The sequence below is a fragment of the Finegoldia sp. P3-F-LR genome (assembly GCF_052932165.1).
This window is the reverse complement of record NZ_JBRFJE010000001.1, coordinates 115,343-173,013: the sequence shown is the minus strand read 5'-3', so window position 1 is coordinate 173,013 and position 57,671 is coordinate 115,343. Positions and strand designations below refer to the sequence as shown.

Sequence of the window (57,671 nt, the reverse complement as noted above, 5' to 3'; positions counted from 1 at the left end):
GAAGACAAAGATTTTGAAGATGTTTTATCTGACATTGAATCTGAAAAGAAACAAATTGACGAAGACAAAAAAAGACAATTAGAGCTTAAAGAAGATTTATTGAAGCTTCGCGACAGATACGAAAAAGAACTTGAAAAGACAAAATTAGAAAAAGAAAGAATTATTAACGAAGCAAAAGAAAATGCAAACGAAATTTATATGCAAGCTAAGGAAGAATCACGTGAGCTTATCAATAAATTAAAATTCTTAGAGAAAGAATCTGATGCTAGAACAGTAGCTAATGATGTTGAAAGTAAATTTAACAAAAGAATTAAAAAGAGTTCCAATAAGAAACTTTTGAATGAAACGTCTAAAAAACAAAATCTACAATTAGGAGATGAAGTCGAAATCTTAGGAATTGACCAACAAGGTACTATTGTTACAGAACCTGATAAAAAAGGTGATTTATTGGTTCAAGTGGGTATCTTAAAGATAAATGCCAATGTTAAGAACTTGAAGAAAATTAAAGAACAAGAAGTGATTCAATCATCAAAGAGCATTAAAAGTATTATAAAAAATAAAGCTAATTCTGATATAAAAAGCGAAATAGATTTGCGTGGAAAGAATATTGAAGAAGCAATATACGAACTTGACAAATACATTGATGACTGTGTAATTGTTGGCTTGAAAAAAGTGAATATAATTCACGGCAAAGGAACTGGTATGCTCAGAAAAGGTATCAGAGAATACCTAAGAAGTGATAAAAGAATCAAAAAGATTGAAGATGCAGGTTACAATGAAGGCGGTCTTGGAGCTACTTTCATTTATTTAAAATAAGGGGATTAAAATGATAAATTTTAAAGAAGAAGTAAAACAAATTATACTAGGATTTGACACTGGTCTAACTGAAGAAGAAATATCAGATTTAATCGAAATTCCACCAAACAGTGATATGGGAGATTATGCGTTTCCAGTGTTTAAATTAGCAAAAACTTTTAGGAAAGCACCTAATTTAATCGCAGAAGAATTAGCTAAAAAAGAATTCAGCAATGAAAATATCAAAAAAATTGCAAATGTAGGTCCTTACGTAAACTTTTTTGTGGATAATTCAAAATTAGTAGAAAGTGTTCTAACAGAAGCTGTTAAAGATGATTTTGGAAGTAGTCATATTGGCGTTGGGAAAAATGTTGTGTTTGACTTTTCATCTACAAATATAGCAAAGCCATTTCATATTGGACATTTACGCTCCACTGTAATAGGAAACGCGATAAGAAATATAATGAAATATCAAGGGTTTAATACAACAGGTGTTAATTACATTGGTGATTATGGAACTCAATTTGGTATGATGATTTCAGCTTATTTAAAATGGGGAGACGAGGATAAAATAAATGCTGATCCAATAAAAGAACTTTTAAATCTTTACGTAAAATACAATAAAATTGCAAAAGAAGATGAATCTTATATGGATGAGGCTCGTGATTGGTTCGATAAATTAGAAAAAAAAGATCCTACAGCTGTAAAATTATGGTCATGGTTTAGAGAAATTTCTTTAAAAGAATTCCAAAGAGTTTATGATTTACTAGGAGTTGAGTTTGACAATTTTAATGGTGAATCATTCCACTCACAATTTATTGGAGATGCATTAGAAGCAATTGATAAGAAAAATTTATTAGAAGAATCCGATGGTGCAATGATAATCAATTTGGATGATGAAAGTTTACCACCTGTTTTAATAAAAAAATCAAATGGTTCCTCAACATACTTAACGAGAGATATTGCTACTGCAATGTATCGCAAAAGAACTTACGATTTTTATAAAAATGTATACGTTGTAGCTAGTCAACAAAAACTTCATTTTGAACAATTAAGAGCCGTTTTGAAAAAAATGGGATTTGATTGGTGGAATGATTGCGAACATGTTTCTTTTGGTATGGTTAGCATGAAAGATGGATCTATGAAAACAAGAGAAGGTAAAGTTATTTTCTTGGAAGATGTTTTGAATAGAGCTATAGATAAAACAAAATCAATCATAGAAGAAAGAAATCCTAATCTTGAAGATAAAGAAGAAGTGGCAAAACAAGTTGGTGTTGGAGCTGTAATATTCCAAGATTTATTCAATAATAGAATAAAAGATTATACGTTTGATTGGGATCAAGTTTTGAATTTTGATGGAGAAACTGGACCATATACACAATATACATTTGCAAGAAGCTGTTCTATATTAGACAAGGGAGAATTTGAATTAAAAGACAATATCAAATTTGATTTATTAGTTGACGATACAGAAATCGACATTGTAAAACACTTATCAAAATTTGAAGAAGTTTTATTAAATGCTACTGAAAAATACGAACCTTCTTTCTTGACACGTTATACAGTAGAATTAGCAAAACTATTCAATAAATTCTATGCAAATTGTCCAATCAACACTGTAGAAGATGAACTAAAATATCAAAGATTGTATTTAACTTATTCTGTTAACAAATGTTTGAAATTATCTTTGAGCTTGTTAGGCATTGAAGCACCAGTTAGAATGTAGGAAGAATAATGGACTCATTTATAGAAATAATCAAAAATTCTTTTACAAGAACCGCACATACAATTAAATATTTTCCGTTGATTTTTGCATCAATGATTGTAATGAAATTATCGTTGAATATGTCGAATAATATTTTGTTTAGATTATCTGTATCTAAAGAAATATCTAGTGTGATAATAGCGGTTTTGGTAACATTTCTGTTGAGTATCCTTTTAAATATGCTTAGTATTTCGGTTCATACAAGAGATAACTATCAAATAGAACCGATTACTATTCCCAAATTAATGTTAAAGGTTGCATTTAATGGAGGAATTTTATTATTGTTGTATTTTTTCTTAAAAAAATACGAAGGAGCAGTAATTGTTCTTTTATTAATATTTAATCCGTTAGTGGAGACACTTTACATGATTGACGAAGAATTTTATAAATCGATTTGGACATCATTAAAATTTAATTTTAAAAATTTTTTAACATGGAACATACCTAATGTTGTGATTTTTGCAATTTTATTTAATTTGATTATGAAAAATTACACATTTGAAGACTTTATAATGTCAAATGAAATTGTGTCGATTTTGAAATTTGGATTACTTTTGATGTTCATTTCGTTATTCATGTTATATAGGGCTAATTTGTACAGAATTTTAGAAACGGGGGAGAAATAAATGATTAATAAGATTGACGAATATTTCAGTAAATTTATGGACCAGTTGGTTTATGTGAATTTATTAGAATCAAATGATTACATTGATAAAGATATTCCACTACCTGTTTTAGAAAAAGATTTGTTAGATGGAGTCAAGAACAATGATTTCGTCAAAAATTTTGATTTGGAATTAATAATTAAAGGCATGATTTATAACATAGCTTACGATAGAACATTCAAATACTGTGTAAACTACACAGATATTATGTACAATATTTTCCCTGATATTGAAAAATCAATAATATCTATGGGAGTTGAAAAGATTTCAAACCCAAAAGAAGCTGTTATTTATTTTAGAACAAATGATATATTAAAATCGGACATTGCGGATAATGCTTATTACTATGCGTATTGTTTGAGATTAATGGCGCTCGAAGATGAGTTTAATTCTAGTATTTTTATTGAAGAAGCTTTCAGAGTTTTAAATGAAAATGTTGCAAATTTTCCTGATTTTTTCTTAAATTATGTAGAACTTGCAAACTTAGAATTACTAAATCATAATTATATAAAAGCTTATGATTACTTAAAAAATACTCATAAGATGGCAACATCACCTAACGATTACGATGAAAAAAGAGTATTAATTGTGATAAATGAAGTTGAACGTTTAATGGAGGATATAAAGCCTCTCAGAGATTTGGATTTTGCGACTACTTTAATCAATTCAAAACCACAAAAAGCACTTGAAATTTTCCAAGAACTTGAAAAAACTTCCAGAATTATTTATTTAATGGGTAAATGCTACTTGAATTTGAATGATTTGGATAAAGCTATAGAATATTTTGAAAAAGCTGAAAGTATGGGATTTGATCATGTTGATTTGTATAATGATATGTCTGTGGCTTATTTCAACGATTATGATTTTGAAAAATCAATTCAGGTTTTAAATCGTGGGCTTAAAATTCATAAAGACAATGAAATTTTATTGTACAATAAAGCAGTTATTGAACTAAACTCAAATAGAGTTGAAAATGCACAAGACACATTGTCAACTTTGGTTTCTTATGATGATGTACACGAAGATATTTTTAATATGGCAATGCAATTATTGCAAAAAATAGAAGAAGACAATTAAATGTCTTCTTCTGTTATTTTAAGCGTATTGTCCAATCGGTCGATGATTTCCAAAGCGCTTATTATGTTTTTTCTTGCTTTGTAACAATCCAAATTAATATCTACCAATTCGTTAATTTTGTTTATTCTATAAACGATTGAGTTTCTGTGTACATTCAGTCTTTGAGATGCTTTAATCAATGAGCGTTCTTCTACAAGATAAAAGTATAATGTTCTAAGGAGGTCTGTGCCATTATTTATATCGTCATATTTTAGTTTATAGATGAATTCTGGAACTAATATTTCTATTTCAGAATCCAAGCATACCAAATCATAGATGATTTTACAGCAATTATCGTTTATGTTTTCAGTTAATTCTATACTGTTTTCTAAAATTCTTCTAGATAAATCATAAGCTTTTTTCAAATTGAAAAGGTTGTTTTTTAGTGATAATTTAATGCTTTTTAAGTCGTATTTTTCAGTAAAAAAGTTTAAGTTAGTCTTTACTGATGAAACATCTTTAATTTTATTATTAGTTAATAACACAAGGTATCCTTCTTGTAATACAGAATACATATACATTGGATAATCCAAAACAAACCTATTTCCGTGTGAGAACATATCTTGGTATTTAAATAAACCACCTTCGATTTTAATTACATTAATATCGTAATTGTCATCTGTTTTCCAACCTATATTTGCGATATTTTCTTCGTCTTTTTCTGTAATATTTCCAGAAATCAAATTCTTAATAGTACTGTATATGTCTTCCTTTGAATTTATCAGTCCGTTTACATTGTTATAAATATATGTTGAAATTATTTTGGAAATTTTTCTGAATTCAAATTCATATTCATCTTCAATAGTTTCAAAAGCGAGATATCCGTACAATTTGCTCAAGCTTTTCTTTTTTATTTCCAACGGATAAATCTTTTTTATAGTTGAAAAATCAAATGTATTTAGCAACAACTTTTTGTTTGAATTCAATAGGCATACATTTACATCAAAATAATCTTTTATGATTAAAAGCAAATTATTAACAGCCTCACGGTTTGAAATTGTATTGTAAATTCTATTATAGAACTCTGCGTTTTTACGCAAAAATCCATTTATAATTTCGTAAACTTTGAAAATATCATCTTCTTTTGAATAAATAATATTTGCGTTCTCGTTTTCTATAATTTCATCTTCTGCTTTCAAAAAAAGAATATTAGAATTTTTAGGACACATAATATCTTTGTCATATTCAATTATGGATAGGGTGTTTTTCTGATCAGAAATACAATTTAACGAAATATTATCGATATCGTTTATTATTTTTATGTCCGAAGAGTCAACCAACTCATCCATTTGTTTTACCAATAATCTTATATTCATTTTATCACCTTTAATTATCGTTAGACCTGTGTTATTATCTATAGTATAAATAATATCACAACCAACAAATTTTTTAAATATAAACAGGAGATACTTATGAAAAAGACTGCAATTATACTTATGATAATTACACTACTATCAAAAGTCTTAGGATTAGTAAGAGAAACTACACTGGCATATTTTTTTCCTACAAATGGACCGGTTGCCAACGCATTTTTGGTTTCGCAAATATTGCCGATTACAATAGTAAGCTTGTTTTCAGCGGGAATTTCAACTTCTTTTATTCCTATATATAATAAAATAGTACACGAAAAGGGAAAGGAAGAAGGTGATATTTTTACATCAAATATCAACAATATAGTTGTTATTATAATATTAGCATTAATAGTAATACTTGAGATTTTTACACCATCTGTAATTAAAATTTTCGCTCCAGGATTTACTGGATATACAAAAGAATTAACTATAAAATTCATGCGATTGACTTTATTGTCAATGATACCGTCCATAATGTCATGTGTATTCAAGGGATATTTGAATGCGAATAATCATTTTGTAGTTCAAAATTTACAAGGTTTTATAATGAATTTCTTCATTATTCTTGCTCTTGTACTATCTAACAAATACGACAATAATATGATAGTTGGAATTGGTTTGCTATTGGGAAATGCACTTCAATATTTGCCTTACATATTTATAACGAAAAGAAAGAATTTTAAATATCATAAGATTTTAGATTTTTCAGATAAAAATGTAAAAATGATTGTATTACTATCAATTCCGATAATTTTAGGAGTATCGGTAAATCAAATTAATGTTATGGTAGATAAGTCGATAGCATCTACAGTTTCAGCTAATGGTATTCCAATTCTAAATTATGCATCAAGGCTTATTGAATTTGTAACTGGAATTGTTATAGCAAATATTTCTGTAATTGTGTATCCTGAATTGTCTAGAAATTTTATTGCTAATGATTTGAATAAAATGAAAGATAGCATAATGAAATCAATGTCTATGATTTGTATTTTAGTAATCCCAGCGACAATAGGACTTTTGGTATTATCTTATCCTATTACTAAGATGCTATTCTTTAGGGGAGCGTTCACGATGAATGATGTTGATATGACATCAGTTTGTATGTTCTTCTACGCTTTGGGAATCATAGGAACTGCTATCAGAGATATTTTGTCGAAATCATTTTATGCCATGAATGATACAAAAACTCCTACGATTAATTCTGTTATTATGGTTGCTATAAATATAATAGGAAATATTATTTTATCAAGAATTTTTGGCTTAGTAGGATTAGCAGTAGCAACAAGTTTTGCAAATCTAATTGGCGCAATAATGATAATAATGAGATTACACAAAAAAATTGGGGATTTTAGCTCTACAAAATCATCATTTGTAAATATTTTTAAGATGTTGATCTCATCGTTGATAATGGGAGCTTTAGCTTATATTACATTTAAAACGGCAAATATGAGATTTTCAAATACATTATCATTAATGATGTCTATAATTGTTGCAGGAATTAGTTATTTGAGTTGTATTTTAATTTTTAAGGTCGATGAACTAAACGAAATTATCGCTTTTTATAAAAACAGAAGAAAAAAATAGATGGTTTGACAATTGAAAGTTTTTTGAATATAATTTTGTTATAAAGACAGAGATAAAAAGAGCGCATTATGATTGATTTTCAGAGAGATAAGGGTTGGTGTGACTTATTATTCATAGTAATTGCAGACATTTTTGAGTCGAATTTTCCGCTTAATAGCGTTATAAATTAAAGTGAGGTTTACCTAATTAGGGTGGTACCGCGATTTAACTCGTCCCTTATCATAAGGACGGGTTTTTTATATTTTAGGAGGTTTTTTATGAATAGTATGGGAAATCTTAGACGTACTCACATGTGTGGGGAGTTGAGATTAAGTGATGTAAACAAAGAAGTCATTCTTATGGGATGGGTTCAAAAAGAAAGAAATTTAGGATCTCTTATCTTTATAGATTTGAGAGATAACACAGGAATAACTCAAATAGCTATAAAGGATGATAACAAAGAGATTTTCGATAAAGCAAAAGATGTTAAAAGCGAATATGTTTTATGTGTAAAAGGTGATGTTAGAGAAAGAGAATCAAAAAACAACAACATTCCTACTGGAGAAATCGAAGTTATAGCTAACGAACTAATTGTTTTGGATACAGCTAATGTTCCTCCAATTTACATTAAAGATGATGATAATGCTCAAGAAGCTGTTAGGTTAAAGTACAGATATTTGGATTTAAGAAAACCTAAATTACAAAATAATTTAAAATTAAGAGCCAAAACTAATAAATTAATTCGTGATTATTTAGATGAAAATGGATTTTATGAAATTGAAACTCCATTTTTAGGTAAACCAACTCCAGAAGGAGCTAGAGATTATTTGGTTGCAAGTAGAGTAAATGAACACAGTTTCTACGCATTGCCACAATCACCACAGTTAATGAAGCAACTTCTTATGATTAGTGGAATGGACAGATACTACCAAATCGTTAAATGTTTCAGAGATGAAGATTTGAGAGCGAATAGACAACCTGAATTCACTCAAGTGGATATGGAAATGAGTTTTGTTGATCAAGAAGATGTAATGACATTGAATGAAGGCTTGATTAAAAAACTTTTCAAAGAAATTAGAGGAATTGATATTCCAACTCCTATTAAGAGAATGACTTACGCAGAAGCTATGGAAAGATATGGATGCGACAAGCCAGATTTGAGATTTGGATTTGAATTGAAAAATATCACTGAATTAGTAAAAGATTCAGAATTCAAAGTATTCTCAAGTTGTAATGATAAAAACAAAAGCGTTAGATGTATCAATATTGGTAATTATGAAAGTGAATACTCACGTAAAAAAATTGACAAATTAGAAAAATTTGTAAAAGAATACGGAGCTAAAGGTTTAAGTTGGATAAGAGTTCACGATGGAGAAATTCAATCTTCAATTAAAAAATTCTTATCTGATGAAGAAATGAATTCGATAATTGAATCTACAAAAGAAGAAGAAAATGCATTAATATTTATACTAGCAGACAAAAATGATATTGTATTTAATGGATTAAGTGCATTAAGAAACAAAATTGCAAGAGATATGAATTTGGTTGACAATGATACATTCGAATTTGTTTGGATAGTTGATTTCCCATTATTTGAATTCGACGAAGAAGAAAACAGATTTGTAGCAATGCATCACCCATTTACAATGCCAAAAGAAGAAGACATTCAATATTTGTTAACTGACAAGGAAAAAGTAAGAGCTAAAGCTTACGATATTGTATGTAATGGAGATGAAATAGGTGGAGGCTCTATAAGAATTAACAATTCTGATTTACAAAAGAAAATGTTCGAAGCATTAGAATTAACTGAAGAAATGATTGAAAACAAATTTGGATTCTTCGTTGAAGCTTTCAACTATGGAACACCTCCACACGGTGGATTAGCGTATGGTATGGATAGACTTATGATGTTATTAGTTGGAACTGATAATATCAAAGATGTTATAGCATTCCCTAAAACACAATCTGCTACAGATTTATTAACTGGTGCTCCATCAAATGTTGACGAGAAACAACTTAAAGAAATTCACATCAAATTAGATTAGTATGGATAAAAGATTTGAAAGAACAAAACTTCTAATAGGTGAAAATGACCTAGAAAATATCATCAACTCCAAAGTAGCTGTTATTGGCTGCGGTGGAGTTGGAGGTTTTGTAATAGAAGCTTTGGCTAGATGTGGAGTAGGAACATTAGCAATAGTAGATTATGATACTATCGATATAACAAACATCAATCGCCAAATTATAGCTTTGGAAGATACTGTTGGAAATTATAAGGTAGATGAATTTGAAAAAAGAATTCACAGAATTAATCCGAATTGCAAAGTTATTAAATTTAGGGAAAAGTTTGATAATTCTACTGTTGATTTATTTAATCTTAAAGATTATAATTATGTTATAGACGCTATTGATTTAATATCAGCGAAGCTAGATTTGGCTGAGTATTGTTATAAAAACGATATTAAGTTGATAAGTTCTATGGGTGCGGGATCGAAACTAAATCCTTTTCTTTTTAGAATTACGGATATTAAAAAGACCCACACTTGTCCAATGGCTAAAGTAATGAGAAAAGAGCTAAAAAGAAGAAACGTTGACAAACTTACATGCATTTGGTCTGATGAACAAAGGTCAGGAGAAGTTCTATCTTCAAATGGAAGAAATGCTCCGGCAAGTATAAGCTTTGTACCTTCATGTGTCGGACTTATGATTGCATCATATGTTATTAAAGAATTGAGGTAATTTTTTTGGCAAAAGAAGGAATGGTTATAAAAACTGAATCCACAAAAGCATCTGTTCTAATAACTAGAAAAGGAGCTTGTGGTGGTGAAGGTTGCAGCAAATGTTCAGGTTGTGAACATCAAACGCAAGTTATAGAATGTGCAAACTATATAAGTGCTAAGGTAGGGGATAGAGTGCAAATTTCAGGTGATGATTCTTCAATGCTTAAATATACAGCATTGTTGTATTTAGTGCCTTTAACATTTTTCCTAATTGCTCTTATATCATCATATTCTATTTTGGAAAATAAAATAGGAAATTTTGAATTAGCATCTTTTGGTATAGGACTTGTAGGATTATTAATTGGCTATATAATTGTAAAATTTATAGATAAAAAATTTGTTGATAAGGACCTAGTTCATATCACGAAAATAATTGGAGGTTTGTATGAATAATTGTAGACAAAATTTAGAAAATTTTGACCCAGAGGTTTTTGGACATCTAAATGATGAAATCAAAAGACAAGAAGAACATATCGAGTTGATAGCTTCAGAAAACTTTGTTTCAAAAGCAGTACTTGAAACTATGGGTACTGAGTTAACTAACAAGTATGCTGAAGGATATCCTGGAAAAAGATATTACGGCGGTTGTGAACATGTTGATAAAATAGAACAATTAGCTATAGATAGATTAAAAGAATTATTTAATGCAGATCATGCTAACGTTCAACCTCACTGTGGAGCAAATGCTAATATTGCTGTATATGTTGCAGTTTTAAAACCTGGAGATACAGTATTAGGTATGAGATTAACAGAAGGTGGACACTTAACTCATGGATCACCGGTAAATATGTCAGGTAAATTCTATAATTTCGTAGATTATGGTGTAGATCCTGAAACTGAAACAATTGATTATGAAAACGTTCGTGAATTAGCTTTAAAACACAAACCTAAATTAATCGTAGCTGGTGCTTCTGCATATCCAAGAGTTATAGATTTCAAAAAATTCAGAGAAATTGCAGATGAAGTTGGCGCATATTTAATGGTAGATATGGCTCACATTGCTGGATTAGTAGCTACTGGAGATCATCCAAGTCCGGTTCCTTATGCAGATTTTGTAACTACAACAACACATAAAACATTAAGAGGACCAAGAGGTGGAGCTATCCTTTGTAAGGAAGAACACAAAAAATTAATAGACAAATCAGTATTCCCAGGATTCCAAGGTGGTCCATTAGAACACATTATTGCAGCAAAAGCAGTATGTTTCAAAGAAGACTTGCAACCAGAATTTAAAGAATACACTCATCAAATTTTGAAGAATGCAAAAGCAATGGAAAAAGTATTTTTAGATAACGATGTAAGATTAGTTTCTGGTGGTACAGATAACCACTTATTATTAATCGACTGCAGAAGCTTTGAAATGACAGGTAAAGAAGCTGAAGCATTATTGAGCGAAGTTAATATTACAACAAACAAGAACACTATTCCAAATGATCCAGAAACACCATTTGTAACTAGTGGTATAAGAATTGGTACACCAGCTATTACAACTAGAGGATTAAAAGAAGCAGAAGCTGCAAAAGTAGCAGAATTTATGTTAGACGCATTAAAGAAACGTAGACCTGCTGAAGAAATCAAAAAAGACGTTGTAGAATTGATGAAACAATTCCCAATCAATAGATAAATTTTAAGCTAATACTAGACAAAAGTTTAGTATTAGCTTTATTTTTTGATGAAATATTGTATATTTGACACATTTTATGGTATCATTTATAGAGAAATGAGGTGATAACATGGCAAAACCAGTTGTTGCTATTGTAGGAAGAGCTAATGTAGGAAAATCTACATTATTCAATAAATTAATTAAGAAAAGAATCGCCATCACTCAAGATGATCCAGGTGTTACAAGAGATAGATTGTATATGGAAGCTGAGTGGCAAAATAAATATTTTACAGTTGTAGATACAGGTGGTTTGGAACCAAAAAGTAATGAAATCATTACTAAAAATATTAAAAAACAAACAGAACTTGCTATTGAAACTGCAGATGTTATTTTGTTTATGGTTGACGGTAAACAAGGTATCACTCCAATTGATATGGAAGTTGCCGATATGCTTAGAAGAACGAAAAAAAGCGTAATTTTAGTTGTAAATAAAATTGATCACATCAAACAACAGGACAATGTATATGATTTTTATAATCTAGGATTTTATGAAATATTTCCTATAAGTGCTTCAAATTCTATGGGGCTTGGAGATTTACTAGAAGCTGTTGTTTCAAAATTTGATGATAATTCAAATACAGAATCTGATGAGGATATTACAAAAGTTTGTCTAATTGGAAAACCGAATGTTGGTAAAAGTTCTTTGATTAATAACTTATTAAACGAAGAAAGAATGATAGTTACTGATATTGCAGGAACTACAAGAGATGCCATAGATTCCAAGATTAATTACAAGGGAAATGAGTATATATTTATAGATACAGCAGGTCTAAGAAAAAGAAAAAAGATTGACACAGAAGTTGAGAGGTATTCTGTTGTTAGGACTTTATCAGCGATTGATAGGTCTGATATTTGCGTTCTAATGATAGATGCCGCTGAAGGTGTTAGCGAACAAGATACTAAAATCTTGGGTTATGCTCATGATCAAGGTAAAGCTATGATTATTCTTGTGAATAAATGGGATCTTGTTGAAAAACAAACAAACACTATGAATGATTTCAAAAAAGATATCCGAACTAAATTGGGATTTGTAATGTATGTTCCTATCGTGTTCATAAGTGTAAAAGAAAACAAAAGAATAGATACTTTGTTTACTGAAATCGAAAAAGTAGATAATAATTATTCTATGAGAATTAGCACAGGTGTTTTGAATGATGTAATATCAAAAGCAGTATTATTAAATCCACCACCATCAGATAAAGGTGTTCGTTTGAAAATCTTTTATATTACTCAGATAGAAGCCAGACCACCAAAATTTTTGGTGTTCATAAATAGAAATGATTTGATGCATTTTTCATACCAAAGATATATCGAAAATCAGCTAAGGGAAAACTTTAGCTTTGAAGGTGTTCCTTTGCAATTTGAATTTAAGACAAGGGGAAAATAGTGAATTATTTATATTTAATTGTCCTTGGAATAATATGTTATTTCATAGGTAATATAAGTGGTTCTATTGTGCTTTCTAAGTTGATTTATAAACAGGATATAAGAAATTATGGAAGCAAAAATGCAGGTGCAACGAATGCTTTAAGAGTTTATGGAGTAAAGTTTGGTTTGGCAACTTTTTTGATTGATTTCTTAAAAGGATTATTGTGTGCATATTTGGGCTTTAAATTTTTCGGCAGTTTAGGTATACTAGTATGTGGGCTTTTATGTGTAATAGGACATATATTACCGGTTATTTATAATTTTAAAGGTGGTAAGGGAATTGCGACATCTTTCGGTGTTTTATTGTTTGCCCAACCTTTACAAATTTTATTTTTATTAATATTGTTTTTAATAGTTGTACTTATAACTAAATATGTTTCATTGGGAAGCATAATAGGATGTGTTTCAGCTGTTATTTATGGATTAATTTACATTAGAAAAGACTTTTACATTGGTTTAATTTATATTTTGCTAGGAATAATATCATTATTCAAGCATAGATCCAATATAAATAGATTGATTCATGGAAAAGAAAGTAAATTAGGTAAAAATTAGGAGGAAAAAATGAAAGTATTAGTAATCAATTGTGGTAGTTCTTCATTAAAATATCAATTATTTGATATGACTGATGAAAGTGTATTATGTAAAGGATTAGTAGAAAGAATTGGAATTGAAGGTTCTAAATTAACTCATAAAGTTAATGGAGAAAAATTAGTAGTCGAAGAACCAATGAAAGATCACACTGAAGCTATTAACCATGTTTTCGATGCTTTATTAGATGAAAAATATGGTGTTATCAAGAGTTTAGACGAAGTATCTGCTATTGGTCACAGAGTACTACACGGTGGAGATAAATTAACAGAATCTTGCATTATTGACGATAAAGTAAAAGATAAGATTAGAGAATTTATCAAATTTGGTCCACTTCACAACCCAGCTAACTTAATGGGAATTGAAGCGTGTGAAAAATTAGCTCCAGGAAAGAAAAATATCGCTGTATTCGACACTGCTTTCCATCAAACAATGCCAGCTAAAACATTTATGTATGCTATTCCTTACGAATACTATGAAGATTACAGATTAAGAAAATTTGGCTTCCACGGAACAAGCCACAGATATATTACTTTAAGAACTCAACAATTATTAGATAAAGAAGACATCAATATTATTACAGTTCACTTAGGTAATGGTTCATCTATAGCAGCTGTTAAAGACGGAAAATGCTACGATACATCAATGGGACTTACACCATTGGAAGGACTTTTAATGGGAACTAGAAGTGGAGATTTGGATCCTACTGTAATGACATTCTTAATGAATGAAAAAGGATATTCAGCTGATGAAATGAACCAAATTTTGAATAAAAAATCTGGTGTATTAGGAGTTTCAGGAATTAGTTCAGACTTTAGAGATCTTGAAGAAGAAGCAGAAAAAGGAAATGACAGAGCTCAATTAGCACTTGATATGTTTATTGAAAGAGTTAAGAGATATATTGGTGGATATATGGCTGAATTAGGTCATGTTGATGCAATTTGCTTCGCTGGTGGTATCGGGGAAAACTCTTCATCTATGAGAAAAGATATCTTAGATACATTTGAAGAACTAGGCGTTAAATTAGACCTTGAAAAGAACAATACTCGTGAAGAAGCTTTAATCTCAGCTGATGATTCAAAAGTTAAAGTTTATGTTGTTCCAACTAATGAAGAATTAATGATTGCTAGAGACACTTTAGACTTAGCAAAATAATAATATTTTTATTGACAACTTAACATTATTATATTATAATTAACTACGTTGTTTGTATAAATTTTAAGGACTAAAGTCCTTAAGGAGGTGTAGCATGGCAGTACCAAAGAGAAAAACTTCTAAAACTAGAAGAGATAAAAGAAGAGCTTCTTCGTATAAATTACCAAGAGTTACTATAACTACATGTCCTAATTGTGGATCTCCAAAATTACCTCACAGAGTATGTAAAGAATGTGGGTATTACGATGGAAAACAAGTTGTAGATAATTCAGAACAAAATTAATGAAAAGAGAGCCGCTTAATTATTATTAAGCGGCTTTTTTATTTGTTTGATGTTATAACATACAATATTGTGATAGAATATACTAGAGGTGAAGTATGAAAATTTTATTAGATACTTTGGGTTCCGATAAAGGAGCATCAGAATTAATAGAAGGGGCTATAATGGCTCTTGAACAAAAAGATTTTAACTTGACGATAGTAGGAAATGAAGAAGAAAATAGAAATATTGTAAATAAAAGATTTGAAGACAAAATAGATTTTGTAAATGCTACAGAAACCATTGAAAATAATGAATCACCAACGAAAGCGATAAGATCGAAAAAAGATTCTAGTATGAGAAAATGTTTTGATTTATTAAACGAAGATTACGATGGGTTCTTATCGACAGGCTCTACTGGTGCTTTATTAACAGGGGCTACACTTATAACTAGAAGACTTGATAATGTATCTAGACCTTGTTTGATGGTTACAGTACCTAGCTTAAAGGGTGATGTGGTAGTATTAGATGTTGGAGCTAATGTTGATGTCACTTCTGATTTATTAGAACAATTTGCAAAAATGGGATATGTTTATTCCAAAAATATTTTAGGAAAAGAGGATTGCAAAGTAGGTCTATTAAATATTGGAGTCGAAGAACATAAGGGAGATTCATTAAGATTAGAAACATACAAGAATTTATCAAAATATCCTTATTTTAAAGGTAATGTTGAAGCAAGAGATGTTTTGAAAGGTGATTTTGATGTCGTGGTAACTGATGGTTTTTCAGGAAATATTCTTCTGAAAACAATAGAAGGTTCCGTTGAGTTTATTAAAACTTTAGCTAAGTCAAAATTATCTAAGCTTGATGAAAAATCTCAACAAGCTATTATTCCTATGATTAAATCAATGAGTACAGGTATTGATTATAACAGTGTTGGATCTGCACCATTTCTAGGAACTAAGAAGCCGGTGTTTAAAGCTCATGGCTCATCTAACAGGGACGCTATTATGTCTGGGATTTTAACGCTGATAAAATTCGTTGAAGAAGATGTTACTGATAAATTAAAAAAGGAGTTAGCAAATGAATAAAGAAATTTATGAAAAAGTTGTTGAAGGCTTAAAAAAGGAATTTAATAGAGACGATATAGACGAAAAAACAAGATTTGTAGAAGATCTTAAAGCGGATTCAGTACGCTTATTGGAAATCGTAATGGATGTAGAAGAAGAATTTGATATAGAACTTGATGACGAAAAGTTATCTGAGTTAAAAAATGTAGAAGATGTAGTTAATGAAATTGAAAGGGCACAAGGAAAATAGTTGTGGACAAAGCTAGAATTGAAATGCTACATGACCTAGAAGAAAAATTAGATTACAGGTTTACAGATATTAATCTGTTAAACCTGGCTTTTTTTCATAGCTCATACGGAAATGAAAACAAATCATATAAAGATATTTCAAACGAAAGATTGGAATTTTTAGGAGATGCAGTCTTGGATCTAATTGTTAGTGACTTCTTGTATAATAGTAAATCTTCGTTAAAAGAAGGTGCTATGACAAAGATTAGAAGTCAAATGGTATGTGAAAAATCTTTCTCAAATATGGCCAAGTATTTAGAATTAGGAAAATATTTAATGATGGGTCACGGTGAATTTATTTCAGGTGGCAGTGAAAAACCTAGTGTACTTGCTGATACTTTCGAAGCAGTTTTTGGTGCAATATATTTGGATTCTGGTTATGAATCGGCTTTTAAAATTGTAGAAAATAAGTTTAAAAGTCTATTCATAGCTGAAATAGAAACAAAGTCTAGTTTTATTGACTATAAGACTATGTTACAGGAAAATAATCAAAAAAATTCAAGAGATAAATTAAAGTACAAGATTGTTAAAGAAGAAGGTCCAGATCACGACAAGAAATTCTATGTTGATGTTTATGAGGGTAACTTGGTTATAGGATCTGGATTTGGCTCTTCAAAAAAACATGCAGAACAAGATGCTGCTAGAAACGCCTTGATTAGATTAAGGGTAATAAATGAGTAAGAAAAATTACATTGTATCATTGTTCATTCCTCATTTAGGATGTCCAAATGATTGCATTTTCTGTAATCAACGCAAAATTACAAATTATATCGAAGTTGTTAAAAAAGATGAAATAAGAAATGAAATAAAAAATCAACTTGCAAATTTTCCTAATAAAAGTCAAGAAGATATTCAAATAGCTTTTTACGGGGGATCATTTACAGGAATTGAAGAAACAGCTATGATAGACTATTTAAAAATAGCAAATGAATTCATTGAAGACGGTAAAGTTCGATCGATTAGAATTTCTACAAGACCTGATTATATTGACAAACACATTTTAAATATTCTTAAGGAATTTAACGTAGAAACTATAGAGTTAGGTGTTCAATCTATGGTAGATAGTGTATTAGATTCAAATTTAAGATGTCACGATAGTCAGTGTGTTAAAACATCTACTGAGCTGATAAAATCTATGGGATTTAGTTTAGGGCTCCAAATGATGACAGGCTTATACAAATCAACCCCAGAGATGGACTTATATACTGCAGATGAATTAATCAAGTTACAACCTGATTTTATCAGGATATATCCAACTTTAGTTATAAAGAATACTATGCTTGAATCTTTTACCAAAATTAATAAATATAGTCCGGAAAATTTGCACGATTCGGTCGAAAATTGTACCAAAATATATTTGAAATTTATAAACGCTAACATTCTAGTTATTAGATTAGGTCTATTAAATACAGAAAATATAAAACAAGGCGAAGATGTAGTTGCAGGGGCAATTCATCCAAATTATAGACAATTGGTAGAAGATAATTTGTATAGAAAAGTGGTAGATTATGTTTTGAAAAATGATAATCTTGAAACACTTGAAATACATGCCAAACCAAATATTTTGAATAATTTTGTCGGCTATAATGGGGAAAACAAAAAATATTTTAAAGAAAAATATGGATTAAAAACAATAAAATATTCTAATTCTAATAATAACTTCTTATTGTTAGATCATATCAATAAAATTGATATTAATTTAGAAAATATTTTTAAAAACATTGAAAAAGAGGTGTAGCTGTGGGATTAAAATCAGTTGAAATACAAGGTTTTAAGTCCTTTAAAGATAAAATAAAATTGAATTTTGATAATCCCATAACAGCAATTGTTGGGCCAAATGGTAGCGGAAAGTCAAATATTTCTGATGCTATTTTATGGGTTTTAGGTGAACAATCAGCAAAAAATCTCCGTGGAAATAAAATGCAAGATGTTATTTTTGCTGGAACTCAGAAGGAAAAACCTGTTAACTTTGCACAAGTTTCCATAACATTCGAAAATGACTTATGGAAAGACATTGATTATCAAGAAATTACAGTAACAAGAAGAGTTTTCCGTACTGGTGAAAGTGAGTATTACATCAATAAGAACCAAGTTCGCCTAAAAGATGTCAAGGAATTGTTTTTAAATACTGGAATCGGAAAAGAAGGATATTCTGTAATAGGTCAAGGTAAAATCGACGAAATTCTGTCATCAAAAAGTGAAGATAGAAGAGAATTATTTGAAGAAGCATCTGGAATTTCCAAACAAAAATACATTAAAGAACAAAGTGTTAAGAAACTTGAACAAACTAATGAAAATTTACTAAGAATTGAAGATATATTGATTTCACAAGTTGATAGATTAAAATATTTAGAAAAAGAAAGTAAAAAAGCTAAAAAAGGAATTGTTCTGGAAGAAAAACTAAAGGAAATGGAAATTCAAAAAGCTTTATTGGATATAGAAAAACTTTCTATTACACTAAGTGATGTCATTGAGAAAAAAGAAAATAATGATAAAAGTTTGATTGACTTAAAATCAAAACTTGTAAGATTTGAAAATAAAAGAAATGATTTATTAAAAAGCATCAATAAAATAGATATCGATACGGAATTAAAAATCTCTAATTTAGCTGATATTAAGAATCAAAAAATAAAAAATGAATCAGATATTCAATTGAATGATGAAAGACTTAAAAATAGCAACACTGAATTAGAGAGATTAACAAAAGAAAACGAGAATTATTCATCAGAAATTAAAAATTTAACATCAAAAATTGATAATTTACAAAATACAATAAAAAACTCTGAGAAAAAGCTTGAAGAAATAAATTCAAATTTAGAAAAAATGAATATTGATGATTCTGAAGATGAACTTAACATTAAAAAAGAATTGAGCGATAAGAAATCAGAAAAATTAAATAAATTACAGTCAATTTATACACAACATATTATAGAAAAATCTTCACGTGATGCTATCGAACAAGAAAGGTTGAAAGAAATATCAGAGGTAAAAAAGCAAAAAGAAGAATCTGAATTCAAATTAAATCAATTAGTAGAAGCATTACGAAATTTAGAAGAAACGCTAAGTGATTATGACAAACATTTGGATAATTTAGATAAAGATAAAGAACGAATTTCTAGCATTATAAATGATAAAGAGAAAGCTTTAATTAATTTAAGAGACAAATTATCCAACTTAAAAGAAGAATCCATAACTAACAAAAATAAATATATGTTTTTGAAAAATACTATAGATAATCACGAAGGATACAATTTTACAGTTCAAAACTTTTTTAAAAAGTTAAATCCTAGTTTACAAGATAAAGTAATAGGGACACTTGGGGATTTAATCAGTGTAGAAAAGCAGTATGAGAAATCTGTTGATGCAATAATGTCATCAGCGTTTCAAAATATAATTGTCAGCAATGAAAATGATGGTAAGGAATTAATTAATTTTTTAAAGTCAAATAAGATAGGAAGACTTACTTTTTTACCATTAAATAAAATAAAATCTAGAAATTATGATTATGTAAAAGATAAATTGGTACTTGGACATTTAAATGAATTTATAAAATCTGATGAAAAATTTAGGGATATTGTAGATTATTTTGCACAGAAAACACTTGTCACTCAAAATATGGAAGATGCTATTAACGTAAGTTCGAAATACAAAAACTATAGAATAGTTACATTAGATGGTGATATCATTAATAGTTGGGGTTCAATGGTAGGTGGATATAAAAAGCCTTCCAATTACTCAATACTATCAACAAAAAATAGTTTAAATTCTGTTGAAAATTTGTATAAAAACTGTGTTAATGAATACAACGATTTGAAAAAAATATACGAAGAAAATATTGATATTGTTAATCAAAACAAATCCGATTTAGAAATTATTGAAGATAAGATTGTAAAATTAAGAACTGAAAAGGATGCTTGTAATATCAACATAAAAGACAAACAGTTTGAGATTAAATATTTGAGGTCTAGTATTAGTGATTTTGATAATAAGTTAAATTCAAATACTATACAAAGTGAAGCCAATGATTTACAAGAAACTGATTTAAAAAATCAAATTGTAGAATTAGAAAATGTTTTAAAAGAATTAAGTGTTGAAATTGAGAAATTACAAGAACAATATAATTCGGAAAAAATGAATATAATTAGTTTAAAATCTGAATACTCTTCTGTACAAAGGGATTTAAATATATTTAATAATCAGTTAAATGATGCAAAAATCAGAAAAGAATATTTGGAAGATAACTTTAAAGTTAATTCAGTTAAAATTGATGAAATTCATAAAAGTATTTCTAAATACAAAAGCCATAAAAATGATATAAAATCTAAAACTGTTGATTATGATGATATTATTTCTGGGCTAAATAATGAAATTTTATATATGAAGTCCAATATGAATGAATTTAAATCAGAGTTAACAAAGATTGAGCAATCAATATATGATTCAAATGCTAGTGTTCAAAAAATAGAAATTAGCAATAACTCATTAATCGAAAAGGCTTTAAATACAACAGAGAAGTTAAATAATATTAAAATAGATATTAATGAGCTCTATGATATTAATATCGACACAATAGAATCTAATTCTGATATTAAAATTAGTCAGAAAGAAATCAATAAAATTATCAATGATTTAAGAAATATAGGTTCTTTTTCTGTAGATAGTATTCAAGAATATGAATCAGTTAAAAAAGAATTTGATTTTATGACTAAGAGTAAAAATGATTTAATTGAATCCAGGGCAGATATCATGAGCGCTATTAATAAGCTTAATAGAGAAATGAAAGAAGTATTCACCAAAAAATTTGAAGAAATAAATACAAAATTTATTGCGATTTTTAAACAACTTTTTAATGGAGGATATGCAAGTCTTAAATTGACCGAAGATGATGTTCTAAGTTCTGGAATTGAAATAACTGCTCAACCACCTGGAAAAAAACTTCAAAGTCTAAACTTGTTGTCTGGTGGAGAAAGGTCGTTGACAGCGGTAGCGTTGCTTTTTGCGATTTTTGAGACAAGACCATCTTCTTTTTGTATATTAGACGAAATAGATGCTGCTTTAGATGAAATAAATATTAAGAGATACAAAGAATATTTAATTAAATTTAAAGAAAAAACTCAATTCATTATTATTACACATAGAAAAAGTACAATGGAGATAGCTAACATATTATATGGAATAAGTATGGAAAAAGATGGAATATCTAAAATGATTAAATTAGATGTAGATAGGAGAGAGATATGCTAAATAAGTTCTTTGATAAGTTTAAGTCTAAAAAATATGACGAAGAAACAAAAAATACAGAAGAAGATTTGCAACAAGAAGAATTAGAAATTAGTCAATCCAATGAAAATATAGAAATAAGCGAAGAAGTTAATGATGCTGAAAAAGTCGTTGAAGAAAAGAATGAAAAGTCTGAAACTGATAACGAAAAATACCAAGAACAATCTGAAGAAATTATCGAAGATAAAGAAGAAAATAAGGAAGGATTTTTTGAAAAATTAAAGAATTCATTACTTAAAACTCGTGACAATATTTCTAATAAGATTGATCAAGTTTTAGCCAATTATAGAACGGTTGATGAAGAATTATTCGAAGAAATTGAAGAAACTTTGATTTCCGCTGACATTGGTGTTGAAACAACATTAAAGATTGTTGCTCAATTGAGAGATAAAGTAAAACTTAATAACATTCAAGATCCAAGTGAAATAAAAAATGTTTTGGCTGATATTTTAAAAGAAAATATAATTAATGATAAGATCGACAATAATTTAAATGTAGATGATAAAACTATTATTTTAGTAGTCGGTGTAAATGGTGTAGGAAAAACTACTACGATTGGTAAATTAGCCATGAAATTCAAAAAAGATGGGAAAAAAGTTTTGATGGTTGCTGCCGATACTTTTAGAGCAGCGGCTATAGAGCAGCTTACTGAATGGGCAAATAGAGCTAAAGTTGACATTATTAGTCACAAAGAAGGTTCTGACCCAGCTAGTGTTGTTTTTGATGGAGTTAGTGCTATGAAAAGTAGAGATGCAGATATATTAATTTGCGATACAGCTGGAAGGCTTCATAATAAGAAGAATTTAATGAATGAATTGAATAAAATAAAGAGAGTTATTGAAAAAGAATATCCGGAAGCTAAAAAAGAAATTTTATTAATTGTAGATGGCACAACTGGACAAAATGCTATTATTCAAGCAAAAGAATTTATGAATGCAACTGATTTAACAGGTGCTATAATTACAAAACTAGATGGTACAGCTAAAGGTGGAATGATATTTCCACTTGAAATGGAATTGGGAATTCCAGTAAAATTCATTGGAATTGGCGAACAGGTTAATGATTTGGTTAAGTTTGAACCAGAAAAATTTATAGAAGCAATAATAAATTAAAATTGAATTTTTTTTCATTTTTTGATAAAATTTGTGTGTGGAGGAATAACATGGATAATAAATTTAATAACGGATCTGTTAAGATCTCTAATGACATAATTTCACTTATTGCAGCAGAAGCTTGCATGGAAGTTGAAGGTGTAAAAGCTATTATGACACCACAATCAGAAAAAGTAAATATACAAAAAGGAGCTCAAAAATCAGTAATCATTGAAATTCTTGACAATGCTGTAAATGTAAGAGCCCATATTGAAGTAGATTCTGATTATAACATCAAGGATGTATGCTATAAGGTGCAAAAGAAAATAAAAGAAAATATCGGCATGATGACTGGGTTAGTTGTCATAAATGTAGATGTTGTTTGTGAGAAAATAAGTATTTAATGTAACCCTCTTATCAGAGGGTTATTTTCTTGGAGGAAATATGTCAAGAAGACAATCTAGAAAAAGCGCAATGCAATTAATCTATGAAATGAATATGAATGGAGATTACGATAAAAATAGAATTGAAGAATTTTGTAAATATCAGAATATTAATAAAAATGATATAGTATTTTTCAAAGAAATTGTATTAAATTTTATTGAACATATTGATGACATAGTAAATATTATAGAAAATAACACAAAACAATGGAACTTGGACAGAATTAACAAATTAGATTTATCGATTTTACAAGTTGGTGTTTGCGAAATTCTATACGTGGAAAGCACTCCAGATAGTGTTGCAATTAATGAAGCCGTTGAATTAGCGAAAGAATATTCTACAGAAAAATCATACAGTTTTATCAACGGCATATTAGGCTCTGTATTAAAGAGAAAAGAAAATGCAAGTTTATAGTGTTAAAGAGATCTCTGATTATATTCAAAATACTTTGAAGAAAGATCCAATTTTATCAAATGTGTGGATAGAAGGTGAGATTTCAAATTTTAATAAAAATATTTCAGGACATGTTTATTTTAGATTAAAAGATGAAAAAGCATTGATTTCTTGTATGATTTTTAAAACAATGTCTCTTGCAAAAACTATAAACTTAAAAGATGGAGACAAAGTTCAACTAAGAGGAAGTATAACAACATATCAAGGATCAAGCACTTATCAACTTCTTGTAAAAGAATGTAAGAAATCAGGCACTGGAGACCTTTTTCAAAAGTATTTAGAGTTAAAAGAAAAGCTTGAACAGGAAGGCTTTTTTTCGGAATCAACCAAAAAATGCATAACTAAATATCCTAAAGCTATTGGCGTGATTACATCTTCTACAGGAGCGGCCGTGAATGATATTTGCAGAACAATAAAGAGAAGATATCCTATTTGCGATATTTTGATATATCATTGTGTTGTTCAAGGAGAACAATCGTCAGAATCTATTATACAAGGCATTAAATATATGGATGAGCAAAATCTAGATACTCTTATAGTAGGAAGAGGCGGTGGAAGTTTTGAGGATTTAAATTCATTTAATGATGAAAATCTTTTAAAAACTATTTATAATTCAAAAACCCCTATCATAAGCGCCGTTGGTCATGAAAATGACTTTATGCTTTCTGATTTTGTAGCTGATTTAAGAGCATCTACTCCAACAGCAGCTGCTGAGCTAGCCACTGCTGATTTTGATGAATTAAAATATTTTTTACAGGAAAGTTACGCTAAAATTAATAGAATTTTGATGAGAAGATTTGAAGATGAAAATCAAGAATTAGAGTATTATGGTAAGCAGTTGGAATTTTTAGGCCCCAAAAACATTATTAAAGAACACATGGATAATCTTCAACTTTTGAAGGATAGCTTAAAAAAAGCTTATAAGAAAAATTTGGAAGATAAGTTCAATGAAGAATTAAATATTTACCACAAATTAAATCTGTTGAAACCTGATAAGCTATTATCTTTAGAAATCGAAAAACTAAATAAAATTCGAATAACAATGATTAAAAATTTGATTTCAAATATTAATTACAAAGAATTGATTTTAGACTCATATAAAAATAACTTATTGCATCTGAATCCAAGTACAATTTTAGAGAATGGATATGCAAAAGTATTAAAGAATGATAAGAGTATTTCATCTATTGATGATGTTATGGAGAACGAAAAAATTGTCTTAATTATGAAAGATGGTAAACTTGATACAACTGTTCAAAATAAGGAGAAATTCAATGAATGAATATAGAGAATACGATGAAGGATTAAAAAGACTAAGTGACATCGTTGAAAAGTTGGAAGACAGAGAGCTGAGTCTTGAAGAAAATATAAAATTATACGAAGAAGGCATGAAGCTTCACAAGAGATTAAGTTCTATTTTGAAAGAACAAGAAGGAAAAATGACTTTGATTAAAGATAACAAAGAAGAAGATTTTCAAATAAACATGCTTTTAAGTGATGATAATGAATAGTAAGGAAATTATAAATTTAATAAACACTTCATTAAAAGACTTAAAATTTTCCGATGATAAAATTGGCGAAGCTATGCAATACACCATTGTTGACGATGGTGCAAAAAGATTAAGGCCACTTTTGTTTTTGTTAACTTATCAAATGTTTAATGAATCGATAACTGAATCTGTAAATTACGCTATTGCCATAGAATTAATTCACAATTATTCATTAGTGCATGATGATTTAGAATGTATGGATAATGACGAATATAGAAGAGGAAAGTTAACAGTGCATAAAAAATACGGAGAAGATATTGCAGTTTTAGTAGGGGATGCACTTTTAAATTATTCATTTGAAGTATTATCTGAATCGATTAAGAACGAAATTGACGCAAAGTGTGCAAATTATATCGTAAAGAAATCAGGTTGTTTTGGCATGATAAAAGGTCAACTTTTGGATATTGACAGTGAGATTTCTGAAAAAAATATTATTGAAATTTACGATAAAAAAACGTGTAATTTACTTAAAGCAGCTACTGTATCTGCTGGAATTTTAAGTAAAGTTGACGATAATATATTATTAAAACTAGAAGATTATGCTTTTAATCTAGGAATGGCTTTTCAAATAATTGATGACATTATGGATTATGAAAATGATGTAAAAATTAATAAAAAAACTTATGTCACTATTTTTGGAAAAGAAAAAGGCATTGAAGATGCAAATCAGTACTCTGATAAAGCTATAGATTGTATTAAAGATATCGATAATTCTCAACCTTTAATTGAAATTACAAATAAACTGTTGGACAGGAAATATTAATATGAGAATTGATTTGTATTTGTGCGAAAAAAACTTTGCATCTTCTAGAACAAAGGCAAAATCTCTGATTGAGAATGAATTAGTTTATTATCAGGGTAATTTAGTAAAGAAACCATCACTTGAGATAAATTCTGATGAAGTTGAAGTGAAAGAACACATTGAATATGTGGGAAGAGGCGCTCTGAAGCTTTTAAAAGCTTTTGAGGTATTTAACATAGGTAAGCATGATTTATGCCTAGATATAGGCTCATCTACTGGTGGATTTACTCAGGTTTTATTAAAAAATAATGCAAAAGAAGTCTATGCTATTGATGTTGGCAATAATCAAATGGTTGACGAACTCAGACATGATAGCAGGGTTAAATTATTCGAAAATACTAATTTTCGAAATATTAATGTAGATGAGTATCCGAGATTTGATTTTATAGTATGCGATGTATCTTTTATATCATTGAAAATGATTATTCCAAATGCCGTTAAAATGCTAAAAAATAATGGCGAAATGATATTTTTGATAAAGCCGCAGTTTGAATTAAAAACAAAAAATCATATAATTAATAATAAAAAGGAACATTTATCTATAATAAATGATATTAATAATTATCTAAATGATGAAGGATTGTATATTTCTGAGATGACACATAGTCCAATAAAAGGTAAGAGTGGAAATATAGAGTATTTAATCCATATTACGACTTTAGATAATAAAAATATAAAATTCAAGGATGTTGTGGAGACAGCATTTAATAAATTGAGGTAGAAATATGAAAAAATACACAAGACAAAGATTAATTCTAGACTTAATAGAAGAAAATGAAATAAGAACTCAGGAAGAACTTTCTGACTATTTAGAAGCTCATGGAGTTAGAGCTACACAAGCTACTATTTCTAGAGATATAAAAGAATTAAGAATATCAAAAGTTCAAACTAGAGAAGGCGAATATCATTATGCAATAATTGACACTGTACACGATTCATTAAACGAAAGATTAGATAAGATTTTCAGATCTGCTGTGTTGACTATCAAGCATAATGAAGATATGGTAATTATTAAAACAATATCTCACACTGCAACAGTATGTGGTATGGCAATTACCAACGCTAAATTAGACAATATAGCAGGAATTCTAACAGGTAATGATACTATTTATATAACTGTTGAAGATAAATCTGGATTGGAAAAATTAGTTTCAGAAATCAAATCAATCATCAGGTAAAAAAATGTTAAATTCTCTTTATATAGAAAATTTTGCGATAATTGACAAAATCAATGTCGATTTTACAGATGGACTTAATATCATAACTGGGGAAACTGGTTCAGGAAAATCAATTTTGATAGAAGCTTTTGAACTTCTTCTAGGACAAAGATTTAACAAAAGTTTTATCAGAGATTCTTCAAAAAAAACTATTGTTGAAGCGACATTTACAATAGCTGATAATTCTAAAATTAAATTTTTAGAAGACATGGGATACAATGTTGAAGATGGAGTAATAATAATTTCAAGAATTGTAGATACTAATTTAAAAAGTATAAATAAATTAAACAATAGATCAATCACGCTTAACACACTAAATGAATTAATGAGTAAATTTGTTGACATTCATGGACAAAATGGAACTCAATCACTATTGAACAAGGATTTTTATCTAGATTTAATTGATTCTTTTGATAAGGAAGAAACTTTTAAAATCAAAACTGAGTTAAGGGAAATTCTCAATAATATTGCAGAATACAAAAAAGCGTACAAGAGTTTTAATATTTCAAACGAAGAAAAGGATAGACAACTCGATATAATAAATTATCAAATTGAAGAAATATCACAAATAGATCTTGAGAACTTGGATGAAGAAGAACTTGAAAATGAATATAATAAATTATCGAATGTTAATTTGATTAAAAATAATATCGGTGAAATATTAAACATGTATTCGGATGAAAACTACAATGAACAAGATATAAACACTATGTTTAATATTGTTTTAAGCAAAATGGACTCAATCTGTGAGTTTGATAATGAAGTGAATTCTTTTAAGCAAGATTTGGATAAGATTTATTATGAGATGGACGACTTGTTCTCAAGGATTAGTTCATATTCATCAAGCATTTATCAAGATGAGTTCAAACTAAATGATTTAGAAAATAAAATAGCAATAATTACAAATTTAAAGAGAAAATACGGAAAATCTATTGATGATATAATTTCATTTAGAAAAGATTTGGAACGTAGACTTAAAGAACTGAATGAAATTACAGAAAATAAAAGAAAATTCAAGAAATTAATTGATTCAGACAAGCAGAAGGGGATTGAATTATCAGATAGACTTCATAAAATTAGAAAAAAAATTGTTTCTAAATTAGAAAAATTGATTGTTCAAAATCTAAAAGATTTGAATATGAAACATGCTGATTTTCAGGTCAAATTTGAAAAGCTTTCTGATTTCAATGAAAAAGGTTATGATTCATTGGATTTTCTAATTAAAACAAATCTAGGACAAGATTTAAAACCAATGGCATCTATTGCATCTGGTGGAGAAATTTCACGTATTATGCTTGGATTTAAGTCAGTTATATCAGATTTTGAAGATATCAATACTCTTATTTTTGACGAAATTGATACTGGAATTAGTGGTAGGACGGCATTGGTAGTAGGTGAAAAACTTATTGATTTATCAAAAGATAAGCAAGTGATTTCAATAAGTCATTTACCTCAAATAGCTTCATTGAGCGATAATCACATTTTAATTGAAAAGATTGATTGTAATAACGAAACAAAATCAATTTTAAAAGTATTAACTCCTGAAGAAAAGGTAAATGAAATTTCTAGATTGATCGGTGGAATAAACATCACAGAAACTACAATTGAACAAGCAAAATTAATGATCAATCAAGCAAATGAATTAAAAAATGATAGGAGATAATTATGGATTATGAAGAAAAAACTATAAAGAGTGAAATGATATATGAGGGAAGAATTTTAAACCTCAGATTAGATACGGTTGAACTTCCAAATAGAAAATACTCCAAAAGAGAAATTGTAGAGCACGCAAACGCTGTGTGCATAATCGCAGTAAAAGATAATAAATTATTTTTCGTTAGTCAATATAGAAAAGCTATTGACCAACAACTAATGGAATTACCAGCAGGATTAATTGAACACAACGAAACACCAAAAGATGCAGCGATAAGAGAAATGAGAGAAGAAATAGGTTATAATTGCAAAAATTTAACTTATCTGTTCGATGCATATTCTTCTCCAGGTTTTAGTGATGAAAAAGTAAGTTTCTTTTTGGCTGAAGAATTATTCAGAGACGAACTAGAAGCAGATGATGACGAATTTTTAAATATAGAACTCATCGAACAAGAAAAATTAATGCAAATGATAGAGGACGGAGCTATTGTTGACGGGAAGACAATTATGGGAATTCTATATTTTTTAAGGAATGTGAGTAAATGCTAGAAACGATAAATCATTATATTATAATTATACTTGTATTACTTCCAACTATTGTTCTCCATGAACTTGCTCATGGTTATGTTGCTTACTGGATGGGTGATAATACGGCTAAAAGCATGGGTAGATTAAGCTTCAATCCTATTGATCACATTGATCCATTAGGTGCAATTAGTTTGATTTTATTCAAGTTTGGTTGGGCAAAGCCAGTTCCAATTAACTCATACAATTTTAGGAACAGACATTTAGGGATGTTCTTGGTTTCAATTGCAGGAGTTACAGTAAATTTAATTTTAGGACTTATATTTTCGTTTTTATATGTTAAATTTTCTCATGTAAATCCTGTAGTATCAGAAATTTTGAGTTTATTTATTGTATACAATGTGTATTTTGCTGTATTTAACTTAATACCCGTTCCACCTTTAGATGGTTCTAAGGTTATAACTGCTTTTTTCCCAGGAAAATTTTTAGATTTTATGGCAAAATATGAAAAATACACTTATTTTATATTGCTTATATTAATATTTTCAGGTGTGTTGGGTAAAGTTTTAACGCCTATAACATCATTTATAATTGATAAGTTTTTAAGGTTAGCAATTGCACTATGAGTTTAATTATTGAAACTGAAGAATTCAACGGTCCAATGGATCTTTTATTAAATTTGGTTGAAAAAGAAAAAATTGATATAGAAAATGTTGATTTAGCAAAAATTACAAATAAATTCATTGAAGAAGTTGAGAATTTGAAAAATCATTCTACTAAAGATTTGACTGATTTCATTTACTTAGCTTCTACTTTGTTATATATAAAATCAAAAAAATTATTACCCAAAAATGATTTTGATGAAGATGATCAGATAGATGAAGATTTAATTAAACAACGATTAATAGAATATAAAAAATTTAAAGAAATCTCTAAACAATTGATTGAATTAGAAAACATCTCATCGAAACATTTTAGAAAAATTCAAGAGGATTTATCGGTTTATCAATCTGAAAAAGAAAATTTGATTGTTCCTGACATTAATTTATTATCTGAAACTTTGTTAGAAATATTAAATAAGGTAGATAATAGAATTGTCATTGAAGAAACAGAAATTATAGAAGCAGAAGAATATAAGATTGAAGATTGTATTGAAGATATATTGTGGAAGGTAGAAAAAAATAACAAATATAGTTTTTCATATTTTTTATCCAAAAAGACCAATAGAAATGAAGTTATATCTGTTTTTTTAGCTTTACTAGAATTATTAAAATCAAACATACTAAAAGTTGTAAAAAATGAGGGTAATACGGAAATATTAATGAGGTAATTATGGAAGATAAAATTATTCGAAATAAAATTGAATCTTTACTTTTCTTATGGGGTGAACCATTAGATATTTCTTCAATATCTGAAGCTATAAACCTTGGCAAAAAAGAAACTAGAAATATGCTCGATGATTTAATTAAAGAATACGAATATAGAAACACTTCTCTGGAAATCAGATGCATCAACGATAGCTACCAAATTCAAACGAAAAAAGAATACTACGAATTTTTAAAAGAAATTTTTGTGAAAAATAAAAATACAAGATTAACTAATACCACCATGGAAGTTTTATCGATTATAGCTTACAGACAACCAATAACAAGAATTGAAATTGATGAAATAAGGGGAGTAAAATCTAGTTCATCAATTGACACTTTAACTAAAAAAAATCTAATAAAAGAAGTCGGAAGACTCGATAAAATCGGAAAACCTATATTATACGGAACTACAGATGAGTTCTTGTATTATTTTAATATTAATTCTTTGGAAGATCTTCCTAAATTAAACGAAATAGAAAAACTTATTAAGGAAAAAGAAAATGAGAATAAATAAGTTAATCGCGCAAAGTGGATATTGTTCTAGAAGAAAGGCTGATGAACTAATCAAAAACTCAAAAGTTTGTGTCAACGGGACAATACTTTTAGATTTATCGTATCAAGTAAATGATGGTGACATTGTTGAAGTTGAAGGTAAGAAAATTAGAAAAAAAGAAGAAAAAGTTTATATTGCTATCAATAAACCTGTTGGATATACTTCAACAGTTAAGGATAAATTCGCTGATAAAAAAATTGTTGATTTAATTAAATCTAATACAAGGGTTTATCCAATTGGTCGTTTGGATAAGGATTCTCATGGATTATTAATATTAACGAATGATGGTGATCTAACTTATGAATTAACTCATCCTAAATTTGAGCATAAAAAAGTTTACGAGGTTTTAGTGAAAGGTAAACCAACCAAAAACAAAATACAAGAATTAAAAAATGGAATAATATTAGATGGTTATAAATTAAAAAAATCAAATATAGAATTTATTGCCAATGTAAAAGACAATACAAAATACATGGTAACTATTTATGAGGGTAGGAACAGACAAATTAGAAGAATGTTTGATTATATAAATCATCCGGTTTTAGATTTGAAAAGGGTTCAAATTGGTAATTACAAGATGGACGATAATTTAAAAAGCGGAGAATACGTACTGTTAAAAAGTAAAGATTTGGACTTAATAAGAGGTAAATATGATAGAAGTTAGACTTGCAAATAACAAAGACGAAGAAATTTTAAAAAATTTTAACTTAAAAATAGAAGAAATTGTAGGGGATTTTTGCTTTATATATATTGACGACTTAAAACCAAAAGGGTATTCTCTGATTAGGACAGAAGGTAAAAGAGCAAATATAGCAGATTTTCAATTACAAGAGGAGAATTCTAACAAGTTATTTTTTCTAAAAAGTATAGGGATGAATTTGAGAGATTTTGGTATTGAAGAGTTTTATGATAATAATGGTTTAGTAAAATCATTTTTTGAAAATCAAGGCAAAATAGACTTTAATCTACTTTTTAGGGGAAGCTGTAATGATTTATAACAATACTAAAACATTAGTTGAATCATTGATGAAAGATAAAATTCCAACTTCAAAAATTTGTTTAGATATGACATTTGGAAACGGAAACGATTCATACAAAATGTTATCCATAAACGAAACCATTGAAGTTTATGGGTTTGATATCCAAAAAGATTGTATAGATAATTCTAGAAAATTTGAGAACTTGAAAGTTATTAACGATTCTCATCTAAATTTTGACAAATATATTAATCAGAAAATTGATTTTGTGGTGTTTAATTTGGGATACCTTCCAGGTGGAGATAAAAAAATAACTACTGATTATGATACTGTAATTAAAACTTTAGATAAACTTTTGAAAGTGCTAAGCACAGAAGGTCAAGTTGTTATTACTTTCTATCCTGGGCACAAGCCAGGACTTGAAGAAAGTATAAACATAATCGCATATCTTCATAAATTAAACCAAAAAGAATTCAATGTTATTAGATACGATTTTATAAATCAAATAAACAATCCACCTTTTGTATGCTTAATTGAAAGGATTAAATAATGAATGTAGCGATAATAGGAGCAGGTGCAGCAGGATTAATGGCTGCAAGCTTCATTAAAGATGAATATGAAATTCATATTTTTGATCATAATGAAAAAATAGGTAAGAAATTGTTCATTACCGGAAAAGGAAGATGCAACATTACCAATTCATGTGATATACAAGAATTAATTGAAAATATTAATACAAACAAATATTTTTGTTACAGCCCATTTTATGACTTTACTAACGAACAAGTCATAAATTTTTTTAATTCAAATGGTCTTAGAACAAAAGTCGAACGTGGAAATAGGGTTTTTCCACAGAGTGATAAATCATCAGATGTGATTAAAGTATTTGAAAAAATATTGAAGGATAAAAATGTACATTTGCACTTAAATGAGCAGGTAAACAAAATTTACAAATCTAATAAATTTTATCTGACTACAAACCGTGATGAATATGGATTTGATAAAGTTATCATAGCCTGTGGAGGTAAATCATATCCAAATACCGGCTCAGATGGATCTCTTTACAGTCAAATAACCAAGCTAGGTCATACTATCCACGAAATGAAGCCTGGTTTGAGTGCAATTATTTTAAAAGAAAATGTGGAAGAATTAGAGGGAGTTAGTCTTAAAAACGTCGGACTAAAATGTTATTTGAATAAGAAATTGATATACGATGATATAGGTGAAATGATTTTTACAAGAAAAGGAATTTCAGGTCCCTTAGTACTTACTTTATCAAGTATATTGTGCAATAAAAATGGTGACATTAAAATATCGATAGATTTGAAACCAGGATTGACAGATCAAAAACTTGATGATAGGATTTTAAGAGATTTCAGCGAAAATCAAAACAAAACAATTGAAAATGCTATAAGTAAAATAACAATCAAAAAATTAATACTGCCAATTTTAAAATCTGCAAGTATAAATCCAAATAAAAAAGTAAATGAAATAACAAAATATGAACGTGATAATTTAAGAAGAATTTTAAAAAGTTTTGATTTTACTTATGTATCAAATGAAAAGCTTGATTACGCAATAATTAGTGTGGGAGGAGTCGATGTTAATGAGATTGATCCAAGCACAATGGAATCTAAAATTGTAAAAGACCTATATTTTTGTGGAGAAGTAATTGATGTTGATGGTTTTACAGGAGGATTTAACTTACAATTTGCTTTTTCAACGGGTTATTTAGCGGGGATAAATATATGAAAAAAATCAAATACGAAAATGAATCAAAACTTTATGATGATATTAATGAATATATCAAAGACAAAAATTTTGACATATTATTGATATCGACGCCTAGAGTTATGAAAGAAATTTTCGACGATAGATTAATTAAAACAAATAAAAATATTTTGATCTCATCAAGAATGCTCAGAAAAAATGACGATGATAATGTTTATATTGAATTGATTAATAATGACGTATATTCTGTTACTGTTGATGGACCAAGTGGATCTGGTAAATCAACAGTTTGTAAATTAATCTCAAATATATTAAACATTGAATATTTGGATACGGGATCAATGTATCGTTCTCTTGCTTATTTTTGTTTGAAGAAAAATATAAATTTGGAAGACGAAGAAGAGGTCATGCATGTATTGAACAATTTGGACATAACATTTGAATCATCTAAGATTAAAGTTAATGGTGAATTCTTGAGAGATAAAATAAGAACTAATGATGTATCTATGGCAGCATCAAAAGTTTCAACATATTATTCTGTAAGGGAAAGATTAGTTGAAATTCAAAGACAGATTGCTAATAACAAAGCGATTATTATTGATGGAAGAGATGCTGGTACTAACATATTAAAGTATGCTGATTACAAATTTTATTTGGATGCATCACCAGAAGTTAGAGCCAAAAGAAGATTTAACGAACAAAAAGACGATTCATCTTATGAAACGATTCTAAAAGACATAAAATTAAGAGATGAACAGGATAAAAATAGAAAATATGCTCCTTTGAAACGAGCCGAAGATGCTATTTATATAAATTCTGATGATATGAATATTGATGAAGTTGTTGAAAAAATAATAGAGATAATTAGAGGTAGAAATGTTTTATAGATTTGCAAGATTTTTATTGAAAATAGTATTTAAAATAAGATACAAATTAGTTGTTCATGGAAATACGAATCTACCTGAAACTCCTTTAATTATTTGTGCCAATCACATTAATTTATGGGATCCAATTTTATTAGCGATAATTTTTGATAGACCCATACGCTTTATGGCAAAAAAAGAATTATTTGATAATAAATTTCTAGGGTTTTTACTAAACAAATTTGGAGCTTTTCCGGTTGATAGAGATAATGTAAATATTAAAACGATAAAAGATGCTATCAAGCTTGTAAAAGACAACGAAGTTTTGGGAATATTTCCTGAAGGAACAAGAGTAAAAACGGTAAGTGAAGAAAATATGAAAACAGGAGTTGCTATGATTGCGTCAAGAGCAGGAGCAGATGTTATCCCTGTATTCATAAGTTCTAACTATAAGTTCAGATCAAAAGTAGAAGTATTTGTAAGAGACAAAATAGAGATATCAAGCTTTGATGATGTTTCAAAAGATATGAGAAACAAAGAAATAACCAAAGCTATTTACGAAAATATTTACAAGGTGAACTGATGAATATAATAGTACAACAAAATGCGGGATTTTGTTATGGAGTTAAAAGAGCAATAGAGATAATTGAAAATGACCCATCAAAATTAAAGTATACTTTGGGTCAGCTTATCCATAACGAACAAGAATGTAAAAGACTAGAAGCTTTGGGTATAAAACAGATAGACGATTATACTCAAGCTGAGAAAGGCTCCACGATTTTTATTAGATCTCACGGTGCAACATTAAAATTAAAAGAAGAAATAAAAAATAATGGATACAAATTAGTAGATTTAACTTGCCCATCACTATTAAAAATTTATGAAAAAATAAATAAGAAACACGAAGAAGGTTACAAGATTATTATTATTGGAGATCCAAATCATCCGGAAATTATTGCGATGAAAGGACAAGTTGAAAATAATGTTGAAGTTGTTAACTCAATTGATGAGGCAAAAAAAATAAAAGGTGAAAAATTATATGTAATTTCACAAACTACTAATTTAAAGAGGAAATTTTTGGAAATTTCTGATATAATAGTAAGAGGTAATACTAACGTTGTGATAGATAATACTATTTGTGGGGCTACAAAAAGCCGTCAAATGGCTTGTTTAGAGCTTTCTAAGAATGTCGATTGTATGATTGTGATTGGTGGCTTGAATAGTTCTAACACAAATAAATTGTATGATATTGCAAAACAAAATTGCAAAAAAGTTTTAAGAATTGAGACATACAAGGATATTTGTATCGATGATAGTATTATTGAATCTAAATTATTAGGTATTACAGCTGGTGCGTCCACACCGGCTTGGATTATTGAGGAGGTTGTAAATTTAATGGATAATTACAGCAAGGATTTTATGGAACAAGTAGAAGAAAGCATGAATAAGATTTACCCAAAAGAAATCGTAAAGGGTGAAGTTATTTATGTAACAGATGATGAAGTCATGGTTAATATTGGCTATAAGGCTGATGGTATTATTAAACTAGACGAATTATCAACAGAAGAAGGTAAATTACCTAAGGATTTGTACAAACAAGGCGACGAAATCGAAGTTTACGTTATTAAGCTAGATGACGGAGAAGGAAATGTTGTACTTTCTACAAAAAGAGTTGAAGGAATTAAAAACTGGAAGAATTTAGTTTCTAGTTTTGATAATGATTCAACTGTAGAAGCAAAAGTAACACAAGTAGTAAAAGGCGGCTTAATAGCTACAATTGATAATGTAAGAGCTTTTATACCAGGTTCTCAAGTAACTACTCACTTTGTAAAAGATTTATCTAAATATGTAGGAGAAACTTTGGTATGTAAAGTTTTGAATATAGATGAAAAGAAGAGACGTTTAGTTTTATCTCACAGAGCTGTTGTAGAAGCAGAACAAAAAGAAATTGAAGATAAGGCTTGGGAAAACATAACTGTTGGTGAAACAATAACTGGTAAGGTACAAAGATTAACAGACTTTGGTGCATTTATCGATTTAGGTGGAGTAGATGGTTTACTTCATATTTCAGATATTTCTTGGAATAGAATTGAATCACCAGAAGATGTTTTAAAAGTTGGAGATGAAATCGAAACTTTAGTTCTTAAAGCTAATAGAGAAAAGAACAGAATTTCACTTGGCTTGAAACAATTACAACAAAAACCATTTGACGCTTTCGTTGAAAATAATCACGAAGGAGACGTTATTGAAGGAGAAGTTGTAAACTTAGTTGACTTTGGTGCATTTGTTAAATTAGCTGAAGGAATTGAAGGCTTAGTTCACGTTTCTGAAATTTCAAATGAACACGTTGATAAACCATCAGATGAATTAAATATTGGTGATACAGTTAAAGTTAAAATCTTAGAAATCAATCCTGAAAAGAAAAGAATAGCTTTAAGTATGAAAGCTTTATTACCAAAACCTGAAAAACCAGAAAGAAAACCAAGACCTAAAAAAGTTAAACCTAAAAAAGTAGAAACTAAACCAGAATCAAGTGAAGAAACTTTGATTAACAGCGATTTAGGTGCATTATTAGATTTAAAATTAAAAGAAATCGAAGAAGATAACTAAAATCTACTTTATATCCAAAAAGCCAAACAGGTGTTTGGCTTTTTTTAATGTATTTATGAATTATACACCGTGTTTTGGGGTATATAAAACATATAGATTAGGGTGTGATTTAATATGAATGTAGATTTTAAATTATATGAAAATTATTATAGTGAATTTGCTACAAAATCAAATGAAGCTGAGAGAATTCAATCCGAACCAAATGATAATTTAAGAAATCCGTTTCAAATTGACAGAGATAGAATTATTCACTCAAAATCTTTTAGAAGACTTAAGCATAAAACACAAGTGTACTTAAATCCTGAAAAAGACCATTATAGAACAAGGTTAACCCACACATTAGAGGTTACCCAAATAGCTAGAACTATTGCAAGGTGTTTACGTTTAAACGAAGATTTAGTAGAAGCAATAGGCTTGGGACATGATTTGGGACATACACCATTTGGGCATGTAGGTGAAAAGATATTAGATAAACTTAATCCAAAAGGATTCAAACATTATAAACAATCCATTAATGTTGTCCAATATCTAGAACATTCAAGTTCTAGAATAGGTCTTAATCTAACGAAACAAACATTAGATGGAATAGTGAATCATTCAGGTAGCAATAAGGCAAATACATTAGAAGGGCAAATTATTAAATTTTCAGATAGAATTGCCTACATTAATCATGATATTGATGATTCTATTAGATCAAATATTATAAAACATAGTGATTTACCTATAGAAATTACAGAAAAACTAGGAGATAGAGGTTCAAAAAGAATTAATTTCTTAGTGAATGATTTAGTTGAAAATAGTTTCGACAAAAATCACATTGAAATGTCTGGTAAAACTTACAGACTAATGGAAGATTTGCGATCATTTATGTTTAAGAACGTATATTTTAACGACATAGTAAGAAAAGATGATAAAAAAGTAGAATATGTACTAACTAATCTATATAGTTACTATTTAGAAGATATCAGTAGATTACCAAAATCACACACAGATATTTACAATAATATTGAGTTACAAAATAAAACCAAAGATGATATAGTTACAGATTATATCGCTGGTATGACCGATTCATTTGCAAAAAGAACTTTTAAAGAAATTTTCATACCAGATTCTTGGAGCATATAAAGATAGGATGATAAGATGGGATTTATACCACAAGATAAAATAGATGAGATAAAAAGTGTTGCAGACATAGTTTCTGTAATTGGAGATTATGTTGAATTGAAAAGGGCTGGTTCAAATTATGTTGGACTATGTCCATTTCACAATGAGAAGACGCCGTCTTTTAGTGTATCGCCATCAAAAGGCATTTTTCATTGTTTTGGTTGTGGTGTTGGTGGCGATGTTATATCCTTTATAATGCAAAAAGAGGGCATGTCATATCCTGAAGCTATTAAATTTTTGGCAGATAAGTTAGGTATTTTAGTCGAAACAAATGAAGTAAATAAAGAAAAATACGAACATCGCAAAAAATTATTTGAAATTAATAATGAAGCCAAATTATTTTATTACAAAAATCTATTGATAAATGACATACCGAAGGATTATATAAAAAAAAGAAATCTTAATAATAATTTGATTAATAAGTTTATAATAGGTTACGCTGATGGGAAAAACAGTCTTTATCGTCATTTACTACAAAAAGGGTATCAAAAAGATGATATAATAGAAGTCGGCCTCATAAATCAGGACGAAAAAGGGAATGTTTATGATAAATTTCGAAATAGGTTGATGTTTCCTATTATAGATATAAGAGGCAATGTTATTGGTTTTGGTGGTAGAGCTCTTGCGGATTCAAGGGCAAAATATATGAATTCTCCTCAGAGCCTAGCTTACGATAAAAGCAAGAATGTTTATGGAGTTTCTAATTTAAAAAATTCTACTAAAGTTGGGAAAATCATATTGGTAGAAGGATATATGGATGTTATCTCATTGACAAATTATGGATTTGACTATGCTATTGCTTCATTAGGTACTTCTCTAACACATGATCAAGCAAAATTAATCAAAAGATATTGTAAGAATATTTATATATGTTATGATGGTGACTCAGCAGGTCAAAACGCAACATCTCGTGCTATAGAAATATTTAAAGAGCAGGATATTAGTCCTAACATTATTGTCATACCTGATAATATGGATCCTGATGATTATATTAAACAATACGGAAATGAAAGTTTCGATAGGTTAATAGATAACGCAATGGATAGTGTTATTTATGAATACAAGAAAATACTTCAAAAATACGATATTAATGATGTAAAAGAAAAAATACAACTTATAGATGATTTGACAACTTTATTATCAAAATTAGATAGAGAAGTCATTAGGGATGAATATATTAAGAGATTTTCTGATGATTTAAACATAGAATATGTGAGTTTGAAAAAAGATGTCTATAATAAGCTGAAAGAAACTAAGCCTAACGTGAATTTTCATTATGAGAGAACTGAAGATAATCAAAATACAGAAAAAGATAGTATTAATAATCAGGAAAAAATAACTGCAATTGATATAATGACAATTGCTTGTTTTCATAAAGATATATACTATGATTTAAAAGAAGAATTCTCAAAATTCAAAACTAAAATCAGTTCTTATAATAACTTTATGGAGTTTGTGGATTTTTATTATTCTAAAAATAATGAAAATGAAATTGATGAAAAAGCGGCTAGAGATTATTTCAAAAATGATATTCAAATGGATCGAACTATCGATTATTTATATCAGAAATCTAGATATTCAATTAGTATTAATAATATTGGTAGAGTCGTATTGGAGATTAAAAAATACCTAATGACTCAAGAAAAAGATAATATTAAATCTCAGCTAGATCTAATGCAATCAGTAGAATTTAATGAAAAGATTAATAAAGAATACAATGAAATTTTGAATAAAATCTTAGAAATTAATAGACAAATTAAAGAGTACAAATAGTCAGAAAGGAGTTTTTTTATGTCAGAAGAAAACTTGGATGTTGAACAAATAAAAAAAGATGCATTAAACCAATTAATAGAGATAGGTAATGAGAATGATGGCATAGTTACTATCAAAGACTTCAAAAATATTGATGATATTTCTTGCCTTGATGAAGATGATATAGAAGATATAAGAAATTTGTTAATTGAAAATAATATTGAGATTTTTGAAAGTAATGATGAAATAGAGAAGAAATCATCTTCAAAGGATGATGACAAAGACGATATCGAAGATGATGAATCTATTGATGATGAAGACGATGACGATATTAAAGATGACAAAAAGATCATCGAAGATGTTTCTGATATTAAAGGAATTAATGTAGACGACCCAGTAAAAATGTATTTAAAAGAAATTGGAAAAATTCCTTTGTTATCAGCTGAAGAAGAAGTTCAATTAGCACAAGAAATGGAAAATGGCTCTAAGAGAGCTAAGAAAAAGTTAGCAGAAGCAAACTTACGTTTGGTTGTAAGTATTGCTAAAAGATACGTTGGACGTGGAATGAGCTTTTTGGATTTGATTCAAGAAGGTAATCTTGGTCTTATGAAAGCAGTTGATAAATTTGACTATACAAGAGGATTCAAATTCTCAACATATGCTACTTGGTGGATCAGACAAGCTATTACAAGAGCAATTGCTGACCAAGCTAGAACAATAAGAATTCCTGTACACATGGTGGAAACTATTAATAGACTTGTTAGAATTGAAAGACAATTATTACAAGATTTGGGAAGAGACCCTACAAATGAAGAAATAGCTAAAGAAATGGGAATTGAAGTAGAAAAGGTTAGAGAAGTCAGAAAAATTGCTCAAGAACCTGTAAGTTTGGAAACACCTATTGGTGAAGAAGAAGACAGTCATTTAGGAGATTTTATTGAAGATGATACTGCTATCGCTCCAGATGAAGCAGCAAATTTTACTATGCTTAGAGAAGAATTAGAAGGCATTTTAAACACTTTAAATGAAAGAGAAAGAAAAGTATTAGCATTAAGATTTGGACTTGTTGATGGTACTCCTAGAACACTTGAAGAGGTTGGCAAAGACTTTGATGTCACAAGAGAAAGAATAAGACAAATAGAAGCAAAAGCTTTGAGAAAATTAAAACATCCATCTAGAAGTCAAAAATTAAAGGATTTTTTGGAATAAAATGAAAAAACTTAGGCTTGAAGAAATAATTAACTTAGTAGATGATAATTCAATAGTTGCTGATATAGGAACAGATCATGGAATTGTTCCATTCGAATTAATAAAGTCAAATAAAGCAAAGAAAGTCATCGCATCGGATATTAGTGAAAAATCATTAGATAAATTAAGAGAAAAATTAGATTATCTTGATAAACCGGAAAAAATAATACTAAATGTATCTGATGGCTTGGATAATTTAAACGAATATCAAGTTGACACGATAATAATTTCAGGAATGGGAGGAAATTTAATCGCTGATATTCTGGGAAAAAATATCGATGTAGCTAAAAGTGCAAATTGCTTAATCTTAGGAGCAAATAATTCACTTTCCGTACTAAGAAAATTTTTACATGACAATTCTTTTGAAATTATAGAAGAAGTTGATTTGTTTGAAAATGACAAATATTATCAAATAATTAAAATTAAAGTCGGTAAGCAATTATTTTCGAATGATTATGAGTATGAATTTGGAAAATTTTTAATCGATAATAAATCTGAAAATTTGAAGCAATATATAAAACAACAGATAGAAAATAAGAAAACAATATTGTCGAATATATCAGAAAAAGACTCTGATAATGTAAAAAATGCTATTGATAATATTAATGTCGAAATAAAAGAACTTGAGAAAGTGTTGAATAAAATTGAAGCTTAAAGATTTTATAAGTTGGTATGAAAAATTAGTTCCTTTAGAAATTCAGGAAGACTTTGACAATAGTGGTATTCAATTTGGTAATTTAAATAGAGAAATAAATAAGATTTTGATTTCCTTAGATTTAGATGATAATTGCCTGAATAGAGCTATTAGAGAAAAATATGATTTGATATTTACACATCATCCAGTTATTTTTCATCCATTAAAAAATATTATAGAACAAGATAATAGTGTAAATACACGATTAATTAGTGCGATAAAAAATGAAATTTGTATTTATTCTTCGCATACCAACTTAGATAGTGTCGAATTTGGAGTAAGTGATGCGCTAGCTAAACAATTAGGCTTGACTAATACTAAAATTTTAGATTCTCATAAAAATAATATAGGATATGGGAAATATGCTGATATTGAAGAGGATTTTGCAGAGAATTTTATTTGTGATTTGAAAAATAAATTAAATCTTGAAAGTGTAATTGTATACGGTAATACAAATCGAAAGATTAAAAGAATAGCGGTGCTAGGCGGAAGTGGTGGTCACTTCATTGAAAATTGTATTGATACTAATTGTGATGTATTTGTATCTTCTGAATTTAAACACGATGAACAGATAGATGCACAAGATAACAATCTTATACTAATAGATATTGGCCACTATGAATCAGAAAAATTTATTCTTGAACCGTTAAGACAAACTATTCAAAAATCTTTTCCAGATATCAAAATAGATGTTAATTATTTAAAAAAACCAACTAGAAAAATTTTCTAATTATGTTATAATGTTATGGTGACTAAATCAGATAATCGCATGAATTCATGAGGAAAGTCCGTGCACTATAGAGCGAGGATGCTGGATAACGTCCAGTGGGGGCGACCCTAAGGCTAGTGCAACAGAGATATACCGCCATTTATTGGTAAGGGTGGAAAGGTAGGGTAAGAGCCTACCAGCATAAAGGTGACTTTATGGCTATGTAAACCCCATTCAGTGCAAAATCAAATAGGATTAAAGACGGCTGCTCGTCGTCTCCGGTAGGTAGATTGCTTGAACTAATTGGTAACAATTAGTCTAGATAGATGATTATCAAATACAGAACACGGCTTATAGATTTGGTCATAAAAAAAAGATTGGTAGCAATACTGTTACCAATCTTTTTTTATTTTACAATTATATCGTCATTAAAAGAAATCATCATTACTGTACCTAAGTTTAGTTTTGAATTAACTGATATATCAGCACCGATAATATCAGCGTAGTTTTTAACAATTGACAGACCCAGTCCGTAACCATTTTCTTTTGTGTTTCTGCAATCATCAACTCTGTAAAATCTTTCGAAAATTTTCGGCTTATTTTCTTCACTAATACCTATTCCAGTATCTTTTACGGAGATAACAATTTTTCTGTTGATATGTCTAGCTCTTAATAATACTGAATCTTTTGTTTGACAAGCTTTAAGTGCATTAGATAATAAGTTGATAATTATATTAGCTAACTTTTCTTTGTCAGTATGGATATCCAAATCCTCTGATATTTCCATATCAAATAAAACTCCTGCTTTATCATATTGTGTTTTCATAGATTTAAATATTTCATGTAAAAATTCAGTTAGATTAAAATCTGTAGGATTATATATAGTTTCTGGAGTTGATTTTTTAAATGTATTATTTAGCTGATTAATTAAGCTAGTCAATCTATCAATTTCTATAAGAAGAGTACTTACATTTTGTTCATTAGGTTCCATAATGCCGTCTTGAATCAATTCTAAATTTAACCTTAAATTAGTTAAAGGGGTTCTCAATTCATGACTAATATTTTGTGCATATTGTTTTCGATTAAATTCTTGAGATTTTAATGAATTTGCCATGTAATTGATATTTTGGGATAATTGATTTACTTCAACTATATTACTTTTTATAATTGGTAGAATGTAGTTTTGTTTTCTTATATTGACTGTAGCTTGAGTTAATTCTTCAATAGGATTAGTCACCTTTCTTGAAAGGAAAATTGATATTATCAAACTTGTAAAGTATGATAAAAATGTGGATAAAATTATTAATCTTAATAAGTTTGTTATGAATACTTCTCCTCTTTGTTTGAAATTATTATTAATCCTATAAATATATTTGATATGACCTATTTTTTTGTTGTTTTCATCGTATACATCTTTTACTATAGTGTTATAAAGTGGAGTTTTCTTAGCTAATTCGAATCCTTCTTTAAAAGAATATAATTCCTTATCGTTATTGTCATAAAAAATAACATCAAGATCTAACTCGCTCAAATACCACATGTACTTATCAATACTTTTTATGCTTAGTCCTTGTTGTTGATCTAAAAATAAGTTTTTAGTTAGCTGTTCAATTTTGTTTTGTCTGTTTAGTTCTTCATTGTTAACAAAATTTCTGAATGATAATTGAAAAATGAATACCGCAATAAATGACAATAACATGATAGGAAATATAATAGCTCTTAAAAACTCATATAATATTTCCGACTTAAGCTTCATCGTATACACCTAACTTATAGCCAACGCCATAAATTGTTTTAATATAACGAGGTTTTTTTGGATTATCTTCAATTTTATGTCTAATATTTTTAATGTGAGTATCTATAGCTCTGTCAAAAGCCTCATAATCATAACCAAAAGATAATTCTATTATTTCATCTCTAGTAAATATTTTATTGGGATTAGAGAATAAAGTTTTGATTATTTGAAATTCATTGCTAGTAAGATTTATGCTTTCTCCGTCTTTAATAAACGTGTTATCTTCAAAAGAAATACTTACACGTCCATTATCAAAATAAATTTTTTCGGATTTTGGGAGGCCAAGCTTTTCAACTCTTCTGAGAATTGTTTTTACTTTTTGAACTAATATTTTTAAACTGAAAGGTTTAGTAATATAATCGTCAGCTCCAAGTTTTAAACCCTCTAATATTTCAGATTCATCTACTTTAGCTGTAACCATGATTACTGGTGTTTCAGTTCTAGATCTAATTACTTCCATAACTTTTTCACCGCTAACTTTTGGCAACATTAAGTCTAAAATAATTAATGAATAATCTGTTGTATTAATCATAGTAATAGCTTCTTGTCCGTCAAATGCTTGATCAACTTCAAATCCTTCAACTTCTAAGTATTTTCTTTCTGCATTTGATATGTTTTTCTCATCTTCAACTATTAAAATTTTTATATCGGTTAAATTTTCTTTAAACAATTACAAAACCTCCATTTGGACTTAATATTTGTCCAGTCATAAATGAATTTTTATCTGATATTAAAAATTCTACAAGATTTGCAATATCTTCAGGTGTTCCAAGTCTTCCCATAGGGGTGTCTTCTATAACATAATCTAAATCATCTTTTGAGATATTATCTAACATAGGTGTATCTATAGCTCCAGGGGCAATAGCATTTATTTTAATGTTACTATATCCAAATTCTTTAGCTAAGGATTTTGTAAGCCCTATTATCGCAGCTTTTGTTGCTGAGTAACAAGATTCCATTGATCCGCCAATCATTCCCCAAATTGAAGTAATATTAATAATATTTCCTTCCTTTTTATCTAACATATCTTCCAATGCTAATTTGCACATATGATAGGTTCCATGCACATTAACATCAAACATATTATACCAATCATTAACTTTAATATCTTGAAATTGATCTACAATAGATATTCCTGCGTTGTTAATCAATATATCAACACATCTAAATTTATTTCTAATTGATTCGAACATTTTTTTGCATTCATCAAAATTTCTTAAATCACACTTATATGATATTGCATCTATGCCTTTATTTCTAATATTTTCAACGATTTCTTTAGCTTTATCTTCATTATTAAAATAGTGCACAACGATTCTATATTCTGGATGATTTTCTAACATTTTGCAAATTCCTTCTCCAATACCTCCGCTGGCGCCAGTTATTAAAATTGTCTTCATTTTTTCTCCTTTTAACTGATTATATTATAACATATAGGCAAATTAACAAGTCAAAATGTTTATGATATAATATTAAAACATGTTAAAATATATTAGAGTATAGGATTTGATAATAAGTGAGAGTTTTAGGAATTGATCCTGGTATAGCAATCGTTGGATATTCTATATTGGATTATGATAATAACAAAATAAAATGTCTTGAATATGGTTGCATAACAACAAGTTCAAAATCAACATTACCTGACAGATTATCATTTATTTACAACGAGATGAACAAAATTATCGATGAATTTCAACCTGAAGATTGCGCATTTGAAGAATTGTTTTTCAATAAAAATGTAAAGACAGCAATAACTGTATCTCAAGCAAGAGGAGTAGAAATTCTAAGCTGTATCAATAAGAATTTATGTCTTTATGAATATACGCCTCTTCAAATTAAACAAGCAGTTGTAGGATATGGAAGAGCTGATAAAAGACAAGTACAAGAAACTGTTAAAACAATTCTAAAATTTAACGATATACCTAAACCTGATGATGCTGCAGATGCTGTAGCTGTGGCTTTGTGTCACATTTTTGGAAGTAAATTTAAATATCTAAATGAAATGAAATAGGAGATAGTATGTATTCGTATATTATTGGAGTTATTACTGAAGTTCATGAAAATTACATAGTATTGGAAAACAACAAAATTGGTTATAAAATATTCATAACTGATTTTTTTAGGGATAATGTCAGTGCATTTGATGAATATAAAGTATATACTGAATTTGTCGAAAGAGAAGATGCAAGTATTTTGTACGGATTTTCATCTCAAAAAGAAAGAGACTTATTTAATTTGTTAACAGATGTAACATCTATTGGCCCAAAATATGCAATGAATATACTATCAACTATGACAGTTGATGAATGTAAAACCGCTATTATTACTGATGATATTAAACTTCTAACACAAGCACCTGGCGTTGGCAAAAAAACAGCATCGAGGATTATTTTAGAGCTAAAAGAAAAAATCGAAAAAGATTTTGCTCCATCAGAAAAATCTGTTAACAAAGAAGTGAAAAAATCAAGTGATTCAGAATTTGCAAGAGAAGCATTATTACAACTTGGTTATTTTAAAAATGATGTGGATGCATTTATCGAAAACACTGATATTTCTGGATTATCAATTGAAGATATAATGAAAAAAGCAATGAAAAGCTTGGACAGTAGTAGGTAGGTGAGAAAATGGAAGATAAAAACGATAGAATTGTTGGAGCATCTTTTACGAAAAGCGACGAAGATATTGATTTTAATTTAAGACCAAAATGGATGAGCGATTATATTGGTCAAGATAAAGTCAAGAAGAAATTGTCAATTTTTATTGAAGCTGCAAAGAATAGAAATGAACCATTGGATCACGCTCTATTATATGGACCACCTGGATTAGGTAAAACTACTTTAGCACACATTATAGCTAATGAAATGGGAGTTAACCTAAGGGTTACTAGTGGACCTGCAATCGAAAAGCCTTCTGATTTAGCAAGTATTCTTACAAATTTACAAAAAGATGATGTCTTGTTTATAGATGAAATACACAGAATTAATCGTTCTGTTGAAGAAATTTTGTATCCTGCAATGGAAGATTATGCTTTGGATATTATAGTGGGAAAAGGACCTTCTGCAAGAAGCTTACGAATAGATTTGGAGAAATTTACACTTATTGGTGCTACTACAAGATCAGGTCAATTGACAGGACCACTTCGTGATAGATTTGGTGTTCTATTAAACTTAGAGTTATATGATATAGAAAGTTTGAAGAAAATAGTTACTAGATCTGCGGGTGTTTTGGGAATAGGCATTGATGAAGAAGGTGCTATGGAAATAGCAAGGCGAAGTAGAGGCACTCCAAGAATCGCTAACAGGCTATTAAAAAGAGTTAGGGATTATGCAGAAGTAAGAGCAGACGGAACCATTACAAAGGAAATAAGTAATCGTGGTTTAAATTTGTTAGAAGTAGACAAATGTGGACTAGATTATGTTGATAGAAAAATAATAATGACAATGATTAATAATTTTGATGGTGGACCTGTTGGTGTTGATACAATTGCAGCGGCAACTGGTGAAGAAAGAATTACTATTGAAGATGTTTATGAACCTTATTTGTTGCAAATAGGATTCATCAATAGAACTTCAAGAGGAAGAATTGTCACAGATAAAGCGTACAAACATTTTAATATAGTTAGAAAGAGGTGATTTTATAAGATGAATACAGATGATTTTGATTACGAGTTAGATGAAAAATTTATCGCACAAACTCCATTAGATAAAAGAGATGAATCTAAGCTAATGGTTATGGATAGATTTAACGGAAATACAGAAATAAAAAAGTTTTATAATATTATAGATTATTTAAACCCTGGTGATGTTTTAGTATGTAATAACACACGAGTTATTCCTGCTAGACTTTTTGGACACAGACCAGGAAAAGAAGAAAAAATTGAGGTTTTACTTCTACAACAAACAGAAGATAAGTGGGAATGTTTGGTAAAGCCTGGAAAGAAAATGAAATTAAGTCAAGTAATAGAATTTTCTGATAAAGTAAGCGCAAAAGTCGTAGACATTACAGAAGATGGATCTAGAATTTTAAAATTCGATTATGAAGGAATTTTTGAAGAACGATTAGATGAACTTGGAAATATGCCACTTCCTCCATATATTAAAGAAAAATTGGATGATAAAGAAAGGTATCAAACTGTTTATTCAAAACACAAAGGAAGTGCAGCAGCACCTACGGCAGGTCTTCATTTTACAAATGAACTTTTAGAAAAAATCAAAGAAAAAGGAATTTATGTAGTATTCTTAACATTACATGTAGGATTAGGAACATTCAGACCAGTTAAAGTAGATGATGTTAAAGATCATCATATGCATTCTGAATATTATACTATAAGTCAAGAAACCGTTGATATTATTAATCGACAAAAAAGTAAAGGACATAACATTATAGCAGTAGGAACTACAAGCGTAAGAACTTTAGAAACAGTTACACACAATAATAATTCAAAATTAGTAGCTGAAAGTGGCTGGACAGATATTTTTATCTATCCAGGCTTTGAATTTAATATCGTGGACAGCTTAATCACTAACTTCCATTTACCTAAGTCTACTTTAATGATGTTGGTTAGTGCTTTTTCAAAGAAAGAATACATTTTTGATGCTTATGAAAAAGCAAAGCAAAATGATTTTAGATTTTTTAGCTTTGGGGATGCTATGTTCATAAATGGAGGCAAGAATGTTTAAATTTACACTAGAGAAAAAGTCTTCTCAATGCAAAGCTAGAACAGGGACAATAGAAACAAATCATGGTGTTATAAAAACACCTGTGTTTATGCCTGTAGGCACAAGAGCAACAGTTAAAGCAATGAACAATGATGAATTGAAATCTATTGGATCTCAAATAATTCTATCTAACACATATCATCTATATTTAAAACCAGGTCAAGAAATTATTAGAAAAGCAGATGGACTTCATAAATTTATGAATTGGGATAAACCAATTCTAACAGATAGTGGCGGATTTCAAGTTTTTAGTTTGAATAAGACAAGAAAAATTACTGAGGAAGGAGTTCAGTTTAGAAGCCATATTGATGGATCAAAACATTTTATTTCTCCCGAAAAATCAATGGAAATTCAAAATGATTTGGGATCCGATATAATGATGGCTTTTGATGAATGTGTTCCTTATCCAGCAAGTTATGAATACACAGAAGACTCAATGAAAAGAACACTAAGATGGCTTAAAAGATGTAAAGATTATCATAAAAACACTGATAAACAAAATCTTTTTGGGATTATTCAAGGTGGCATGTACAAAGATTTAAGAGAATATTCTGCTAAGAATACAATTGATTTTGATTTGCCAGGGTATGCTATAGGTGGATTATCCGTAGGCGAACCTAGAGATTTGATGATTGATTTATTAGATTTTACAACTGATTTTATGCCAGAAAATAAACCGAGATATTTAATGGGTGTTGGTACACCGGATTACTTATTCGAAGCAGTTGAACATGGTGTTGATATGTGTGATTGTGTTCTTCCTACTAGAATTGCTCGTAATGGTACAGCCTTAACTTCTAAAGGTAAATTAGTCGTAAAAAACGCAAAATACAAAGATGATTTTTCTGCACTTGACGATAATTGCGATTGTTATGCTTGCAAAAACCATACTAGAGCATATATCAGACATTTACTAAATGTAGATGAAATCTTAGGCGCAAGATTATTGTCTATTCATAATTTGAGATTTTTAATCAAATTGATGGAAAATATTAGAAAATCTATAGAAGAAGATAGATACTTAGAATTCAAAGATGAATTCTATAGAAATTATGGTTATGATTATCACCAAAAATGTGATAATATTAAATAAGTAAATATTTAAGGAGGATTTTTATGCCAAAAATGTTAGCATCATTATTGCCTTTGATTGCACTTTTTGCTGTAATGTATTTTTTAATGATTCGTCCACAACAAAAACAACAAAAACAATTAATGGATATGAGAAACGCTATAAAAGTTGGAGACGAAGTAATTACAATTGGTGGAGTTAAGGGAACAATAGTTTCTGTAACTGATGATAGTGTCATCTTGGAAACTTCATCACAAAAAACAAGACTTGAATTTGTTAAAAATGCTATTGCATCAAATGTAAAAGCAGCAAAAGTAACAGAAAACAAAAAAGAAGATAATGAAGAAAAATAGAAATTGATTTATAGCTCAAACTTAAAATTTGAGCTATAAATCCATTTTTTTATTTGGAGAGAATGAATGAATAAATGGTTAATAAATAATAGAGGCAATAATTTTAGCGAGGTATCACAACGATATAATATTCATCCATTAATAGCAAAGATTTTATTAAATAGAAACATAACAGATTTCCAAACTTTTTTAAATCCTGATGCCGAAAATTCATATCATGATCCTTTTTTAATGAAAGATATGGATAAAGCGGTAGATATAATTATCAATGCTATTGAAAATGATCAAAACATAAGAATAGTTGGAGATTATGATCAAGATGGAAATTCATCGACTATGACTTTATTAGATGGCCTTGGATATTTTACAGATAAACTTTCTTATGATATTCCTAATAGAATGATTGATGGATATGGGATTTCTTTTAGCATAATAGACAAATGTATTGAAGATAATATTGATTTAATAATAACATGTGATAATGGTATAAGTGCTATAGAACAATGTGATTATGCCAAACAAAATGGCTTAAAAATAATTGTAACTGATCATCACCAAACAATAAAACTTGATGGAAAAGAAATCATTCCAAATGCTGATGCAGTTATTAATCCCCAACAACAATCTTGTAATTATCCATTTAAAAGTTTATGTGGCGCAGGAGTTGCTTATAAATTAATTCAGGCTATAAATATCAAAAAAGGATACGGTATGTTAGAATGTGAAAATTTGCTCCAATATGTAGCAATGGGAACTGTGTGTGATATCGTAGATTTAAAGGACGAAAATAGATATTTTGTGACTAAAGGATTAGAAGAAATCAATAATACAGAGAATTACGGATTAAAATGCTTAATTGATATGACTGGAATTAAAAATGGAGTAAATGTTTACAGTTTAGGATTTATAATTGGTCCATGTATCAATGCTGCTGGAAGATTAGATACTGCAAAATTAGGCGTTGAACTATTTCGCGATGAAAATATGGATAATGTTGAGGCTTACGCTAAAATTTTAGTTGATCTCAATGAAAAAAGAAAAAAGTTAACAGAAGATGGATTTAATAAAGCTATTGAAATAATTGAAAACACAGGACTGATAAATGATGATATATTGATTTGTAATGTTGAAGGAATTCATGAAAGTGTTTGTGGAATCATAGCTGGAAGAATTAAAGAAAAATATAATAAACCAACGTTAATACTAACACAATCAGAAAATCAAGATGTTCTTAAAGGATCAGGAAGAAGTATTTCAGAGTATGATATATTCAAAGAATTTGATGAGTTTAGAGAATTGTTTGTATCATTTGGTGGTCATCCTATGGCGTGTGGATTATCAATTGAAGTAGATAAATTAGATGAGTTTAGAACTAAAGTTAATCAAAGAAGCAGACTTACCAAAGAGGACTTTGTAAAAAAAATCCTTATTGATTCAAGCTTTTATGTAGACAAGATAGATTTTGATTTGATAGAAGAAATCGATCGTCTTCGTCCTTTTGGCAAGGATAATCCTAGACCGATTTTGGGAGATAAAAATCTGGAAATAATCTTTGCTAGGATGATTGGAAAAAATAAGAATGTTTTGAAGTTGAAATTACTCAAAAATAATAAAACAATTGATTCAATTATGTTTTCAGAAGCTATAGAAAAATATAATTATTTATTAGAAAAATTCGGTGAAAATGTAATGATTCAACTTGAAAATAGTATTGCTTGTAATGCAAAAATAGATATTATATACTATCCTGAAATAAATGATTTTAATAATGTTAAGAATATTCAATTAAATTTAATCGATTTAAGATAAATGTTAACAATAATGCTCATGTTATGGTATAATTATAACAAAATAATTATTAGGAGGTAGCTTTATGCATTATGAACAATCGGATTTACAAAGTTTGATAAAATCTATAAAATCATATAATCCAAATACTGATGTAGATGAGATAACTAGAGCATATGGCTACATGGTTAGAGCTCATGAGGGACAATTTAGAAATTCTGGTGAGCCTTATGCAATTCATCCGATGGCTGTAGCTAAAATTTTGGCTTCTTTGAACATGGATGATGCAACTATTATAGCCGGGCTATTTCACGATGTCGTAGAGGATACAGAAATAACATACGAAGATTTAGAGTATTTATTTAGCAAAGAAATAGCTGACCTGGTCGATGGTGTTACAAAATTAAAACAAATTAAATTTAAAACTAAAAAAGATAATCAAGCAGAAAATTTAAAGAAAATGATCTTGGCAATGGCCAAAGACATCAGAGTTATAATAATTAAGTTGTCTGACAGGCTTCACAATATGAGAACTTTGGAATACATGACTCGCGAAAAGCAGATTGAAAAAGCCAATGAAGTTTTAGAAATTTATGCACCACTTGCTCACAGACTTGGTATGTCTACTATAAAATGGGAATTAGAAGATTTAAGCTTAAAGTATTTGGAACCAAATATTTATCAAGATATTGTAAATAAAATAAACGAAACTAGACAACAAAGAGAATCCCAAATACAAAATATTATAAGACAATTTCAAGATGAACTTGAAAAATATAATATAAAAGCGGAGATTTTTGGAAGGCCAAAAAGTGTTTTTTCAATATATAAAAAAATGTACAAAAAACATTTGGCTTTTGAAGAAATCAAAGACTTATCAGCCATCAGAGTTATAGTAAATAAAGAAAGTGAATGCTATGATGTTTTAGGAATTGCTCATAGATTTTTCAGGCCAATCCCTGATACTTTTAAAGATTATATTGCAACTCCAAAACCTAATATGTATCAATCTTTACACACTACAATATTGGCTCATGACGGAAGAACTTATGAGATACAAATTAGAACTTGGGAAATGCATAAAACTTCTGAATATGGTATTGCTGCTCATTGGAAGTACAAAGAAGGTACTTCTAATAAAAAATCTAAATATGATAGCAAATTAGCTTGGCTTAGAGAAATAATGGATTGGCAAAAAGATTATACCGATTCAAAAGAATTCATGGATTTATTCAAAGAAGAATTCGCTAATGACGAAGTTTTTGTTTATTCACCAAAAGGTGATGTAATGGATTTGCCATCTGGCTCAACACCGATCGATTTTGCTTACAAAGTTCATTCTGCAGTTGGAAACAAATGTGTTGGTGCAAAGGTAGACGGTAAAATTGTACCTTTAACATACAAATTAAAAACAGGAAATGTTGTTGAAATTCTTACAAATCCAAATTCAGGACCTTCAAGAGACTGGCTTAAAATTGTAAAATCTTCACAAGCTAAAACAAAAATTAAACAATGGTTTAAAAAGGAACAAAGAACCGAAAATATCGTTTCTGGAAGAGATATGCTTGAAAAAGAAGTCGCAAAAATGGGATATAGTTTCAATGAGTTACTGAAAAGAGAATGGCTTGAAGAAATTGCAAGTAAATTAAGTTTTTCATCTATTGATGATTTGTACGCAGCTATTGGTTACGGATCCACAAGGGTTACACAAGTTATTCCTAAACTTAAGGAATACCACAAAGACTATTATGAAACAGACCAAGTTGTCAATAAACCAAACCATGTCGATTTTGTTAATGAAGAGCCAAAAGAAAGTGGAGTTGTAATTGATGGAATTGATAATGTAGATATAAAGCTGGCTAAATGTTGCAATCCTATTCCAGGTGACGAAATAGTCGGCTACATTACTAGAGGTAGAGGAATTAGCGTTCATAGAAGAGATTGTTCTAATGTAAAATCAGTAAATGAGAAAGATAGATTAATCACTGTTAGATGGGGCAATAATTTAAAAAATCATAATTATCAAGTTGAACTTCAAATAATATCTTTTAGTAATGTCGGTTATTTGGCTGATTTAACTAAAGTTATTAGTGAATGTAAACTAAACATTAAAACATTTAACACAAGAATAAATAAAGACAAAACAGTAACGATTAATATAATATTAGAAATTAGTTCTAGTTCTCAAATAGATACAGTAATTGCAAGAATTAAAAACATAAAAGGAACGATAGACGTTTTTAGGGTGAATTCATAATGAAATTATTAGTTCAAAGAGTTAATAAAGCAAAAGTTGAAATAGATGGTTCAACAAAAAGTGAAATTAAAGATGGTTTTTTAATACTACTAGGAATTCATAGTGAAGATAATGAAGCAGATATTGATTATTGCATCAGAAAACTTGTTAATTTAAGAATATTTTCTGATGAAGAAGATAAGCTTAATCTTTCAATTAAAGATTTAAATTATGAAATTTTACTTGTCTCTCAGTTTACATTGTATGCAAGTATTAGAAAAGGGAATAGACCATCATTTGATAAATGTGCCAAAGGAGAACTCGCCAGAGATCTATACCAAAAGTTTATTGAAAAGTTAAATAAAGAAAACGTACCTTTTCAAACTGGGGAATTTGGCGCTGATATGAAGGTATCACTTACAAATGATGGACCAGTTACGATAATTATAGATAGTAGGAGTGAATGATGACATTAGACAAAATAGTTACTACAAAATATGGAGAAAACATGTACATTTTATCAGAAAATAATAAATGTTTTGTTGTTGATCCAGGTGCACAAGCTGATGATATTTGTGAATATATTAAAAATCGTAATTTAGAAATACAATTTATATTGATTACACATGGACATTTTGATCATATATTTGCAGCTGAAGAATTAAAAAATAAGCTAAATACAGTTATTTACGCTCCAGAAAAAGAAAAAGATTTACTTGAAGATCCTGAAAAAAATTATACAAGAAAAGTTGGAAATCCAATTACTTTAAAAGCAGATTATTATGTAAAAGAAGGAGACACGATTGAGTTTAATGACTCTAAAATATCAGTTTTAGAAACTCCAGGTCATACTTATGGCTCTAGCTGCTATATTTACAAGGATGTAATGTTTTCAGGAGATATGTTGTTCAAGAATTCAATAGGTAGATATGATTTGCCAACTGCAAGTTTTGAAGACATTCAAAATAGTGTAGAAAAGTTAAAACTTTTAAATAATGATATAAAAGTTTATCCTGGACACGGACCAGAAACTAATATTGGTGACGAAAAGAAATACAATCCATATTTTAGATAAAATTTAGGAGAATTATGAAGAATTTAGAAAAAAATTACAATCCAAAAGATTTTGAAGATAAAATATATAAAATTTGGGAAAATGAAGGTTACTTCAAAGGCGTTATTGATAATGATAAAAAACCATTTACAATTGTAATGCCACCACCAAATGTAACAGGTAATTTACACCTAGGTCATGCGTTAAATAACACTATACAAGATATTTTGATTAGAAAAAATAGAATGGATGGATATAGTGCTCTTTGGGTTCCAGGAACAGACCATGCTAGTATTGCAACTGAAGCAAAAGTTGTAAGTAAATTAAAAGAAGAAGGAAAATCCAAAGAATCTTTAGGCAGAGATGGATTTTTGGAAGCATCTTGGGACTGGACACGTGAATACGGTGGAAATATCAAAAATCAATTAAAAAAATTAGGTGTATCTTGTGATTGGAGTAGAGAAGCTTTTACTCTTGATGACAATTTAACAGAAGCAGTAGAAGAAGTATTTATAAAAATGTACAATGATGATTTGATTTATCAAGGTGACAGAATTGTAAATTGGTGTCCAAATTGTCATACTGCAATAAGCGACATAGAAGTTGTCCACGAAGATGAATCGGGACATTTTTGGAATATTAGATATAAATTCAAGGATTCTGATGATTATATTGTAATAGCTACTACTAGACCAGAAACATTATTGGGTGATTTGGCAGTCGCTGTAAATCCAGATGATGAAAGATATACTGACATTGTTGGAAAAACTTTGATATTACCATTAGTTAATAGAGAAATTAAAGTTATTGCTGATAGCTATGTGGATATGGAATTTGGAACTGGAATTGTTAAGATTACTCCTTCACATGATCCTAATGACTTTGAAGTAGGTGCAAGACATGAGCTAGGTCAATGTGTTGTAATTGATGAGGATGCAAAGATTGTTGAAGGATATGGTAAATATTCTAGATTAGATAGATATGAAGCAAGAAAATTAATTATCGAAGATTTGGAAAAAATCGGACAACTAGATTCAGTAAAAGAACATGAACATGCTGTAGGTCATTGTGAAAGATGCCATACTACTGTTGAGCCATTAATCAGTAAACAATGGTTTGTTAAGATGGATAAGTTAGCAAAATTAGCTTTAGACGCTTATAAAAATGAAGAAATTAGATTTATTCCAAAAAGATTCGAAAAAGTTTATGTAAATTGGTTAGAAAACATTAGAGATTGGTGTATTTCTCGCCAATTATGGTGGGGACATAGACTTCCGGTTTATTACCATAATGAAACAGGTGAAGTTGTAGTTGCAAGAAAAAATCCAGACCCTGAAAAATATACTCAAGATCCAGACACTTTGGATACATGGTTTTCATCTGCGTTATGGCCATTTTCAACATTAGGTTGGCCAAACGAAACAGAAGATTTGAAATATTTCTTCCCTACAAATGTGTTAGTTACTGGATACGATATTATTT

Annotated in this window: 58 protein-coding genes, 1 other RNA gene and 1 other annotated feature (2 of these 60 running past the window's edge); of the genes, 55 read left to right on the top strand and 4 right to left on the bottom strand. The window is 28.8% G+C overall.

Annotation, left to right across the window (positions count from 1 at the left end; translation table 11 throughout):
- The 4 genes in view from ACU68U_RS00850 to ACU68U_RS00835 are tightly spaced (at most 10 nt apart) and all read left to right on the top strand, a layout consistent with a single transcriptional unit that may run on beyond the window.
- A protein-coding gene (locus ACU68U_RS00850; RefSeq protein ID WP_446762533.1) for an endonuclease MutS2 crosses the window boundary here: on the top strand, positions 1-816 show its final stretch. It extends 1,536 nt beyond the left edge of the window; 816 of the gene's 2,352 nt are visible here — the last part of the coding sequence; its start codon lies beyond the left edge, outside the window; its stop codon occupies positions 814-816.
- Positions 817-826: 10 nt separating this feature from the next.
- Positions 827-2,521 carry an arginine--tRNA ligase gene (argS, locus tag ACU68U_RS00845; RefSeq protein WP_446762532.1) on the top strand — a complete coding sequence of 565 codons (1,695 nt, stop codon included), beginning with the start codon at positions 827-829 and terminating at the stop codon, positions 2,519-2,521.
- Between the two features lie 8 nt (positions 2,522-2,529).
- A complete protein-coding gene (locus ACU68U_RS00840; protein WP_446762531.1) occupies positions 2,530-3,186 on the top strand; it encodes a hypothetical protein in 657 nt (218 codons plus the stop codon).
- A complete protein-coding gene (locus tag ACU68U_RS00835) occupies positions 3,187-4,302 on the top strand; it encodes a tetratricopeptide repeat protein (protein WP_446762530.1) in 1,116 nt (371 codons plus the stop codon).
- Here ACU68U_RS00835 and ACU68U_RS00830 read toward each other — a convergent pair.
- Positions 4,299-5,657: a PucR family transcriptional regulator gene (locus ACU68U_RS00830; protein ID WP_446762529.1), complete on the bottom strand. Its 1,359-nt coding sequence runs from the start codon at positions 5,655-5,657 to the stop codon at positions 4,299-4,301. The two genes, ACU68U_RS00835 and ACU68U_RS00830, sit on opposite strands and share 4 nt — an antisense overlap.
- Before the next feature lie 96 nt (positions 5,658-5,753).
- On the opposite strand from ACU68U_RS00830, the gene murJ reads away from it, so the two are divergent.
- The 40 genes from murJ to rnpB all read left to right on the top strand — a co-directional run bounded on the left by murJ (position 5,754) and on the right by rnpB (position 43,543).
- Positions 5,754-7,277, top strand: a complete 1,524-nt coding sequence (murJ, locus tag ACU68U_RS00825; protein ID WP_446762528.1) for a murein biosynthesis integral membrane protein MurJ — start codon at positions 5,754-5,756, stop codon at positions 7,275-7,277.
- A 40-nt stretch (positions 7,278-7,317) separates the two neighbouring features.
- Positions 7,318-7,497 (top strand) — a binding site (T-box leader).
- A gap of 37 nt (positions 7,498-7,534) precedes the next feature.
- The gene (gene aspS / locus ACU68U_RS00820; protein WP_446762527.1) at positions 7,535-9,301 is read left to right on the top strand and encodes an aspartate--tRNA ligase; all 1,767 of its coding nucleotides are present in this window, start codon (positions 7,535-7,537) and stop codon (positions 9,299-9,301) included.
- A 1-nt stretch (position 9,302) separates the two neighbouring features.
- Positions 9,303-9,995 carry a tRNA threonylcarbamoyladenosine dehydratase gene (locus tag ACU68U_RS00815; protein WP_002836544.1) on the top strand — a complete coding sequence of 231 codons (693 nt, stop codon included), beginning with the start codon at positions 9,303-9,305 and terminating at the stop codon, positions 9,993-9,995.
- A gap of 5 nt (positions 9,996-10,000) precedes the next feature.
- The gene (locus ACU68U_RS00810; RefSeq protein WP_002837908.1) at positions 10,001-10,429 is read left to right on the top strand and encodes a SoxR reducing system RseC family protein; all 429 of its coding nucleotides are present in this window, start codon (positions 10,001-10,003) and stop codon (positions 10,427-10,429) included.
- Positions 10,422-11,660 (top strand): serine hydroxymethyltransferase, encoded by a 1,239-nt coding sequence (locus tag ACU68U_RS00805; RefSeq protein WP_094207209.1) that lies wholly within the window; start codon positions 10,422-10,424, stop codon positions 11,658-11,660. The genes ACU68U_RS00810 and ACU68U_RS00805 overlap by 8 nt, the downstream gene beginning before the upstream one ends.
- Before the next feature lie 109 nt (positions 11,661-11,769).
- Positions 11,770-13,086, top strand: coding sequence for a ribosome biogenesis GTPase Der (gene der, locus ACU68U_RS00800; RefSeq protein ID WP_446762526.1), 1,317 nt, complete (start codon positions 11,770-11,772; stop codon positions 13,084-13,086).
- On the top strand, positions 13,086-13,682 hold the full coding sequence (gene plsY / locus ACU68U_RS00795; protein ID WP_392435797.1) for a glycerol-3-phosphate 1-O-acyltransferase PlsY: 597 nt from the start codon (positions 13,086-13,088) through the stop codon (positions 13,680-13,682). The genes der and plsY overlap by 1 nt, the downstream gene beginning before the upstream one ends.
- A gap of 9 nt (positions 13,683-13,691) precedes the next feature.
- The gene (locus ACU68U_RS00790) at positions 13,692-14,873 is read left to right on the top strand and encodes an acetate/propionate family kinase (protein WP_094207207.1); all 1,182 of its coding nucleotides are present in this window, start codon (positions 13,692-13,694) and stop codon (positions 14,871-14,873) included.
- A 94-nt stretch (positions 14,874-14,967) separates the two neighbouring features.
- Entirely contained in the window at positions 14,968-15,156 is a 189-nt protein-coding gene (gene rpmF, locus ACU68U_RS00785) for a 50S ribosomal protein L32 (protein ID WP_002836538.1), read from the top strand.
- A gap of 95 nt (positions 15,157-15,251) precedes the next feature.
- The gene (gene plsX / locus ACU68U_RS00780) at positions 15,252-16,223 is read left to right on the top strand and encodes a phosphate acyltransferase PlsX (protein WP_446762525.1); all 972 of its coding nucleotides are present in this window, start codon (positions 15,252-15,254) and stop codon (positions 16,221-16,223) included.
- Positions 16,216-16,452, top strand: a complete 237-nt coding sequence (locus tag ACU68U_RS00775) for an acyl carrier protein (RefSeq protein ID WP_094207205.1) — start codon at positions 16,216-16,218, stop codon at positions 16,450-16,452. Before plsX ends, ACU68U_RS00775 begins: the two co-directional genes overlap by 8 nt.
- 2 nt (positions 16,453-16,454) lie before the next feature.
- The gene (gene rnc, locus ACU68U_RS00770; protein WP_094207204.1) at positions 16,455-17,171 is read left to right on the top strand and encodes a ribonuclease III; all 717 of its coding nucleotides are present in this window, start codon (positions 16,455-16,457) and stop codon (positions 17,169-17,171) included.
- On the top strand, positions 17,164-18,228 hold the full coding sequence (locus tag ACU68U_RS00765; protein WP_446762524.1) for an elongator complex protein 3: 1,065 nt from the start codon (positions 17,164-17,166) through the stop codon (positions 18,226-18,228). The genes rnc and ACU68U_RS00765 overlap by 8 nt, the downstream gene beginning before the upstream one ends.
- A 2-nt stretch (positions 18,229-18,230) precedes the next feature.
- On the top strand, positions 18,231-21,734 hold the full coding sequence (smc, locus tag ACU68U_RS00760; protein WP_446762523.1) for a chromosome segregation protein SMC: 3,504 nt from the start codon (positions 18,231-18,233) through the stop codon (positions 21,732-21,734).
- Positions 21,728-22,882, top strand: a complete 1,155-nt coding sequence (ftsY, locus tag ACU68U_RS00755) for a signal recognition particle-docking protein FtsY (protein ID WP_446762522.1) — start codon at positions 21,728-21,730, stop codon at positions 22,880-22,882. The genes smc and ftsY overlap by 7 nt, the downstream gene beginning before the upstream one ends.
- Positions 22,883-22,932: 50 nt before the next feature.
- Positions 22,933-23,265, top strand: coding sequence for an Asp23/Gls24 family envelope stress response protein (locus ACU68U_RS00750; protein WP_002836527.1), 333 nt, complete (start codon positions 22,933-22,935; stop codon positions 23,263-23,265).
- A 40-nt stretch (positions 23,266-23,305) separates the two neighbouring features.
- A complete protein-coding gene (gene nusB / locus ACU68U_RS00745; protein ID WP_094205749.1) occupies positions 23,306-23,719 on the top strand; it encodes a transcription antitermination factor NusB in 414 nt (137 codons plus the stop codon).
- Positions 23,706-25,040 carry an exodeoxyribonuclease VII large subunit gene (xseA, locus tag ACU68U_RS00740; protein WP_094207199.1) on the top strand — a complete coding sequence of 445 codons (1,335 nt, stop codon included), beginning with the start codon at positions 23,706-23,708 and terminating at the stop codon, positions 25,038-25,040. The genes nusB and xseA overlap by 14 nt, the downstream gene beginning before the upstream one ends.
- A complete protein-coding gene (gene xseB, locus ACU68U_RS00735) occupies positions 25,033-25,269 on the top strand; it encodes an exodeoxyribonuclease VII small subunit (RefSeq protein WP_002836523.1) in 237 nt (78 codons plus the stop codon). The genes xseA and xseB overlap by 8 nt, the downstream gene beginning before the upstream one ends.
- On the top strand, positions 25,262-26,071 hold the full coding sequence (locus tag ACU68U_RS00730) for a polyprenyl synthetase family protein (RefSeq protein WP_094207198.1): 810 nt from the start codon (positions 25,262-25,264) through the stop codon (positions 26,069-26,071). The genes xseB and ACU68U_RS00730 overlap by 8 nt, the downstream gene beginning before the upstream one ends.
- Before the next feature lies 1 nt (position 26,072).
- On the top strand, positions 26,073-26,831 hold the full coding sequence (locus ACU68U_RS00725) for a TlyA family RNA methyltransferase (protein WP_094207197.1): 759 nt from the start codon (positions 26,073-26,075) through the stop codon (positions 26,829-26,831).
- A gap of 4 nt (positions 26,832-26,835) precedes the next feature.
- Positions 26,836-27,288, top strand: coding sequence for an arginine repressor (locus tag ACU68U_RS00720; protein WP_002836519.1), 453 nt, complete (start codon positions 26,836-26,838; stop codon positions 27,286-27,288).
- A gap of 4 nt (positions 27,289-27,292) precedes the next feature.
- The gene (gene recN, locus ACU68U_RS00715) at positions 27,293-28,990 is read left to right on the top strand and encodes a DNA repair protein RecN (protein ID WP_446762521.1); all 1,698 of its coding nucleotides are present in this window, start codon (positions 27,293-27,295) and stop codon (positions 28,988-28,990) included.
- A gap of 2 nt (positions 28,991-28,992) precedes the next feature.
- Entirely contained in the window at positions 28,993-29,529 is a 537-nt protein-coding gene (locus ACU68U_RS00710; protein WP_094205744.1) for an NUDIX hydrolase, read from the top strand.
- Positions 29,523-30,131, top strand: a complete 609-nt coding sequence (locus ACU68U_RS00705; protein ID WP_094207194.1) for a site-2 protease family protein — start codon at positions 29,523-29,525, stop codon at positions 30,129-30,131. The genes ACU68U_RS00710 and ACU68U_RS00705 overlap by 7 nt, the downstream gene beginning before the upstream one ends.
- The gene (locus ACU68U_RS00700; RefSeq protein ID WP_094207193.1) at positions 30,128-30,835 is read left to right on the top strand and encodes a segregation and condensation protein A; all 708 of its coding nucleotides are present in this window, start codon (positions 30,128-30,130) and stop codon (positions 30,833-30,835) included. Before ACU68U_RS00705 ends, ACU68U_RS00700 begins: the two co-directional genes overlap by 4 nt.
- 2 nt (positions 30,836-30,837) lie before the next feature.
- Positions 30,838-31,386 carry an SMC-Scp complex subunit ScpB gene (gene scpB / locus ACU68U_RS00695; protein ID WP_154254274.1) on the top strand — a complete coding sequence of 183 codons (549 nt, stop codon included), beginning with the start codon at positions 30,838-30,840 and terminating at the stop codon, positions 31,384-31,386.
- Positions 31,373-32,089, top strand: coding sequence for a pseudouridine synthase (locus ACU68U_RS00690; protein ID WP_446762520.1), 717 nt, complete (start codon positions 31,373-31,375; stop codon positions 32,087-32,089). Before scpB ends, ACU68U_RS00690 begins: the two co-directional genes overlap by 14 nt.
- The gene (locus ACU68U_RS00685; protein WP_094208655.1) at positions 32,076-32,423 is read left to right on the top strand and encodes a hypothetical protein; all 348 of its coding nucleotides are present in this window, start codon (positions 32,076-32,078) and stop codon (positions 32,421-32,423) included. The genes ACU68U_RS00690 and ACU68U_RS00685 overlap by 14 nt, the downstream gene beginning before the upstream one ends.
- A complete protein-coding gene (locus ACU68U_RS00680; RefSeq protein ID WP_094207190.1) occupies positions 32,413-32,952 on the top strand; it encodes a tRNA (mnm(5)s(2)U34)-methyltransferase in 540 nt (179 codons plus the stop codon). The genes ACU68U_RS00685 and ACU68U_RS00680 overlap by 11 nt, the downstream gene beginning before the upstream one ends.
- Positions 32,952-34,154, top strand: a complete 1,203-nt coding sequence (locus ACU68U_RS00675) for an NAD(P)/FAD-dependent oxidoreductase (protein WP_154272601.1) — start codon at positions 32,952-32,954, stop codon at positions 34,152-34,154. Before ACU68U_RS00680 ends, ACU68U_RS00675 begins: the two co-directional genes overlap by 1 nt.
- The gene (gene cmk, locus ACU68U_RS00670) at positions 34,151-35,020 is read left to right on the top strand and encodes a (d)CMP kinase (protein WP_446762519.1); all 870 of its coding nucleotides are present in this window, start codon (positions 34,151-34,153) and stop codon (positions 35,018-35,020) included. Before ACU68U_RS00675 ends, cmk begins: the two co-directional genes overlap by 4 nt.
- A complete protein-coding gene (locus ACU68U_RS00665) occupies positions 35,010-35,579 on the top strand; it encodes a lysophospholipid acyltransferase family protein (protein ID WP_446762518.1) in 570 nt (189 codons plus the stop codon). The genes cmk and ACU68U_RS00665 overlap by 11 nt, the downstream gene beginning before the upstream one ends.
- Positions 35,579-37,606 carry a bifunctional 4-hydroxy-3-methylbut-2-enyl diphosphate reductase/30S ribosomal protein S1 gene (locus tag ACU68U_RS00660; protein WP_316102633.1) on the top strand — a complete coding sequence of 676 codons (2,028 nt, stop codon included), beginning with the start codon at positions 35,579-35,581 and terminating at the stop codon, positions 37,604-37,606. Before ACU68U_RS00665 ends, ACU68U_RS00660 begins: the two co-directional genes overlap by 1 nt.
- Positions 37,607-37,720: 114 nt before the next feature.
- Positions 37,721-38,731 carry a deoxyguanosinetriphosphate triphosphohydrolase gene (locus ACU68U_RS00655; protein WP_446762517.1) on the top strand — a complete coding sequence of 337 codons (1,011 nt, stop codon included), beginning with the start codon at positions 37,721-37,723 and terminating at the stop codon, positions 38,729-38,731.
- A gap of 15 nt (positions 38,732-38,746) precedes the next feature.
- Positions 38,747-40,543, top strand: a complete 1,797-nt coding sequence (gene dnaG / locus ACU68U_RS00650) for a DNA primase (RefSeq protein WP_154271096.1) — start codon at positions 38,747-38,749, stop codon at positions 40,541-40,543.
- Positions 40,544-40,561: 18 nt separating this feature from the next.
- On the top strand, positions 40,562-41,731 hold the full coding sequence (rpoD, locus tag ACU68U_RS00645; RefSeq protein WP_094207179.1) for an RNA polymerase sigma factor RpoD: 1,170 nt from the start codon (positions 40,562-40,564) through the stop codon (positions 41,729-41,731).
- A gap of 1 nt (position 41,732) precedes the next feature.
- On the top strand, positions 41,733-42,425 hold the full coding sequence (locus ACU68U_RS00640) for a tRNA (adenine(22)-N(1))-methyltransferase (RefSeq protein WP_094207178.1): 693 nt from the start codon (positions 41,733-41,735) through the stop codon (positions 42,423-42,425).
- Entirely contained in the window at positions 42,415-43,194 is a 780-nt protein-coding gene (locus ACU68U_RS00635) for a Nif3-like dinuclear metal center hexameric protein (RefSeq protein WP_094207177.1), read from the top strand. The genes ACU68U_RS00640 and ACU68U_RS00635 overlap by 11 nt, the downstream gene beginning before the upstream one ends.
- 19 nt (positions 43,195-43,213) lie before the next feature.
- Positions 43,214-43,543: RNase P RNA component class A (rnpB, locus tag ACU68U_RS00630), an RNA gene on the top strand.
- A gap of 36 nt (positions 43,544-43,579) precedes the next feature.
- Here the strand turns inward: rnpB and ACU68U_RS00625 are convergent.
- Genes ACU68U_RS00625 through ymfI form a run of 3 tightly spaced genes read right to left on the bottom strand, consistent with a single transcriptional unit; the run spans position 43,580 to position 46,368 of the window.
- Positions 43,580-44,929 carry a sensor histidine kinase gene (locus tag ACU68U_RS00625; RefSeq protein ID WP_094207176.1) on the bottom strand — a complete coding sequence of 450 codons (1,350 nt, stop codon included), beginning with the start codon at positions 44,927-44,929 and terminating at the stop codon, positions 43,580-43,582.
- On the bottom strand, positions 44,919-45,638 hold the full coding sequence (locus tag ACU68U_RS00620; protein WP_094207175.1) for a response regulator transcription factor: 720 nt from the start codon (positions 45,636-45,638) through the stop codon (positions 44,919-44,921). The genes ACU68U_RS00625 and ACU68U_RS00620 overlap by 11 nt, the downstream gene beginning before the upstream one ends.
- Positions 45,631-46,368, bottom strand: a complete 738-nt coding sequence (gene ymfI / locus ACU68U_RS00615; RefSeq protein ID WP_094207174.1) for an elongation factor P 5-aminopentanone reductase — start codon at positions 46,366-46,368, stop codon at positions 45,631-45,633. Before ymfI ends, ACU68U_RS00620 begins: the two co-directional genes overlap by 8 nt.
- A gap of 116 nt (positions 46,369-46,484) precedes the next feature.
- On the opposite strand from ymfI, the gene ruvC reads away from it, so the two are divergent.
- From ruvC to ACU68U_RS00560, 11 genes are all read left to right on the top strand, one after another.
- A complete protein-coding gene (ruvC, locus tag ACU68U_RS00610; protein ID WP_094207173.1) occupies positions 46,485-46,979 on the top strand; it encodes a crossover junction endodeoxyribonuclease RuvC in 495 nt (164 codons plus the stop codon).
- Between the two features lie 8 nt (positions 46,980-46,987).
- Positions 46,988-47,584, top strand: a complete 597-nt coding sequence (ruvA, locus tag ACU68U_RS00605; RefSeq protein WP_094207172.1) for a Holliday junction branch migration protein RuvA — start codon at positions 46,988-46,990, stop codon at positions 47,582-47,584.
- Positions 47,585-47,592: 8 nt separating this feature from the next.
- Positions 47,593-48,600, top strand: a complete 1,008-nt coding sequence (ruvB, locus tag ACU68U_RS00600; RefSeq protein ID WP_094205723.1) for a Holliday junction branch migration DNA helicase RuvB — start codon at positions 47,593-47,595, stop codon at positions 48,598-48,600.
- Between the two features lie 9 nt (positions 48,601-48,609).
- Positions 48,610-49,647: a tRNA preQ1(34) S-adenosylmethionine ribosyltransferase-isomerase QueA gene (gene queA / locus ACU68U_RS00595; RefSeq protein ID WP_094207171.1), complete on the top strand. Its 1,038-nt coding sequence runs from the start codon at positions 48,610-48,612 to the stop codon at positions 49,645-49,647.
- A complete protein-coding gene (tgt, locus tag ACU68U_RS00590; RefSeq protein ID WP_446762516.1) occupies positions 49,640-50,779 on the top strand; it encodes a tRNA guanosine(34) transglycosylase Tgt in 1,140 nt (379 codons plus the stop codon). Before queA ends, tgt begins: the two co-directional genes overlap by 8 nt.
- Positions 50,780-50,802: 23 nt before the next feature.
- Positions 50,803-51,111 carry a preprotein translocase subunit YajC gene (gene yajC, locus ACU68U_RS00585; protein ID WP_308611386.1) on the top strand — a complete coding sequence of 103 codons (309 nt, stop codon included), beginning with the start codon at positions 50,803-50,805 and terminating at the stop codon, positions 51,109-51,111.
- Between the two features lie 66 nt (positions 51,112-51,177).
- A complete protein-coding gene (gene recJ / locus ACU68U_RS00580; RefSeq protein WP_094207168.1) occupies positions 51,178-52,920 on the top strand; it encodes a single-stranded-DNA-specific exonuclease RecJ in 1,743 nt (580 codons plus the stop codon).
- Positions 52,921-52,984: 64 nt separating this feature from the next.
- Positions 52,985-55,156, top strand: coding sequence for a RelA/SpoT family protein (locus tag ACU68U_RS00575; protein WP_154272606.1), 2,172 nt, complete (start codon positions 52,985-52,987; stop codon positions 55,154-55,156).
- Positions 55,156-55,602, top strand: coding sequence for a D-aminoacyl-tRNA deacylase (gene dtd / locus ACU68U_RS00570; RefSeq protein WP_154272607.1), 447 nt, complete (start codon positions 55,156-55,158; stop codon positions 55,600-55,602). The genes ACU68U_RS00575 and dtd overlap by 1 nt, the downstream gene beginning before the upstream one ends.
- Positions 55,602-56,210, top strand: coding sequence for an MBL fold metallo-hydrolase (locus tag ACU68U_RS00565; protein WP_154272608.1), 609 nt, complete (start codon positions 55,602-55,604; stop codon positions 56,208-56,210). The genes dtd and ACU68U_RS00565 overlap by 1 nt, the downstream gene beginning before the upstream one ends.
- 14 nt (positions 56,211-56,224) lie before the next feature.
- Positions 56,225-57,671, top strand: the 5' portion of a protein-coding gene (locus tag ACU68U_RS00560) for a valine--tRNA ligase (protein WP_154272609.1). 1,172 nt of this gene lie beyond the right edge of the window; the window shows 1,447 of its 2,619 coding nt (coding positions 1-1,447); its start codon is at positions 56,225-56,227; its stop codon lies beyond the right edge, outside the window.

Coding starts and splice junctions, on each gene's coding strand:
- murJ (WP_446762528.1), top strand. CDS start 5,754: ATGAAAAAGACTGCAATTATACTTATGATAATTACACTACTATCAAAA.
- ACU68U_RS00805 (WP_094207209.1), top strand. CDS start 10,422: ATGAATAATTGTAGACAAAATTTAGAAAATTTTGACCCAGAGGTTTTT.
- plsX (WP_446762525.1), top strand. CDS start 15,252: ATGAAAATTTTATTAGATACTTTGGGTTCCGATAAAGGAGCATCAGAA.
- ruvB (WP_094205723.1), top strand. CDS start 47,593: ATGGAAGATAAAAACGATAGAATTGTTGGAGCATCTTTTACGAAAAGC.
- argS (WP_446762532.1), top strand. CDS start 827: ATGATAAATTTTAAAGAAGAAGTAAAACAAATTATACTAGGATTTGAC.
- ACU68U_RS00655 (WP_446762517.1), top strand. CDS start 37,721: ATGAATGTAGATTTTAAATTATATGAAAATTATTATAGTGAATTTGCT.
- nusB (WP_094205749.1), top strand. CDS start 23,306: ATGTCAAGAAGACAATCTAGAAAAAGCGCAATGCAATTAATCTATGAA.
- queA (WP_094207171.1), top strand. CDS start 48,610: ATGAATACAGATGATTTTGATTACGAGTTAGATGAAAAATTTATCGCA.
- yajC (WP_308611386.1), top strand. CDS start 50,803: ATGCCAAAAATGTTAGCATCATTATTGCCTTTGATTGCACTTTTTGCT.
- ACU68U_RS00750 (WP_002836527.1), top strand. CDS start 22,933: ATGGATAATAAATTTAATAACGGATCTGTTAAGATCTCTAATGACATA.
- dtd (WP_154272607.1), top strand. CDS start 55,156: ATGAAATTATTAGTTCAAAGAGTTAATAAAGCAAAAGTTGAAATAGAT.
- ACU68U_RS00790 (WP_094207207.1), top strand. CDS start 13,692: ATGAAAGTATTAGTAATCAATTGTGGTAGTTCTTCATTAAAATATCAA.
- rpoD (WP_094207179.1), top strand. CDS start 40,562: ATGTCAGAAGAAAACTTGGATGTTGAACAAATAAAAAAAGATGCATTA.
- ACU68U_RS00765 (WP_446762524.1), top strand. CDS start 17,164: ATGAGTAAGAAAAATTACATTGTATCATTGTTCATTCCTCATTTAGGA.
- ruvA (WP_094207172.1), top strand. CDS start 46,988: ATGTATTCGTATATTATTGGAGTTATTACTGAAGTTCATGAAAATTAC.
- xseA (WP_094207199.1), top strand. CDS start 23,706: ATGCAAGTTTATAGTGTTAAAGAGATCTCTGATTATATTCAAAATACT.
- ACU68U_RS00775 (WP_094207205.1), top strand. CDS start 16,216: ATGAATAAAGAAATTTATGAAAAAGTTGTTGAAGGCTTAAAAAAGGAA.
- ACU68U_RS00690 (WP_446762520.1), top strand. CDS start 31,373: ATGAGAATAAATAAGTTAATCGCGCAAAGTGGATATTGTTCTAGAAGA.
- ACU68U_RS00840 (WP_446762531.1), top strand. CDS start 2,530: ATGGACTCATTTATAGAAATAATCAAAAATTCTTTTACAAGAACCGCA.
- ACU68U_RS00665 (WP_446762518.1), top strand. CDS start 35,010: ATGTTTTATAGATTTGCAAGATTTTTATTGAAAATAGTATTTAAAATA.
- ACU68U_RS00720 (WP_002836519.1), top strand. CDS start 26,836: ATGAAAAAATACACAAGACAAAGATTAATTCTAGACTTAATAGAAGAA.
- ACU68U_RS00725 (WP_094207197.1), top strand. CDS start 26,073: ATGAGAATTGATTTGTATTTGTGCGAAAAAAACTTTGCATCTTCTAGA.
- tgt (WP_446762516.1), top strand. CDS start 49,640: ATGTTTAAATTTACACTAGAGAAAAAGTCTTCTCAATGCAAAGCTAGA.
- der (WP_446762526.1), top strand. CDS start 11,770: ATGGCAAAACCAGTTGTTGCTATTGTAGGAAGAGCTAATGTAGGAAAA.
- xseB (WP_002836523.1), top strand. CDS start 25,033: ATGAATGAATATAGAGAATACGATGAAGGATTAAAAAGACTAAGTGAC.
- ymfI (WP_094207174.1), bottom strand. CDS start 46,368: ATGAAGACAATTTTAATAACTGGCGCCAGCGGAGGTATTGGAGAAGGA.
- ACU68U_RS00710 (WP_094205744.1), top strand. CDS start 28,993: ATGGATTATGAAGAAAAAACTATAAAGAGTGAAATGATATATGAGGGA.
- ACU68U_RS00730 (WP_094207198.1), top strand. CDS start 25,262: ATGAATAGTAAGGAAATTATAAATTTAATAAACACTTCATTAAAAGAC.
- recN (WP_446762521.1), top strand. CDS start 27,293: ATGTTAAATTCTCTTTATATAGAAAATTTTGCGATAATTGACAAAATC.
- scpB (WP_154254274.1), top strand. CDS start 30,838: ATGGAAGATAAAATTATTCGAAATAAAATTGAATCTTTACTTTTCTTA.
- ACU68U_RS00675 (WP_154272601.1), top strand. CDS start 32,952: ATGAATGTAGCGATAATAGGAGCAGGTGCAGCAGGATTAATGGCTGCA.
- ACU68U_RS00625 (WP_094207176.1), bottom strand. CDS start 44,929: ATGAAGCTTAAGTCGGAAATATTATATGAGTTTTTAAGAGCTATTATA.
- rpmF (WP_002836538.1), top strand. CDS start 14,968: ATGGCAGTACCAAAGAGAAAAACTTCTAAAACTAGAAGAGATAAAAGA.
- ACU68U_RS00680 (WP_094207190.1), top strand. CDS start 32,413: ATGATTTATAACAATACTAAAACATTAGTTGAATCATTGATGAAAGAT.
- ACU68U_RS00830 (WP_446762529.1), bottom strand. CDS start 5,657: ATGAATATAAGATTATTGGTAAAACAAATGGATGAGTTGGTTGACTCT.
- ACU68U_RS00640 (WP_094207178.1), top strand. CDS start 41,733: ATGAAAAAACTTAGGCTTGAAGAAATAATTAACTTAGTAGATGATAAT.
- dnaG (WP_154271096.1), top strand. CDS start 38,747: ATGGGATTTATACCACAAGATAAAATAGATGAGATAAAAAGTGTTGCA.
- ACU68U_RS00835 (WP_446762530.1), top strand. CDS start 3,187: ATGATTAATAAGATTGACGAATATTTCAGTAAATTTATGGACCAGTTG.
- ACU68U_RS00815 (WP_002836544.1), top strand. CDS start 9,303: ATGGATAAAAGATTTGAAAGAACAAAACTTCTAATAGGTGAAAATGAC.
- ACU68U_RS00700 (WP_094207193.1), top strand. CDS start 30,128: ATGAGTTTAATTATTGAAACTGAAGAATTCAACGGTCCAATGGATCTT.
- ACU68U_RS00705 (WP_094207194.1), top strand. CDS start 29,523: ATGCTAGAAACGATAAATCATTATATTATAATTATACTTGTATTACTT.
- cmk (WP_446762519.1), top strand. CDS start 34,151: ATGAAAAAAATCAAATACGAAAATGAATCAAAACTTTATGATGATATT.
- ftsY (WP_446762522.1), top strand. CDS start 21,728: ATGCTAAATAAGTTCTTTGATAAGTTTAAGTCTAAAAAATATGACGAA.
- ACU68U_RS00575 (WP_154272606.1), top strand. CDS start 52,985: ATGCATTATGAACAATCGGATTTACAAAGTTTGATAAAATCTATAAAA.
- ACU68U_RS00565 (WP_154272608.1), top strand. CDS start 55,602: ATGACATTAGACAAAATAGTTACTACAAAATATGGAGAAAACATGTAC.
- aspS (WP_446762527.1), top strand. CDS start 7,535: ATGAATAGTATGGGAAATCTTAGACGTACTCACATGTGTGGGGAGTTG.
- ACU68U_RS00685 (WP_094208655.1), top strand. CDS start 32,076: ATGATAGAAGTTAGACTTGCAAATAACAAAGACGAAGAAATTTTAAAA.
- ACU68U_RS00660 (WP_316102633.1), top strand. CDS start 35,579: ATGAATATAATAGTACAACAAAATGCGGGATTTTGTTATGGAGTTAAA.
- recJ (WP_094207168.1), top strand. CDS start 51,178: ATGAATAAATGGTTAATAAATAATAGAGGCAATAATTTTAGCGAGGTA.